The sequence below is a fragment of the Candidatus Limnocylindrales bacterium genome, assembly GCA_035571835.1.
GTDB lineage: Bacteria > Desulfobacterota > Binatia > UBA1149 > CAITLU01 > DATNBU01.
Map to the genome: position 1 here is coordinate 1 of DATNBU010000016.1, position 57,671 is coordinate 57,671.

Annotated in this window: 49 protein-coding genes (1 of these 49 running past the window's edge); 20 read left to right on the forward strand and 29 right to left on the reverse strand. The window is 65.5% G+C overall.

Annotated features, from left to right (window positions below; all coding sequences use genetic code 11):
• The 7 genes from metG to VN634_06550 form a co-directional block, all read right to left on the reverse strand.
• The coding region (gene metG / locus VN634_06520; GenBank protein ID HXC50514.1) for a methionine--tRNA ligase at positions 1–1,223 on the reverse strand (1,223 nt) is incomplete at its 3' end.
• Between the two features lie 10 nt (positions 1,224–1,233).
• On the reverse strand, positions 1,234–2,274 hold the full coding sequence (locus VN634_06525; protein ID HXC50515.1) for a hypothetical protein: 1,041 nt from the start codon (positions 2,272–2,274) through the stop codon (positions 1,234–1,236).
• The gene (gene tmk, locus VN634_06530; protein HXC50516.1) at positions 2,274–2,939 is read right to left on the reverse strand and encodes a dTMP kinase; all 666 of its coding nucleotides are present in this window, start codon (positions 2,937–2,939) and stop codon (positions 2,274–2,276) included. The genes VN634_06525 and tmk overlap by 1 nt, the downstream gene beginning before the upstream one ends.
• 45 nt (positions 2,940–2,984) lie before the next feature.
• Positions 2,985–3,389 carry a hypothetical protein gene (locus VN634_06535; GenBank protein ID HXC50517.1) on the reverse strand — a complete coding sequence of 135 codons (405 nt, stop codon included), beginning with the start codon at positions 3,387–3,389 and terminating at the stop codon, positions 2,985–2,987.
• The gene (locus VN634_06540; GenBank protein HXC50518.1) at positions 3,386–3,919 is read right to left on the reverse strand and encodes a hypothetical protein; all 534 of its coding nucleotides are present in this window, start codon (positions 3,917–3,919) and stop codon (positions 3,386–3,388) included. The genes VN634_06535 and VN634_06540 overlap by 4 nt, the downstream gene beginning before the upstream one ends.
• Before the next feature lie 4 nt (positions 3,920–3,923).
• Positions 3,924–4,268 (reverse strand): prepilin-type N-terminal cleavage/methylation domain-containing protein, encoded by a 345-nt coding sequence (locus VN634_06545; protein HXC50519.1) that lies wholly within the window; start codon positions 4,266–4,268, stop codon positions 3,924–3,926.
• Positions 4,265–4,789, reverse strand: a complete 525-nt coding sequence (locus VN634_06550; protein HXC50520.1) for a hypothetical protein — start codon at positions 4,787–4,789, stop codon at positions 4,265–4,267. Before VN634_06550 ends, VN634_06545 begins: the two co-directional genes overlap by 4 nt.
• Before the next feature lie 73 nt (positions 4,790–4,862).
• Here VN634_06550 and VN634_06555 point away from each other — a divergent pair, with 73 nt between their 5' ends.
• Both VN634_06555 and VN634_06560 read left to right on the forward strand, forming a co-directional pair.
• On the forward strand, positions 4,863–5,723 hold the full coding sequence (locus VN634_06555) for an oxaloacetate decarboxylase (protein ID HXC50521.1): 861 nt from the start codon (positions 4,863–4,865) through the stop codon (positions 5,721–5,723).
• 77 nt (positions 5,724–5,800) lie between these two features.
• A complete protein-coding gene (locus VN634_06560) occupies positions 5,801–6,715 on the forward strand; it encodes an NAD(P)/FAD-dependent oxidoreductase (protein ID HXC50522.1) in 915 nt (304 codons plus the stop codon).
• A 134-nt stretch (positions 6,716–6,849) separates the two neighbouring features.
• Here VN634_06560 and VN634_06565 read toward each other — a convergent pair whose 3' ends face one another.
• Positions 6,850–7,779, reverse strand: a complete 930-nt coding sequence (locus tag VN634_06565) for a hypothetical protein (protein HXC50523.1) — start codon at positions 7,777–7,779, stop codon at positions 6,850–6,852.
• 303 nt (positions 7,780–8,082) lie between these two features.
• Here VN634_06565 and VN634_06570 point away from each other — a divergent pair, with 303 nt between their 5' ends.
• The 3 genes from VN634_06570 to VN634_06580 all read left to right on the forward strand — a co-directional run bounded on the left by VN634_06570 (position 8,083) and on the right by VN634_06580 (position 11,711).
• Complete coding sequence (locus VN634_06570; GenBank protein ID HXC50524.1) at positions 8,083–9,279, forward strand: acyl-CoA dehydrogenase family protein; 1,197 nt, start codon at positions 8,083–8,085, stop codon at positions 9,277–9,279.
• Between the two features lie 79 nt (positions 9,280–9,358).
• The gene (locus tag VN634_06575; protein ID HXC50525.1) at positions 9,359–10,435 is read left to right on the forward strand and encodes an acyl-CoA dehydrogenase family protein; all 1,077 of its coding nucleotides are present in this window, start codon (positions 9,359–9,361) and stop codon (positions 10,433–10,435) included.
• A 319-nt stretch (positions 10,436–10,754) separates the two neighbouring features.
• Positions 10,755–11,711, forward strand: coding sequence for a tetratricopeptide repeat protein (locus tag VN634_06580; GenBank protein HXC50526.1), 957 nt, complete (start codon positions 10,755–10,757; stop codon positions 11,709–11,711).
• A 119-nt stretch (positions 11,712–11,830) separates the two neighbouring features.
• Here VN634_06580 and VN634_06585 read toward each other — a convergent pair whose 3' ends face one another.
• The 4 genes from VN634_06585 to VN634_06600 form a co-directional block, all read right to left on the reverse strand.
• Positions 11,831–14,164, reverse strand: a complete 2,334-nt coding sequence (locus VN634_06585; GenBank protein ID HXC50527.1) for a sulfatase-like hydrolase/transferase — start codon at positions 14,162–14,164, stop codon at positions 11,831–11,833.
• 229 nt (positions 14,165–14,393) lie between these two features.
• A complete protein-coding gene (locus VN634_06590) occupies positions 14,394–16,331 on the reverse strand; it encodes a hypothetical protein (GenBank protein HXC50528.1) in 1,938 nt (645 codons plus the stop codon).
• Positions 16,328–18,637, reverse strand: a complete 2,310-nt coding sequence (locus tag VN634_06595; GenBank protein ID HXC50529.1) for a hypothetical protein — start codon at positions 18,635–18,637, stop codon at positions 16,328–16,330. Before VN634_06595 ends, VN634_06590 begins: the two co-directional genes overlap by 4 nt.
• Before the next feature lie 380 nt (positions 18,638–19,017).
• On the reverse strand, positions 19,018–19,863 hold the full coding sequence (locus VN634_06600) for a GFA family protein (GenBank protein HXC50530.1): 846 nt from the start codon (positions 19,861–19,863) through the stop codon (positions 19,018–19,020).
• Positions 19,864–20,051: 188 nt separating this feature from the next.
• Here VN634_06600 and VN634_06605 point away from each other — a divergent pair, with 188 nt between their 5' ends.
• Positions 20,052–21,005: a sigma-70 family RNA polymerase sigma factor gene (locus VN634_06605; GenBank protein HXC50531.1), complete on the forward strand. Its 954-nt coding sequence runs from the start codon at positions 20,052–20,054 to the stop codon at positions 21,003–21,005.
• Positions 21,006–21,116: 111 nt separating this feature from the next.
• The gene (locus tag VN634_06610) at positions 21,117–21,902 is read left to right on the forward strand and encodes a sterol desaturase family protein (GenBank protein HXC50532.1); all 786 of its coding nucleotides are present in this window, start codon (positions 21,117–21,119) and stop codon (positions 21,900–21,902) included.
• On the opposite strand, the gene VN634_06615 is transcribed toward VN634_06610, so the two are convergent.
• Entirely contained in the window at positions 21,865–22,890 is a 1,026-nt protein-coding gene (locus VN634_06615) for an adenylate/guanylate cyclase domain-containing protein (protein HXC50533.1), read from the reverse strand. The two genes, VN634_06610 and VN634_06615, sit on opposite strands and share 38 nt — an antisense overlap.
• A 3-nt stretch (positions 22,891–22,893) precedes the next feature.
• Positions 22,894–24,135: an acyl-CoA dehydrogenase family protein gene (locus VN634_06620; protein ID HXC50534.1), complete on the reverse strand. Its 1,242-nt coding sequence runs from the start codon at positions 24,133–24,135 to the stop codon at positions 22,894–22,896.
• 268 nt (positions 24,136–24,403) lie between these two features.
• On the opposite strand from VN634_06620, the gene VN634_06625 reads away from it, so the two are divergent.
• The 3 genes from VN634_06625 to VN634_06635 all read left to right on the forward strand — a co-directional run bounded on the left by VN634_06625 (position 24,404) and on the right by VN634_06635 (position 27,224).
• Positions 24,404–25,729, forward strand: coding sequence for a sorbosone dehydrogenase family protein (locus VN634_06625; GenBank protein ID HXC50535.1), 1,326 nt, complete (start codon positions 24,404–24,406; stop codon positions 25,727–25,729).
• Positions 25,730–25,992: 263 nt separating this feature from the next.
• Complete coding sequence (locus VN634_06630; GenBank protein ID HXC50536.1) at positions 25,993–26,448, forward strand: protein tyrosine phosphatase family protein; 456 nt, start codon at positions 25,993–25,995, stop codon at positions 26,446–26,448.
• Complete coding sequence (locus VN634_06635) at positions 26,445–27,224, forward strand: EcsC family protein (GenBank protein ID HXC50537.1); 780 nt, start codon at positions 26,445–26,447, stop codon at positions 27,222–27,224. Before VN634_06630 ends, VN634_06635 begins: the two co-directional genes overlap by 4 nt.
• Before the next feature lie 65 nt (positions 27,225–27,289).
• Here the strand turns inward: VN634_06635 and VN634_06640 are convergent, their stop codons facing one another.
• Complete coding sequence (locus VN634_06640) at positions 27,290–29,614, reverse strand: PAS domain S-box protein (GenBank protein HXC50538.1); 2,325 nt, start codon at positions 29,612–29,614, stop codon at positions 27,290–27,292.
• Positions 29,615–29,818: 204 nt separating this feature from the next.
• On the opposite strand from VN634_06640, the gene VN634_06645 reads away from it, so the two are divergent.
• From VN634_06645 to VN634_06665, 5 genes are all read left to right on the forward strand, one after another.
• Positions 29,819–31,024: a GspE/PulE family protein gene (locus VN634_06645; GenBank protein HXC50539.1), complete on the forward strand. Its 1,206-nt coding sequence runs from the start codon at positions 29,819–29,821 to the stop codon at positions 31,022–31,024.
• Positions 31,021–32,178, forward strand: a complete 1,158-nt coding sequence (locus tag VN634_06650; GenBank protein HXC50540.1) for a type II secretion system F family protein — start codon at positions 31,021–31,023, stop codon at positions 32,176–32,178. Before VN634_06645 ends, VN634_06650 begins: the two co-directional genes overlap by 4 nt.
• A complete protein-coding gene (locus VN634_06655) occupies positions 32,175–32,690 on the forward strand; it encodes a type II secretion system protein (GenBank protein ID HXC50541.1) in 516 nt (171 codons plus the stop codon). Before VN634_06650 ends, VN634_06655 begins: the two co-directional genes overlap by 4 nt.
• 206 nt (positions 32,691–32,896) lie before the next feature.
• Complete coding sequence (locus VN634_06660) at positions 32,897–33,664, forward strand: prepilin peptidase (GenBank protein HXC50542.1); 768 nt, start codon at positions 32,897–32,899, stop codon at positions 33,662–33,664.
• A gap of 153 nt (positions 33,665–33,817) precedes the next feature.
• Positions 33,818–34,603: an enoyl-CoA hydratase-related protein gene (locus tag VN634_06665; protein ID HXC50543.1), complete on the forward strand. Its 786-nt coding sequence runs from the start codon at positions 33,818–33,820 to the stop codon at positions 34,601–34,603.
• Between the two features lie 59 nt (positions 34,604–34,662).
• Here VN634_06665 and VN634_06670 read toward each other — a convergent pair whose 3' ends face one another.
• Positions 34,663–35,667 carry a hypothetical protein gene (locus VN634_06670; protein HXC50544.1) on the reverse strand — a complete coding sequence of 335 codons (1,005 nt, stop codon included), beginning with the start codon at positions 35,665–35,667 and terminating at the stop codon, positions 34,663–34,665.
• 68 nt (positions 35,668–35,735) lie between these two features.
• Between VN634_06670 and VN634_06675 the strand changes: the two genes are divergently transcribed.
• Entirely contained in the window at positions 35,736–36,509 is a 774-nt protein-coding gene (locus tag VN634_06675; GenBank protein HXC50545.1) for an exodeoxyribonuclease III, read from the forward strand.
• A gap of 54 nt (positions 36,510–36,563) precedes the next feature.
• Here VN634_06675 and VN634_06680 read toward each other — a convergent pair whose 3' ends face one another.
• On the reverse strand, positions 36,564–36,707 hold the full coding sequence (locus VN634_06680) for a hypothetical protein (protein HXC50546.1): 144 nt from the start codon (positions 36,705–36,707) through the stop codon (positions 36,564–36,566).
• A 9-nt stretch (positions 36,708–36,716) separates the two neighbouring features.
• Between VN634_06680 and VN634_06685 the strand changes: the two genes are divergently transcribed.
• Positions 36,717–37,589, forward strand: a complete 873-nt coding sequence (locus VN634_06685) for an alpha/beta hydrolase (GenBank protein ID HXC50547.1) — start codon at positions 36,717–36,719, stop codon at positions 37,587–37,589.
• 267 nt (positions 37,590–37,856) lie between these two features.
• Entirely contained in the window at positions 37,857–38,936 is a 1,080-nt protein-coding gene (locus tag VN634_06690; protein ID HXC50548.1) for a hypothetical protein, read from the forward strand.
• Between the two features lie 2 nt (positions 38,937–38,938).
• On the opposite strand, the gene VN634_06695 is transcribed toward VN634_06690, so the two are convergent.
• The 5 genes from VN634_06695 to VN634_06715 all read right to left on the reverse strand — a co-directional run bounded on the left by VN634_06695 (position 38,939) and on the right by VN634_06715 (position 44,286).
• Positions 38,939–39,586 (reverse strand): FxLYD domain-containing protein, encoded by a 648-nt coding sequence (locus tag VN634_06695; GenBank protein ID HXC50549.1) that lies wholly within the window; start codon positions 39,584–39,586, stop codon positions 38,939–38,941.
• A gap of 39 nt (positions 39,587–39,625) precedes the next feature.
• Positions 39,626–40,411, reverse strand: coding sequence for a CPBP family intramembrane glutamic endopeptidase (locus tag VN634_06700; GenBank protein ID HXC50550.1), 786 nt, complete (start codon positions 40,409–40,411; stop codon positions 39,626–39,628).
• 158 nt (positions 40,412–40,569) lie between these two features.
• Positions 40,570–42,459, reverse strand: a complete 1,890-nt coding sequence (locus tag VN634_06705) for a trypsin-like serine protease (protein ID HXC50551.1) — start codon at positions 42,457–42,459, stop codon at positions 40,570–40,572.
• Positions 42,460–42,546: 87 nt separating this feature from the next.
• Entirely contained in the window at positions 42,547–43,572 is a 1,026-nt protein-coding gene (locus VN634_06710; GenBank protein HXC50552.1) for an NADP-dependent oxidoreductase, read from the reverse strand.
• Between the two features lie 90 nt (positions 43,573–43,662).
• On the reverse strand, positions 43,663–44,286 hold the full coding sequence (locus VN634_06715; protein HXC50553.1) for an MSMEG_1061 family FMN-dependent PPOX-type flavoprotein: 624 nt from the start codon (positions 44,284–44,286) through the stop codon (positions 43,663–43,665).
• 148 nt (positions 44,287–44,434) lie between these two features.
• Between VN634_06715 and VN634_06720 the strand changes: the two genes are divergently transcribed.
• Entirely contained in the window at positions 44,435–46,558 is a 2,124-nt protein-coding gene (locus VN634_06720; protein ID HXC50554.1) for a porin, read from the forward strand.
• A gap of 39 nt (positions 46,559–46,597) precedes the next feature.
• On the opposite strand, the gene VN634_06725 is transcribed toward VN634_06720, so the two are convergent.
• From VN634_06725 to VN634_06740, 4 genes are all read right to left on the reverse strand, one after another.
• Positions 46,598–47,971 carry a hemolysin family protein gene (locus tag VN634_06725; GenBank protein HXC50555.1) on the reverse strand — a complete coding sequence of 458 codons (1,374 nt, stop codon included), beginning with the start codon at positions 47,969–47,971 and terminating at the stop codon, positions 46,598–46,600.
• Between the two features lie 154 nt (positions 47,972–48,125).
• On the reverse strand, positions 48,126–48,377 hold the full coding sequence (locus tag VN634_06730) for an acyl carrier protein (GenBank protein ID HXC50556.1): 252 nt from the start codon (positions 48,375–48,377) through the stop codon (positions 48,126–48,128).
• A gap of 54 nt (positions 48,378–48,431) precedes the next feature.
• A complete protein-coding gene (locus tag VN634_06735) occupies positions 48,432–49,964 on the reverse strand; it encodes a hypothetical protein (protein HXC50557.1) in 1,533 nt (510 codons plus the stop codon).
• Positions 49,961–51,535: an amino acid adenylation domain-containing protein gene (locus VN634_06740; GenBank protein ID HXC50558.1), complete on the reverse strand. Its 1,575-nt coding sequence runs from the start codon at positions 51,533–51,535 to the stop codon at positions 49,961–49,963. The genes VN634_06735 and VN634_06740 overlap by 4 nt, the downstream gene beginning before the upstream one ends.
• Positions 51,536–51,633: 98 nt before the next feature.
• On the opposite strand from VN634_06740, the gene VN634_06745 reads away from it, so the two are divergent.
• Positions 51,634–55,158: a phosphatase PAP2 family protein gene (locus VN634_06745; GenBank protein HXC50559.1), complete on the forward strand. Its 3,525-nt coding sequence runs from the start codon at positions 51,634–51,636 to the stop codon at positions 55,156–55,158.
• Here VN634_06745 and VN634_06750 read toward each other — a convergent pair.
• The 3 genes from VN634_06750 to aroE form a co-directional block, all read right to left on the reverse strand.
• Positions 55,134–55,928: a sterol desaturase family protein gene (locus VN634_06750; protein ID HXC50560.1), complete on the reverse strand. Its 795-nt coding sequence runs from the start codon at positions 55,926–55,928 to the stop codon at positions 55,134–55,136. The two genes, VN634_06745 and VN634_06750, sit on opposite strands and share 25 nt — an antisense overlap.
• 71 nt (positions 55,929–55,999) lie before the next feature.
• Positions 56,000–57,058 (reverse strand): hypothetical protein, encoded by a 1,059-nt coding sequence (locus VN634_06755; protein ID HXC50561.1) that lies wholly within the window; start codon positions 57,056–57,058, stop codon positions 56,000–56,002.
• A gap of 64 nt (positions 57,059–57,122) precedes the next feature.
• Positions 57,123–57,671, reverse strand: the 3' portion of a protein-coding gene (gene aroE, locus VN634_06760; protein ID HXC50562.1) for a shikimate dehydrogenase. It continues 318 nt past the right edge of the window; only the last 549 of its 867 coding nucleotides appear in the window; the start codon falls outside the window, past its right edge; the stop codon is at positions 57,123–57,125.

The following is a 57,671-nucleotide window of genomic DNA, read 5'->3' on the forward strand; positions in this document are numbered from 1 at the left end:
ATGTGGAACTGGTAGTGCTCGAATGCATCGATCGCGCGACGCTCGGCCTCGACGAAGGCGCGCTCGAGCGCGTCGTCGAGCGGTGCGGCGTGTTCTTTTGCGATCGGCTGCACGACGCCGTCGAAGTATTTCTGCTGCATCGCGAGCACGCGGCTGACGAGATTGCCGATGCCGTTCGACAGGTCGGCGTTGAAGCGCGTGATGAATCCGTCTTCGGTGAACGCCGCGTCGCTGCCGAAGGCCATCTCGCGCAGCAGGAAGTAGCGGAAGCCGTCCATGCCGAAGCGCGCTTTCATCTCGAGCGGCCGGATCACGTTGCCGAGCGACTTCGACATCTTCGACTCGCCCATGTTCCAGTAGCCGTGCACGTGCAGCGACTCGTAGACGGGATAGCCCGCAGCCATCAGCATCGTCGGCCAGAACACCGAATGCGGCTTGAGGATATCTTTGGCAACGAAGTGGTGCGCGCCGTTCCACCACGCCGGCCAGTCGCCGCCTTTGGCATGCGCGAGCGCGCTCACGTAGTTGACGAGCGCATCGAACCACACGTACGTCACGTACTCGCGATCGAACGGCAGCTCGATTCCCCACGTCAGGCGCGCTTTGGGCCGCGAGATGCAGAGGTCCTCGAGCGGCTCGCGAAGAAGGCCCATCACTTCGTTGCGATACCCGGCAGGTGAGATCGTCTCCGGATGCGCGGCCAGATGGTCGAGGAGCTGCTGCTGGTATTTGCCCATGCGGAAGAAGTAGTTCTTCTCGCTGATGAACGTCGGCTCGGTCTGGTGATCGGGGCATTTGCCGCCGACGAGCTCGCGGTCCGCGTAGAACCGCTCGCAGCCGTAGCAGTACTTGCCACCGTATTCGCCGAAGTAGATGTCGCCGGCGTCGTGGATCTTCTGCAGCATCTGCTGCACGAAGCGCACGTGGTAATCGTCGGTCGTGCGCACGAAGTGATCGTACGAGATCCCGCACGCATCCCACGTCGAACGGAAAAGACCGGACACGCGGTCGGCGTATTCGCGCGGCTCGCTGCCCTTCGCCGCCGCAGCCTGCGCGATCTTGTCGCCGTGCTCGTCGGTTCCGGTCAGGAAGAACACCTCGCGGCCCATCGACCGATGGAAGCGCGCGGCGGTGTCGACGACGACGGTAGTGTACGTATGTCCGAGATGCGGCTCGGCGTTGACGTAATACAGCGGCGTCGTCAGGTGGATGCGGGAGCTCATGCCGAAGTTCTCACGATGCAACCCGGTCCATTCGCACATTCATCAGAAGGTCGCGAATGACGAGCTTCGCATTGGCGTTGCGCTCGATTGCGTCGATGGTCCGCTGGATGCGCTCGGCCTCCGCAATGAGCTCGCGCGGATCGCAGTTGCCCGCGGCGGGTGCATGCTCGTCGAGGATGCGCGAAAGCTTTTCGGACGGCTCGGGCCCGCGCCGGCCGAGCGAAGCCTCGACCTTGGCAAGCTGCCATTCGAGGATGTCGGCGAGCGCGAAGCCGCGATCCTTCTTCTGCGCGACCAGCTGCACGAACGGCTCGATCGCGAGCGCGCTCCGACGCGCGTCCTCATAGCCGGCAAGAATGGTTTCGCGTTCGGCCAGGCCGTCGGCGTCGAGAAGGAGCGCACGAGAGACGCTGCCGCGGGCAGCGGCGGCGGCCGCTTCGGCTTCGGCCGGCTCCTTGCCGAGACCGGTCAGCACGAGGCGTACTTCTTCGGTCGAAAGGCTTCCGAATGCGAGATGACGGCAGCGCGAGCGAACCGTCGTCAGCATCGAGCCGATGTTGTCGGTCACCAGGATCAGCACCGCCGAGCCGGGCGGCTCCTCGAGGATCTTCAGCAGCGCGTTCTGGGCCTCGACGGTCATCGCCGCCGCCTCGCGAACGATTGCGATGCGGGGCCCGGGCCGTGCGGGACGCAGCGATATGCGCTGCAGCAGCTCGCGGCTCTGCGCGATCTTGACCGAGCTCGCACGCTCGATCTCCTGGTCGGCCGTGACGGTTGCGTTCTTGTCCTTCGGTGCGGGCCCGGTTTCGAACACGTCGGGATGAACCGCGGAAGCGACCAGGCGGCAGCTCTCGCACGGCGGATCGCATCGGCCGGCCTGCGGGCATTTCAGCAAGGACGCCCACCAGCGCGCGACGCGGAATTTTCCGACGCCGGGCGGACCGGCGAACAGCCACGCGTGGTGCAGCGCGACCGTGCTGTCGGCCGCCGCTCGCTCGGCCAGCGAGCGCAGCATCGCGCGGATCTGGTCGTGGCCGACGGGCTCCTTCATCACGGCGCCTGAACGGGAATCGACGTGCGCGGCGCGGCAGCTTTGGCCGCGAGCCGGCGGTCGAATATTTCGATGCAGTCGGCAGCGACCGCTTCCGGATCGCGATCGCTCGAGATGCGCACGATGCGCTCGGGGAAGCGCGCGGCGAGCACCGCAAATCCGTTCTGGATGCGCGTGTGGAACTCGAGCGGCTCGGCTTCGAAGCGGTCGCCCGGCCCGCCCGCGCGCCGCTCGACGCGGCCCAGACCGGTTTCGACCGGACAATCGATCCACAGCGTCAGGTCCGGCACCACGCCGTGCGATGCGCGCCAGTTGAGCTCTTCGAGCCAGCCGAGATCGTGGCCGCGGCCGTAGCCCTGGTAGGCAAGGGTCGAGTCGCAGTAACGGTCGCAGAGCACGATTTTTCCCGCGTCGAGCGCCGGGCGGATCACGCTCGAGACGTGCTGCGCGCGGTCGGCGAGGAACAGCATCAGCTCGGCCGTCGGGTCGAGCCGGCTCTCGGGATTGGCGAGCAGCGCGCGGATCTGTGCGGTGATCTCGGTGCCGCCGGGCTCGCGCGTCAGCACGACGTCGTGGCCGCCGGCGCGAAGGTGCTCGAGGATTCGCCGCGACTGCGTCGACTTGCCCGAGCCTTCGATGCCTTCGAATGTCGCGAAGAATCCCATCGGGGCGCGGAGTGTTGCTGCGCCGCGAGGTCAGCGCAACCGCCGTTAAATCGGCGGCGTGCTGCATGCGGCGACGTCGGACATCGTGCGATCGAGCGTTCGCGTCGCGCTCTGGCACGACGCCGACGCGCGCAGCACGCACCACGTCGGCCCGGGCCGCACCCAGAACACCGCGAGGCGGCTCACTTCCGGTCCGACGAGCGCCGCGGTGGCCACCGGATCGATTCTCGCCGAGCCGAGCGCAAGCCCGCCGAGCGCCGCGTAGCGGGCGCACAGCACGTTTCGATGTGCGCGAAGCTCGGAGGCGAGCGCAGTGGCACGCAGGATCATCGACGCAGACATCGCAACGCTGACCGCTGCGAGCAGCGTCACCGCGAGCAGCACGCTGCCGCGTTCGGAGGAGCCGTGTGCACCTCTTCGGGAACTTCGTGCGGCGCGCTTCGCGCTCATCGCATCGTGCGCGCCGGCACGGAGAAGAGCATGTGCTTCACGTCGTCGTCCAGCGGGGATTGCGGCGATGTCATTGCGAGGTCGATCAGGCTCGCCGTGGCTGCCGCGGCCGCATGGCCCGATTGATCGAATGCGCTGAGCGTTGCGGTGCTGTCTGCGGCGTCGAGCACGCTCATCGTCTGCCGTCCGAGCCGCACGCGCACGCTGGTGCGGCCGCTGGTGCGGCGGACTTCGAGCGCCGTCGTCTCCGAGCTGGTCGGGTCGACGAGGCTGTCGCCGTTCGAGTCCGAGCCGAACACCACCGTATCGGCCGACACCGACGACACCGCGGCAGGATGCGCCGGGCCGTAGCCGGATTGAAGGCTCGCCCGATCGGCGAGCTGTTCGAGCTGCCGCTCGGCGAACAGCTCGTTCGCGACCGTGGCGCCGAGCGACTGGATGCGCGCCGCGCCCGCGAGCGCTGTCGTGACCAGCACCATGACCGTGCCGGAAATTCCGACGGAGGCCGCGGCTTCGAGAAGCGTTGCCATGGCGTCATCCTCCGCACGACGGCACCGGCGCGAGCGTGCTCAGCTCCTCGCTCGCTTCGCCGTCGATGCGCTCGACGCGCGCGGTGACGTGATCGGCCGTCTGCGCGACTGCGGCGCGCGTGACCGAGCAGCGATACGCGGGCGGACACTCGAACGATGCGCTGCACGGCGCACCGAGCTCGTGCTCGAGGAGATTGCGCGCAAGACCCGCGGCGTCGGCTTCGAGGCGCGCATGGCGCACGAGGCTCGCCGACGCCTGGCTGATGCGCGCGCTGGTGACCAGCACGATGGCCGCCACGGCGAGGGCCGCGGCGCACTCGAGAAGAGTCAATCCTTTCTGCCGATTCATCGTATGACACCTCGCTGGTTGACGATCACGGACGCTGTCGAGCTGTCGCAGGCGATCGAGACCGTTGCATTGTCGGCGAGGCCCGTGCTGCGAAACGTCACGTTGCCGTCCGATGGAGCGGCGGTCACTCGTACGCGCTCTCCGAGCGCGCGCTGTTTTCCCGACGGCTGCACCCGAACCGAGCTCGCCCCGACGGTTGTCGCGACGGCGACGTTCGATTCGCTCTCGTAGGCGAGCCGCCTGGCTTCGAGCATCGCGTCGATGAGCATCGAGCGCGCGGCTTCGACCTCGAACGCGCACGCAAGCGGCCGGAGCCCGCCGAGGACGGACGTCGCACCGGCCGCCACCAGCGCGAGCGCGGCACAGGTTTCGAGCAGCGTTGCGCCGCGTGCAGCGGATACGAGCGGCCGATTGCGCCGCTGCAGCGCCGGCCGCTGGCGTGACGATTCCGGAGGATGTGCTGCCGGATCCGGACGACGAGCGGACTGCTGCGCTCCGCGGCCTGCCGTGATCGATCTCATGGCATTCGTATCGCCCGATTGCTGCAGGCTCTGCAATTCCATCGATGTCATGCAGTTGGTAGGTTCGGCGCCGATGCGCGATCCACGACTTCTCGATCTTCTGAGCGACCGCTCGATCAGCCTGACGACCGGCGTCTTCGATGCGCTGTCGGCAAAGCTTGCCGAGAAAGCCGGCTTCGCTGCGGCGATGCTGAGCGGCTACTCGGTGGCGGGCGCGGCTCTTGCCGAGCCCGACTTCGGCATCCTTACGCAAACCGAGATGATCGAGACCGCGCGCCGCGTGGTTGCGGCGGTCGACATGCCGATCCTCGTCGACGGCGACACCGGCGGAGGCGGCGTTGCCAACGTGCAGCGGCTCGTGCGTGAGCTCGTCACGATCGGCGCGCGCGGAGTCTTTCTCGAAGACCAGCAGTGGCCGAAGCGCTGCGGCCACATGCGCGGCAAGAGCCTCGTCGCGCTCGAGGAGCATCTCGAGAAGATCTCCGCGGCGCGCGACGCCAAAGGCGACAGCGATTTCCTGATCGTAGGCCGGACCGACGCGCGCGCGGTCGCCGGCCTCGACGAAGCGATCCGTCGCGGCCTCGCGATGAAGGAAGCCGGCGCCGACCTCGTGTTCGTCGAAGCGCCCGAAAGCGTCGATGAGATGCGCCGCATTACCGCCGAGATTCCGCCTCCTCTACTCGTCAACATGGTCGAAGGCGGTCGCACGCCGCTTCTGCCGCTCCGCGAGCTTGAAGCGATCGGGTACGAAGTGGCCGTCTACCCGGTCACGGGCATCCTGTCGGCTGCGCGTGCGCTCGAGAACGCATACACGCATCTGGCGACGCACGGTGATACGGCCCTGCTCGGTGAGCGGATGATGGGCTTCGACGAGTTCGGCCGCCTCGTGGGCCTCGAAGAAAAATACGCGCTCGCAGAAAAGTATCGTCGCTGAACATAGCGGGACTGACTTGGATTTTCGCGGCTTGACCGGCCGCGAGCGCCGGCGACTACGGTGAAGAGAGAAAGCTGGTGACCACGAACATCGAGACGTGTGAAGTGGCGATCGTCGGTGGAGGCCCGGCCGGACTTTCGGCGGCCCTGGTGCTTGGCCGCTGCCGCCGGCGCGTCGTGCTTTTCGACTCCGGCGAGTACCGCAATGCCGCGTCGCACGCGATGCATGGTTTCCTGAGCCGCGACGGGCTCGCTCCGTCCGAGCTGCGGCGGATCGCCCGCGAGGAAATCGCCCGCTACGAAACCGTCGAGTTTCGCAGCGAGCGCGTCGAAAACGCGGTGGCAACAGGCAAAGGTTTCGAGCTGACCACGCAAAGCGGCAGGGCCCTGCGCTGCCGCAAGCTCCTGATCGCGACCGGTCTCGTCGACGACCTGCCGGATGTTGCCGGAACCGAAGAGCTGTACGGCAAATCCATCCACCACTGCCCGTACTGCGAAGGCTGGGAAGTGCGCGATCAGCCGCTCGCGGCCTACGGCTGCGGCGACGGCGCGGGCGGCGGAATTGCTGTCGAGCTGCTGCTGTGGAGCAGGGACGTCGTGCTGTGCACCAACGGTCCCTGCGGGCTCACCGACGAATACCGCGCAAAGCTCGAGCGGTTCCGCATCGGACTGCGCGAGGAGCGCGTGCGCCGCTTCGAAGGCGACGAATCGCGTATCCGGATCATCTTCGAAAGCGGCGAGGTGCTCGAGCGGCGCGCGCTGTTCTTCAACACCGGCTCACGCCAGCGCTCCGACCTTGCGCGCAGGCTCGGATGCGAGTTCGACGAACGCGGCGGCGTCCGCTGCGTCAAGTTCCAGAGCACGTGCGTTCCCGGCGTCTACGTTGCCGGCGACGCATCGCGCGACGCGCTGCAGGTGATCGTCGCGGCAGGCGAGGGCTCCGAAGCGGCCGTCGGCATCAACAAGGCGCTGGTCGAAGAAGACCTGCTCTGACTCCAGCTCGGATTCGCGGGCCCCGAATGCAGGGCAGGCCCGCTCTTCGTTTCCGAAGAGCGGGCCTGTCCCGGTTCCAACCAGTTTCCTTCCGCAAGACGGTCGCCCCCCAGCGCCCGCCCTGCGAAAGAAAATCAGTACGTCATGATGATGCTGCTGGTCCAGACGGGCTGCACGTCGGGCCCTCCGGTCAGCGAAGTCGAATTGACGTCTTCGAGCGCATCGTTGAGGAAGAGCACGTTCAAGCCGTTCGTTACGCTCCACGTCCCGTATCTTTTCGGAATGAAAGCGAGCGGGATGTTCGCGGTGAGCCCCAACGCTGCGTAGCCGAACGTCTCGTTGTGCTCGTCGGTCTTGTAGTAATCGTCCATCGAGAGCGCGACAGAGACCGGCAGCGTAAGCGTGAGCGGGTAGCTGCTGTCCGAGAAGAGCGCGTAGCTCGGTGCAATCGCCAGGATCGCGAGACTGCCGGTTCCGTGACCACAGGCATTCCCGGAGCCGTCACACGTGTTCCCGTGGAAATCGGAGAACGAAGTTCCCTTGACCTCCCATGCGAGCGTGAGACTCGGATGCAGCGCGAACTTGTCGAGATACGGACTGTCGTCGAAGCCGAGGGAGACATCGACCTCTTCCGTGGTCGAGAACCCGCCGTTCGGGCTGGTGTAGAAGTAGTACGTGAGGCCGGTCGACACGCCTCCCGCCCATGACATCGATACGCTCGGGTAAACGTCCGCCTCGTACCACGCCTTCGGTCCGTTGCCGCTGGCGAGCGTGTGTGTGCTGTGCACGCTTTCCCACGTCCCGAGACCGATGCTGGCACTTCTGAGCGGTCCATCCTCGGAGCTGTAGAGCTTCCATGCGAGACCGAGCGACGGTTCCCAGATCCCGCCATCGTTCTCCTGCAGGATGCCGCGGAAATAGTACGCGGTTGTAAAGTCGTTCTGGAAGGTCACCGAGAAGTTCCCGGTGTTGGGCGCCGGCTCGTCCTCTGCAGCCGCGATCCCGCTGCCTGCCGCAAGCATGAGCGCGCCAACACCAAATCCAACCAGCATACGATCTCTCAAATAACGATAATCCATGATCCCTCCAGGTTCTGTGTTTGGTCCGCTACGTACGCCCCGCGGCCACATACGCGGACTTTTCGTTTGCGGCAGACGGGTAGCAATCAGCAGGCCAAGGGGCTCTGGCAGTTTTGCACGTGTTTTGACGCGGCCAGACGTTCGTTGGCGCCGCTAGTGCCCAACGATCCGGCAGACGCGTGCACATCCTTCGGGCAAATCCGTCTTCGCGGGGCGTTTCCGACGGTTCCGCGGCGCAACCTGTACCTGCACGGGTTTTCCGGCTACGAGGGCGCCGAGGAAAAACCGATGGATCTGAGCTACGGCCCCAAATACGAAGCCTTTCGAGAGGAAGTGCGCGCTTTCCTCGAGGGCGAGAAGCACAATGCGCCGAGCGCATCGATCGGCCTGTCGGAGGGATCCGGGCAGGTCCGCGACTGGCAGAAGAAGCTGGTCGAGCACGGCTACGCGAGCCGCACCGTGCCGCGCGACTACGGCGGCTTTGGCGCGGCCCCCGATCTTCTCGAAAACATCATCATCGACGAGGAGTTCCGGCGGGCCGGCGCGTCGCGCGGGATGGCCAACCAGGGCATCAGCATGTTCGTACCGACGCTGCTCCAGTACGGCAGCGAAGAGCAGAAGCGGCGCTACATCGGCCCGACGATCCGCGGCGAGATGATCTGGTGCCAGGGCTACAGCGAGCCTGGAAGCGGCTCCGACCTGGCCAGTTTGAAGACCTCGGCCGTGCTCGACGGCGACGAGTTCGTGATCAACGGCCAGAAGATCTGGACGAGCACCGCGCGAGAAGCCCAGATGATGTTCGCGCTCGTGCGCACCGAGCCCGACGCGCCCAAGCACGAAGGCATCAGCTACCTGCTCGTCGACATGAAGTCGCCGGGCATCACGATCCGTCCGCTCGTCATGATGACGGGCCAGGCCGGCTTCAACGAAGTCTTCTTCGACAACGTGCGGGTGCCGCGCGAGATCCTGATCGGCCGTCGCGGGCAGGGCTGGGAAGTCGGAAAGGCCACGCTCATCCACGAGCGCAACATGCTCGGCGCCGCCGATCTGACCGAATCGACCTATCTCGGATGCGTCGACGTGCTGCGCGAGTTCGGCGTGCTCGACCACGGCGTCTACCGCGACCGACTCATGAAGCTCGCCGCGCGCACGCAGGCGATGAAGTACCACTCGATGCGGATGCTGACCGACCGGCTGAAGAAGCGCCCGCCGAATGCCGCCGCACTGATCATGAAGCTCAACGGCTGCCAGCTGAACCACGACATCGCCAAGCTCGCGATCGACGCGATGGAAGAAGTCGGGACGCTCAAGCGCGGCTCGCGGCATGCCCGCGCCGACGGCGCATGGCAGATCGGCTACATGTTCCAGCTCGGCCTGATCATCGGCGGCGGCACCGCGCAGATCCAGAAAAACATCATCAGCGAAATCGGCCTCGGCATGCCGCGCGAGCCGAAAGCAGGGACTGGTACGCTTTCGCGTCGGTAATATTTCGAACGACCGCAAACAATAGTGCGAAAGTGTACCTGTCCCCGTATTCGCCCGACCTCAACAGGTAAATAAGAAAATGGATTTCGGCCTCTCCGACGACCAGTCAATGTTCCAGCAATCCCTGCGCGGCTTTCTTGCGGAGCGCGTTCCGACGGAGCGTGTGCGCGCCGTGATGGAGAGCGCGAGCGGACACGACGCCGCACTCATCCGCCAGCTCGCCGACCAAGGCGTGACCGGCATTCTCATTCCGGAGGAGTACGGCGGCACCGGGCTCGGGCTTCTCGATGCGGCGCTCGCGGCCGAAGAGCTCGGTCGCGCTGCGGCGCCTTTTTCGTTTCACACCGCCGCGGTTCTCGCGCCGCTGCTGCTGGCGGCATCCGCAAGCGACAAGGCGAAGTCCGAGTGGCTGCCGCGCATCGCCGAAGGCAAGTCGCTCGTTTCGGTGATCCTCGGTGCGCCGCGCGTCAATGGAGGCCGTCTGCGCGGAAGCTCGATGTTCGTGGCGGACGCGAACGTCGCGGACGCTTTCGTCGTCGTGTGCGGAGACGAATCGTCGCCGGAGTTTCATCTGATTGCGCGCGGCGCGACGGGGCTTCGCGTGGAACCGCTGGCAACGGTCGACGACACCCGGCGTGTCGGCGAAGTGTTCTTCGAAGATGTTGCGGTCGATGCGAGCACGCGTCTCGAGATCACGGACGGAGCGGCCATGCTTGCCCGTGCGATCGATGCAGCGCGCGTCGCGCTTGCCGCCGACGCACTCGGCGCCGCCGAGCGGTCGCTCGAAGAGGCCGTCAAGTATGCACTGACGCGCGAGCAGTTCGGCCGCGTGATCGGATCGTTCCAGGCCGTCAAGCACATGTGCGCCGAAGTCTTTGCCGAGGTCGAGCCTGTGCGCTCGCTGCTGTGGTATGCCGCGTTCGCATGGGACGAACAGAAGGAAGACGCACGAGCGTTTGCCGCGCTCCTCAAGAGCCACGCGACCGAAGTCGCAACCGAAGCCACGACGACGTGCGTGCAGGTCTACGGCGGCATGGGCTTTACGTACGAGTGCGACATGCAGCTGTGGTTCAAGCGCGCGGGATATGACCGACAGATGTTCGGATCGCCGACGCGGCTGAGAGAGATCGCGGCGGATCTGATGACTGCCGCGTAGAGACCTCGTACCACGATTCATTCCACCGGTGTCATCAAAGGATGGGGATCGGTAGGGCACGTAAGCGTGACGCTCACTACGCGCGAGGGCCGAAGGTCGCTGGAGAGCAGTAGATCGCCAACGGCATCTTAGCGTTGGCATCCGAGTGGTGATTGCCGACGGCTTCATTGCCGCGAGTCCCCTTCCGTCGCCTCCGCCGTTGTTGCAGATTCCATCCATGCGACCGTGGACCTCGACATTTCTTCTCGCTGCCCTCGTCTCCTGCGGCTGCCAGCCGACACGGATCCCACCGTCTCCGCGGGGCCTGGTCGGCGCGGCGATGGACGCTGCCCGCCGCGGCGACGACGAAGCGTCCGTGAAATATCTCCAGCAGGCGATCGAAACTGAGCCGCGCAGCGAGGGCGCCGCGTTCGCACGCGATACTCTCGCCGAGATGTACGGTGCGCGGCTCTACCCGGATATGGTGACCAGCTGTCCCCGCAGCGCCCAACAGGCGTTCGCGAATGCCGAAGAACAGTTCGGTAAAGGCAATTTCGATGCTGCGATTCCGCTCTATCAAAGTGCTGTGGCTGATTGCCCGGCATCGGCGCCGATGCGGGTGTCGCTCGCCGATGCGTACTTTGCGAGAGGCGATCACGACAAGGCGCGCGGAATGTTTCGTGAAGCGATCGCAATCGACCCGTGGAATCGCGCGGCCTGGCGCTATCTTTCCGACGCGGAGAACCGGCTCGGCAACCGTACGGCAGCCTGGGAGGCCGCGCTGTTCGCCGTACTCAGCGACCCGGATTACCAGATGGGTTGGGTCACTCTCGACTACTGCAGCGCCAAACCGATCGAGCGTATCTATGTCGTCAAACCGCGCCTTGCGAGAACGAACGACGGCAAGATCACGATCAACATTCCTTCGGTCGATCCGACCTATCCCGACGCCGAGGCCGGGCGCCTCGCGTGGATCTCGTACGGCGTGCTGCTGAATCTTCCGGTCGTGGCGGTGGAGTCGAGACTGGACCGCGAACGCCGTCTCGTCCTGCGTGCGCTCGATGCCTACCAGGAGATTGGCCTCGACAAGGGCAAGAAAGCGAGCCCGCTATGGGACGAGCTGAAGTCCGCGAACGCTGCCGGCTTCCTCGACGAAGCGATTTTCGTCCGGCTGATCGACAAGGAACTGGCGCCCGACTACGCCGAATTCCGGAACACTCATCGCGCCCGGCTGATCGAATATATGAAGAGATTCGTCACTCAGCCGCCGGCGTCCTTCGTCCGGCCGACGATCTGAAGTCGTGACTGTCGCCGTCGGTATCGAAGATACCCACGTCGGCGAAACTGGCATCGGCGTGTCCGATGGTCGTCGCGATGTCGCCTCCAGTAAACGCCATGCCCCAGCGGATTGCGGTTTTACGGCTCGTGCGAATGCGCGCCCGCGGAGTCGGGCGGAGTCGCCGCCGGCGCCGCCGGAATGTGGAGCTCGTCCGCGCCGCGGGTTTCGGGAAGCTCTCGATACCGCTCGAGACGCTCGCGCAGCGTCGACGCCAATTCAGACTGTCCGCTTGCAATTGCCACTTGCAGCGCGTGCTCGGCCGTCGCGATACCGTCGTTGCGGCGACCGGCAGCGACATACGCGGCCGCGAGTGTACCGAGCGCCTGCGCATCCTTTTGATTGGTGAGCTTGCACGCACGTTCGCCGAGCTCGACCGCGCGCCGGTAGTGCTCCCGTGCTTCTGTCGTCTTTCCAAGAGCGGCGAGCGCGACGGCGAGGTTGTTCTCTGCGTCGGCCCACGTTGGCGCGAGCTCGATGGCCATCGTGTAGTGATCCACGGCCTCCGCGAGTTTGCCCTGGCTCGCAAGCACATTGGCAAGCTCGAACTGAATCGCCGCAACGCCGGGACGAATCCGAAGCGCGTGCCGGTACTGTTCGATCGCCGCGTCGGATCTGCCGAGACGCACGAGCACGGAGCCCATCTGCTGGTAGGCCTGGATCATCTCGGGCTGAAGGCGCACGGTTTCCGCATAGAAGCCGAGCGCCTCGTCGAACTTGTTCTGCGCTGCCAGCGCGTTTCCCATTTCGAGATCGGCGGCGGCGAACTCGGGATCGATGCGAAGTGCTTCCGCGAAGAACGTCGCGGCGACGTCCGGTTTTCCGAGACGGAGCTGTGCCTGTCCCATGTGATACCGGGCGCTGGCGAGGTCGGGCTGGATGTCGATCGCTTCTTTGAAGCGACGGGCAGCGTCCTCGATCTTTCCTGCGTCAAGGAGCGCCGTACCGAAATCATCGTGGAACGATGCCGTCTCGGGGCTCTTCTCGACGAGCTCGCGCGCGATGGCGAGACGCTCGCCGAGTTTCAGAGTGCCGAAGGCAAGGCCGCGCGTCAGACCTGTCGCGAGATGCTTGACCGCGAGCATGTCTTTGATGTCCTTTTTCCCGGTGACTCCGTCCTCCGTGCTCGTGCGTTGTTCGTCGGGCGAGTAACCGAGGACACGCAGGCGATCCTTGTCGGCTGCGCTAAGCGTTACCGACCGGGATGTGGCAGCGCGCTTCATCTCGCGTTCGATTCCGGTCAGCAGATCGTCGAGCCTCCTGACTTGCTCGGGACGAGTGCTGGCAAGATTGGAAAGCTCGCGCATGTCCTGTGGGCGTTCGTACAGCTCGGGCCGGGTCGTGCGTACGTACTTCCAGTCAGGGGTCGTCACGCTTCGCAGCGGGTTCCAGCCGAAGATGCGGTAAGGGAGGTCGGTTTCGGCATAACTCGGCCGCGAGTCGATCGAGTCTCCATGGAACGCCGGAACGAGACTTCGCCCGCGCAGTCCTCGCTGCGCCGGCACGCCGGACAGATCGAGCGCGGTCGGCAGTATGTCGATCATCGAGACCAGCGCGGCGATACGCTGGTTCGCACGTACGTCGGGGCCGGCGACGACCAGCGGCACACGCAGAACTTCCTCGTTCAGCAGGTAACCATGCTCGAGCTCGCCGTGGTCCTGAAGTCCTTCGCCGTGATCCGCAATCACGATGACGTTCGTCCGATCGGAAAGATGCTCCGCTTCGAGGTAAGCAAGGAGCCGACCGAGCTGCCTGTCCTCGAACGCAACTCCCGCGTCGTACGTCTCGGCTTTCGCGAATATGGTGCCGTCGAGCTCGTCATGCGCGCGGTACGGAAAGTGCGCATCGTAGAGATGGACCCACGCAAAAAATGGCTTCGGCTGGCCTGCGACCGTGGCGAGCCATGCGAGCGCAGCATCGACGACCATGTTGCCGGGACGGTAAATGGAAAGCGGCTCTGCGCTCTGCGGTGCATGACGGAGGTCGTCGTCGTAAACATCGAAACCGCGGCCCAGACCGTGGCGGTGATGAAGGACGAACGCCGCGATGAATGCTGCGGTGTTGTATCCCCGCGCGGACAGCGAGGTTGCCAGGGTCGGAACGTCCGGCGCCAGCGCATCCTTGCCGTTGACGTGAAGGCCGTGCTCGGGCGGATCGAGTCCGGTCATCAGCGTCGCATGTGCGGGGAGTGTTTGCGGGCAGCTCGTATAGGCGTGCTCGAATAAAGTTCCGCGAGCGGCGAGAGCGTCGATCGCGGGCGTAAGAGCGCCGGTGTCTCCGTAGACACCCAGATGGTCGGCGCGAGTCGTATCGAGCGTGACGAGAAGAAGGTTGTGGCCGACTTGTTCATGCACGGCCGCAGGACGGTCGCGACACGACGTGGACAGCAGCGCCACCACCACGGTGGAGACCAATGCCGCTCGAATTGGACGACATCGCATCGCAGCAGCGTTGTATCCGCCGGCGATGAACGCCTCGAACGATCGGGTTCAGAGCGTGGCGAAGTCGGGGAGAGCGTCCGGGGCCGAGAAGGTACCCGCTTGAGAACTCCGTCATCGAATAGCTCGGCGCGCCGGCGACCGCTCGTGAGCAAGGCAGCCTGGACGGTGCAACGCTACGGACAATGTCAATGTAGTCGGCCGCTCATTCGGAGCAGAGAAGGATAGCCGGCAGCCCGACCGCCGCCTTCAGTACCGCCAGCGCATCCGCCGCCGCGACGACGCCATCGTTCGTCACATCGCAGACCCGGAGGTCGCAGGTTGCCGACGCGACCGCGGCGCTCAGAACGAACAGCGCATCCGAAGTCTTCGGCAGCATCGAATATGGATTGATCGGCTGCCCGCACGGCGTGACCGTGCACTGCTGCGAGCAGTAGCGCCCGGGCTCGGTCCCCGGATCGCCTTCGTCGCAGAATTCTCCCTCGTCGCGCACGCCGTTGCCGCAGGCGATGGGCTCGCAGATGTTGAAGTCCGCGCGCGCCGAACCGGCGCAGGCGACGCTGCCGTTCTCGCGCAGCGCACACGCCGCCTTGCCGACGTCGATGTCGACAAACGGGCCGTCTTCGGGCGCGAGCGCGAGCTGCCATCCCCAGCACACCGCTTCGCCGTCCGGACGGACGCCGCAACTTTCCTCGGAGCCGGCCGCGACCTTCTGGTAACTGCCGGCATACGGAACCGATTGGAACGACGAGTTGTTTCCCCAGCAGATAGCCGAGCCATCCTGATGAACGCCGCAGGTCTGGTCGAAGCCCGCGTCGATGTCGGTGTAGGTGCCGTCGAACGGCGAAGCCTGGCCCTCCTCGTCTCGGCCCCAACACTCGGCCGTGCCGTCCTCGCGCAGCGCGCAGCCGTGATAGCCGCCGACTGTCACCAGCGTGAAGGTGCCGTCCGGCGGCGTCTTGAGGGCCTGGTCGTTGCCGCCCCAGCACTGGATGCTTCTGTCGGTCGCGAGCGCGCAGGTCGTCGAACCGAAGGCGGAGATTTGTGTGTAGCTTCCCGAAGGCGCGATGCGCTGGCCGTGGGTGAAGTCGCCCCAGCAGACGAGGTTTCCGTCTTCGCGGATGCCGCAGGCGTGCCCGTGGCCCGTCGCGATGTCGGTGAGCTTGTCCGGCGGCATCACGAAAAGCGCATCTTCCGGCTCGGGGAAGACATTGAGGCTGGCGCAGTCGGCGTGACCGTCTTCCCGAATGCCGCAGAACTGTCCGTCGCCGACGGAAATCTTTTCGAACGGAAGGCCGGGCACGACGGCGCCGGCGCGGATCTGCGGCCAGCACAGGGCGGTGCCGTCGTCGCGCAGTCCGCAGTGGAAGTCGGAAGCGCCCGCAAGGCCGTGCAGCGCGTCGGTCGTCTCGGGGTTGCCGACGGGATCCCAGCCTCCCCAGCAGCGAACGCTGCCGTCGGCGTGCACGCCGCAGCTATGAAAGGTGCCGAGCGAGAGCCCGACGAACGCGTCGCCCGGCGGCGGCGTCGACTGCCCCTTGTAATCGTCGCCCCAGCAAACGGTCACGCCGTCGCTTCTGAGCGCGCACGCGTGGAAGGCACCGGTGGCGAGCGTGACGAACTCGCCCGCGGGCGGCACGGTAACGCCGTCGATGTTGCGACCCCAGCATGCGATCGAGCCGTTCGAGCGGATCCCGCACGAGTACTCACCGCCGGCCCCGATGTCGGTAAACTCTCCGTCGGGCGCTGTCGCCTGTCCGAACGTATTGGTCCCCCAGCATTCCACGCCGCCGCCGGTCCTCAGCGCGCACTGGTGCCCGCCGAGGCCGCTCAGCTTGCGGAAGGTGCCCGCGCGATGCTGCGGGTGCTCGCCGAAGCAGTCGATGCTGTTGTCAAAACGGATTCCGCAGAAGTCGGTGCCGAAGGCGATCTGGCGGAAGCGCTCTCCGGCCGGCGGCTGCGGCGAGCCGAAGGAGCCGAAGGGAAGCTGCCAGCAGTCGACGGTGCCGTCGCGCCGGATGCCGCAGGTCTGGCGATACGAGGAAGCCAGCGAGCGGTAGGTGCAGGTGGCGGCAGATGCGAGCTCCGGCAATAGCAGGAGCACGGCTGCGCCGAACAGGCGGGTTCGCGTGGTCGCGCTCAAAGCGGATTCTCGCAGGCGAGCGCGACCGGCAGCCGCACGGCGGTCTTCAGCACCGCGAGCGCATCGAGTGCAGTCACCGCGCCGGAACCGTTGACGTCACAGAACAAAGCATCGCAGTCGTCGCGTCCCACCGCCGTGCCGAGCGTGATCATCGCGTCGGTCGTGTCGATGTCGTCGTCATCGTCCGCGTCGCCGCAGGGTCCGTCGTAGAGCGCGAAACAGGACTGCGCCGTGATGTCGCAGGCGCTCCAGTGGCCGACGTAGTTGGACGGCACGCCTTCGACGATGACGAGGTCCGTTGAGGCCAGAAGCTGGCCGTCGCGGACCGCAATGTCGCCGAAGTAATAGGGTAGCCGTCCGGAGCTGACCTCCTTCCACTCGCGGCCGTCCCAGCGAAGCACGTAGACCGTGTGATTGAGCGTGTCCTCGCCGTAGAAGCCGCGCAGGGCGTAAAGCGAGTTGCCGTCGACGTCGAGGCGGAAGGTCGTGCCGGGGAGTGGAAGCGCACCGACCGCCGACCACTGCCCGTTCTCCCAGCGCGCGAGACCGCCGTAGGTCACGTCGTCCACCTTGTCGAAATAACCGCCGACGAATACGGCATCGTCGCTCACTGCGAGCGTAACGATCCAGCCGTTGACGAGGCCCATCGAGGACCAGTGCTCGCCGTCCCATCTCGCGATGCGACCGACGGGAACGTCCTCGATCTTGTTGAGGTAGCCGCCGACGAAGATTTCCCCGCTTTCCGTGACGGCCAGCGCGTTCGCTTCGCCAGAGATCTCTGACGGGATCGGCGTCCAGTGCCCGTCTTCGAGCACGAAGATGCGATCGGCGTGCGCATCTTCCGAAGAAAACGCGGTGAGGACGTACAGTTTGCCGGCAGCGTAGCGCATCGCCAGCAACCCGGCGTTTCCCGGCGTTGGGGTGCCCGACCACTGGTCGCCATCCCAGCGCATGACCTTGACCGGAGCTTCGACGTCGTTGCTGAAGAGAGCTTCTGCGAAAAGTCCTTCGGGAGAGTCCTCCAGGATGTAGATTCCATCGTCATCGAGCTCGCCGACGGCGTCCCAGCCGTTGCCGTTCCAGCGCGCGAGGTGACGGGCTTCCGTGGCGCCGGCCCGGGTGAAGCCGCCGGCGATGAAGAGGCCGCTCGGACCGGCTGCGACCGAAGTGCTCGGCAGGTTGAGTCCCAGGCTGCCGGCTTCGAGCGCGCCGTGCCAGGCGCTGTCCTCGGGATCGAACCATGCGACTTTCGGAATCGGCATCCCGTCGACCGAGGTGACATAGCCGGCGACGAAAAGTTTGCCGCCCTCGCCGACCATCTGCCGGATCGCCGGCCCGAAGCTCCCCTCGCCGAACACTCCGATGGTCGTCCACACCTCGCCGTCCCAGCGCATCACTTTCTGCGACTGGAACGAGTCGCCGACGACCACGTAGAGCGCATCGCCGATCACGACGGGGTTGCTGGCCTCGTCGCCTACGCCGCCGCCGACCTCGCGCCACTGATTGTCCTCCCAGCGCGCGACACCCTCCGCCGAATCCGGTCCGAGGTATCGGAACTCACCGACGATGTAGAGCTCGCCGTGGAAGAACACGATGCGGCCGAAGTAATCGTTCGGGAAGTAGTCGAGCGTCGTCTCGATTCCTTCGTAGAAGAGCGTGACACCGTCGATGTCCGGATAGCGGTAGCGCGTTACGTAGACTTCGTCGCCGTCGAAGGTCACGTCGATGGCGCCGTCTTCGTCGAAGGGCACGGTGTGCCAGCTCTCACCGTCAAAGCGGCCGATGTCGTCGAAGTGCAGGTCGCCGACGGAGAAGTCGCCCATTACGTAGAGCGAGTCCTCGGTCGCGCGCAGCATCAAGGAGACGTAGGCGTGCCAGGGCGCGACGACCAGGGTCTCGAGCTCCGTGCCGTTCCAGCGGCGCAGCTCGAGGTGGCCCGTATACTCGCCGTCGCGGACCCAGACGACGATGTAGAGCTTGTTCTGGAAGACTTCGATGCGATCGACCGAGGCGTGGTCGGGATTGGGGACGGCCGACCAGGTGTTGGTCTGGCGGTCGAACGCGGCGATTCCATCGATGGCCGCACCGCCGGCAACGGTGAGATTGCCGGAAATGTAGATCGTGTCCGCGGTCACGGCGATCGAGTACGGGTCATTTTCGATTCCGCTACCCGCAAGGCGCGTGTCCCAGCTTCCGAGAGCTCGAGTCAGCACGGGAAGCTCGGCGCTCGCGATGAATGGCGAGGCGACGAGCGTCGTGACGGCCAGGGAGGCGATCGAAACGATTGTTTGCAGGAGACGGTCCACTTGCGTCGTGCGCATTCGTGGAAACTAGCTGTCGGCGCGGCTCCTCACAAGGAAGGAAGCGTCATTGCGGGCGGTCCTTCGCATCGCGCCGGCTCTCGAAGCCGGTCCATGCGGCGATTCACTCCTGAATGACGAGAAGTGATGCGGAAGGCGGAGCAGGGCGACCGTGTGCTTCGCCCTGCTCCGCGAGCTTCACCAGCGACGTTCGAACGGACTTAGCTTCTTATTCGCTGGTTCGAGAAGGTATTGCGGTCTCGACGCGATGTCGGTCTCCACGACGACTACCGGCAACCGGTTGCGCGCGGTGCTCGCGTAAGCTCTCGAGCCGTCCTGCACCATGGATCGCTTGTCGGTGCGCAGCGCGACGACGCGTTATCTGCTCAGGCAGGAGGCCCCTCGGCAAACTGCGGCAGCTCATCGAAGATGCCGATCCACGCAGCCTTGTCGCTCACAAAGATGTGCATCTGCGGAAGCATCGGCGGATCGTCATCCATGCTCCCGAGCGGAATGACCGCGAGATCGCGGCCCTCGTCGCTGCGCGGCATCGCCGATCCGCAGTGTCCGCAGAACACCTGCGCGAAGTATCTGGCGTCGGGAACCTTGTATTGCCGCAGCTCCCCTTGCCCCCGTGTGAATCGAAGATCGCCGAGGCGCACGAACATGTTGCTCGCGTGGCCTGCCGAGCGCGCCTTCCGGCAGCGGCCGCAGTAACAGTTGGCGGCGCGCACCGGTTCGCCGTTGATCACGAACGCGACCCGGCCGCACAGGCAGCTCCCGCGCGGACGGCCCGGCGCATCGACGGGCACTCTTGCGGGATGAACCGGCGCATCGACGCCGTCGGGAAACGCATCGTACTGCAACAGGCCGTCGTTGATGTTCCACCAGGGCGCCTTGGACCCGGCGAAGATGTGCGATGACGGAACAACACCGGGGTCGCCATCGATATTTCCGAGTGGAATGAACACGAGGCCCTGGAATTCATCTCCCGGCATCGTTGATCCACAGCGTCCGCAGAAGCAGCGATGAAAGCCGGGCGACGACTCGTAGCGCAAGAGTTTGTCCTTCCCCCGCAGCCACTCGAGATCGGCGGCCTGCGCCATTGCGTACGTCGCATACGGCGTTCCATGTTCCTTACGGCAGAAGCCGCAGTGGCAGTGATGGGCTTCGGCCAGTGGCCCGTTGATGCGATAGGCGACGTCGCCGCAAAGGCAGCTTCCTTGGGGCATGGGTGAAGTCCTCCGGCGGTGGTGTTGTCAGAGTACGGCGCAAGATGCGACGCATTGCCGGCCAACGACCTCCGCGATGGAGGCCGAGTCCGAAGACGGTCGCCACTCGAACACCTTGACAGGGGTGGAAAGCCGGGCCGCACGTCCCACTGTAACGATCCGCGCAGCGCGGGCGTTATACTGCCGACGTGCCCGAACCGTCCGCCATCGAAGGCGCCTTCCGTTCGAGCGAGCGCAGGCTCTGGCAGCTCTGCTACCGGATGACCGGCGTAGCGGCCGACGCCGACGAGCTCGTGCAGGATGCGTTCGTGCGCGCGCTCGAAGCCCCGGCCCCGCTCGCCGGAGCCGATCTCGAGCGCTGGCTGGTGCGCGTCGCGACCAATCTCAGCCTGGACCGGCTGCGGCGCCGCAAGAGGCGCCGCTACGTCGGTCCATGGCTGCCGTCGCCGATAGAAACTCCCGAGCCAGACGCCGAGCACGCGGACACACGCGATGCGGCCGAACGATACGAGCAGGCCGAAGAGGTTTCGTTCGCGTTTCTGATCGCTCTCGAAGCGCTCAGTCCCAGGGCGCGCGCCGTGCTGCTGCTCGCCGACGTACTCGACTATCCGGCGACCGAAATTGCCGCCATCCTCGAGACCAGCGAAGGCAACGTGCGCGTGCTTCATCATCGAGCGCGCCGCGTGCTCGACGAGCACCACGCCGACCCGTTTCCTTCCGCGGACGCCCTCGGCCGCCAGCGCGACGCGCTCGGCAGGTTCGTCTTCTGCATGATGCAGCAGGACGCCGACGGACTTGCTGCGCTGCTCGCCGACGACGTTCGCTCGCTGACCGATGGAGGCGGGCGCTATACCGCGCTCCGCGAACCACTGATCGGTCGCGAGCGCGTCGTGCGCTTCCATCTCGAGACCGCGCGGCGTCGCGCACCGATTTCGACCAGCGAGCTCCGCTTCGTCAACGGTGCGCTCGCGCTCGTGGTCGAGACGAGACCGCTACGCCCGCAGATGGCTCCGCGCCTGGTGCTGCGCTGCGAGGTCGACGCGAGCGGCCGCATCTCGGAGCTGCACACGGTTCTGGCGCCGGCGAAACTGACTGCGATGCGGTTTCGCCAGTCGGGTGCTGGGGATGCCGTCGCCGACTGAACGCGAGCGGACCTGACGCGCCCGGCCCGATGCCGGCGCCGCGAAACGAAGCAGCCCGTGTAACAATCCGCTTCCGGCCGTCGTTATGCGGTCATGAGTCTCCGAGAGTTCGTGACCAATTCTGCTTTCATCGTCGTCCTGCTCGGCATTCTGACGGCCGCAGAGCTCGCGATTCCACTGGCGATGGCGCCGAACCACGGAGCAAGGCGCCGACGCGCCAACCTCGGAATGACAGTGGTAACGCTCGTCTTTAATTGGGGTCTGATCTCCGCCGCAGCCTCGAGCGCCGCCAGTCCGCAGAATACCGGCCTGCTGTCCGCTTCCGGACTTCCGCTCGCAGCGCAAACTGTCCTCGGCATCGTCGTGCTCGATTTCGCGTACGGCTATCTCGCGCACCGGCTGATGCATGCATCGCCGTTCCTGTGGAAATTTCATCGCGTCCATCACGCCGATGCGTTCGTGGATGTGACCACGACATACCGCACGCACCCGGTCGAAGGCCTCTGGCGTTACGCGTTCCTGCTGGTGCCGATCCGCCTGCTCGGAATCCCGGCGGCTGCGATCGTGGTCTACCGCGCGCTGTCGGTCGCCAACGCGGCGCTGGAGCATGCGAACATCCGCGTGCGCCCGGCCGCCGACATGTGGATCTCGCGCCTGTGGGTCACTCCGAACATGCACAAGGTGCATCACTCGCGCATCCAGGCGGAGACCGACTCCAACTACGGCAACATTCTTTCGATCCACGATCGCCTGCTCGGCACGTTCACGCCGACCGATCGCGCGTTCGGCCTCGCGTACGGCCTGGACGATGCCGAAGACGCGGCGAATGCGTCGGCGACGCAGCTGCTCGCGATGCCGTTCAGCGCCGGCCCGGCTTCGCAGGCGTCCGCGGCCTGAGTACCCACGGCTTGGTCTTGCCGATGCCCTTGAGCTTGACGCCGCGGATCTCGATCAGCGTGAATGCCTCGTCATCGGCGAGCTTGTCCGCGAAATCATCCGAGACGATCACGGTACCCGGCGTCGCGATGCCGCCGAGACGACTCGCAAGGTTGACGGTGGGTCCGTAGAAGTCGCCTTCCCATGCCAGCATTGGACCAGCCGCGAGGCCGACGCGCACATCGGGCAGCACCGGGTCGGCGCTGCACGCGGCAGCAAGCGCGAGCGCCGTCGCGGCGGCAGCATGCGGATTCGAGTTGCTGAACATGACTTCGTCGCCGAGCGTCTTGATCACGCGCCCGCCACGCTCGGGAATTTCCTGGTACGCGATCTTCTCGAAGCGGTCGACGATGTCGACGATCTCGTGATCGGAAAGCTTGAGCGTGATCGCCGTGTAACCGACGAGATCCGCGAAACCGACGGTCGTCGATTCTGCCCGGCCCATCTGGCCGGAAGCGCCCGCCACGATCTGCGAGATCGACGCGAACAGATGCCGGCGCCAGATGTAGCCGAGAAACGGCTCGTATCCGCGCACGAGAGCTTCGGCGAGCGCAGCGATCCGGTCGGCCGCCTCGTTGTTCGAGAGCGCCGCATCGCGCGTGATCGCGGCGATCTCGTCGGAAATCGACAGCACGTGCATGTGCGCGACACGCGACAGCGCCTGGCCGGTGGCGCGCGTCATCTGCAGCAGCATCTCGCGATCCGGACCGACGCCGCCCGACGGCTCTCCATTGATGAGGCTGGCCGTGAAGCGAAGCGCTTCGACGTCGCGCCGCGTGTAGACCTTCTCCGACGGCGGCACCGATGGAAGCCCGAGCGCCTGCCAGAATCGGCGCGCATGATCGCCGGTCACGCTGGCGAGCGGCGGAACCTCGCTGCCGGCAAGCTCGAGCTTTCCGAGCAGCAGGTTGCCGACCGCGCTCGAGATGTCCGATGTGCGCGTGCCCACCAGCTATACGGCGAGCAGGCTGCGCGCGATCTGCGAGACCTGGATCTCGTCGGTGCCCGCGTAGATCTGGAGCACCTTCGCGTCGCGGCAGAGCTGCTCCACGCGATACTCCGACATGTACCCGTTGCCGCCGTGAAGCTGCACGGCTTCCAGACAGACCTCCATCGCCGACTGTGCCGAATAGAGCTTCATCGCGGACGCTTCGGCGAAAGTCGGGCGGACGCCCGCGGCGGCAAGCTCGATCTGCCGGAACACCATGTTCTGGATGTTCATGCGCGCGACTTCCATTTTGGCGAGCTTGAGCTGAATGAGCTGGAACTCTCCGATCGGGCGGCCGAATGCGACGCGCGTGCGTGCGTATTCGATCGACAGCCGCAGGCACTCCTCGACCATTCCCAGCGCCATCGCGGCGACGCCCGTACGCTCGGTCGAAAACGTATCCTTCGCGCCGGCTCGCGACGTGACGTTTTCGGTCTCGCCGAGAAGCTGGTCACGCCCGACGCGAACGTCCGACAGGAAAAGGTCTCCGGTCGGTGACGAATGCATGCCCATCTTCCGGACCGGTTTCGACTGGTCGAGGCCGGGCGTGCCGCGTTCGAGCACGAACGTCAGTACCTTGCGTTCGGCCGGCGGATTGCCTTCGTCGAGACGGCAGATGAACACGATCGTATCCGCGTAAGGTCCGTTGGTGATGAACGTCTTGCTGCCGTTGAGGATGTATCCGTCGCCGTCGCGCCGGGCCGTCGACTTCATTCCGCCGAATGCGTCCGAGCCGGAGCCGGGCTCGGTGATTGCCCACGAGCCGATCTTGTCGAGCGTCAGCAGGTCGAGCGCCCAGCGTTCCTTCTGCGCGATGGTGCCCTTCGACATGATCGCCGCCGAAGTGAGACCTACGCTCACTCCCATCGCCGTGACCATTCCCGGGCAGTAACGGCACAGCTCCATCGTCGGGATGATCTGCATCGCCACGCGATCGGCCGCTTCGGCGCCGGTTTGAGGTTCTTTCGGCTCGGCGGCTACTGCCGGAAGCTCGCCGTTCGCCACGCGCTTTTCGCGCAGGATCTGGCTGCGGAAGCGTTCGCGCGCCACCTGGTCGATGCCGAACGAGCGGAACATCTTGCGCAGCACGTCGTACGGAGGCGTGTCGCCGTGCTCGAACTCCTCGATGTGCGGGACGATCTCGGCCTCGATGAAGCGACGGATCGCATCGCGCATCATCTGATGCTGCTCACTCCACTGGATCACCTGCTGGTCCTCCTTCGGAAAAATCGGGGTCAGACACCGATTTCCGGAAATCGGTGTCTGACCCCGATTTTCCGATTCGCAATCACCCGGCCGAAAACTGCGGCGGCGGGCGAGACTACACGCGGGCGCTACCGAGTCGAGGCCAACCCATCCGCGGTCAAAATTGCCTGTCTGGGGATCGATTCGAGCGACATTCGAAAACCCGTGGCTCGCGAGACGTCGGAACCGCAAGATTCCAACGTGAACCCGGACAAAGGAGGTCGCCCGCATGCGCTTCTCCACGACCAGCCTGATCGCTGTGGCCCTGTGCGTGCTCACAGCCGCGGGATGCGGTGACCACGCAAGACTTCCGGAGTCGGCGGGCTTCGGGCCGACGCCGACGCTGCCGCCGCCGCACAAGTCGCTGTTTCCGACCACGAATGTCGTAACCGCGGTCGGATGGTCCGTTGGCGCGCGGCCGACGGCGGCTCCCGAAACCACCGTGAGTCCGTTCGCAAAGGATCTTCAGCATCCGCGCTGGCTGTACGTGCTTCCGAACGGCGACGTGCTGGTCGCGGAAACCGACGGCCCGCCGCGCCCGGACGACGAGAAGGGCGTCAAGAAATCGCTGATGCATACGATGATGAAGCAGGCCGGATCGGATCAGCCGAGCGCGAACCGGATCACGCTGCTCCGCGATGCCGGCGGCGACGGCGCCGTCGAGACGCGATCGTTGTTTCTGAAGGGTCTGAACTCTCCATTCGGCATGGAGCTCATCGGGAACGACTTCTACGTCGCGAACACCGACGCACTGATGCGTTATCACTATTCGCCGGGTGACATGTCGATCCAGGGGCCTGGCGTCCGGATCGCAAATCTCCCGGGCGGGCCGCTCAATCATCACTGGACCAAGAACGTGATCGCGAGCCCCGACCACAAGAAGCTGTACGTGACAGTCGGGTCCAACAGCAACGCAGCGGAGAACGGAATCGACAAGGAAGCCGAGCGTGCGGCGATCTGGGAAATCGATCTTGCGACCGGCGCGCATCGCATCTTCGCCTCCGGCCTGCGCAACGCGAACGGTCTCGGGTGGGAGCCGGAGACGGGAGCGCTCTGGGCCGCCGTCAACGAGCGTGACGAGCTCGGCAGCGACCTCGTTCCGGACTACATGACCGCGGTCCGCGACGGTGCATTCTACGGATGGCCGTACAGTTACTACGGCGCGCACGTCGATGCCCGTGTGAAGCCGATGCGTCCGGATCTGGTCGCGACGGCCGTCGTGCCGGACTACGCGCTCGGCAACCATACGGCGTCACTCGGCCTCGCGTTCATGCAGCCCGGTCCGCTCGCCGCGCGCTTCGGAAGCGGCGTCTTCATCGGCCAGCACGGATCGTGGAACCGCGAGCCGCGTGCCGGATACAAGGTGATCTTCGTTCCATTCTCGCATGGAAAACCGTCGGGCATGCCCGTCGACGTGCTCACCGGATTCGTCAGCGCGGACGGCAAGGCGTTCGGCCGGCCCGTCGGCGTAGCCATCGATCGTCATGGCGGATTGCTGGTTGCGGACGATGTCGGCAACACGGTCTGGCGCGTAACCGCCAATGCCAGAACTTGAGACGTGCCGCGCGGGATGATTCCGCCATCGAACAGGCAATCGCTGCCATAATGCTTCCGGTAACCGCAGGCGGCTGGAACGGCTCGCTTCGCGGAGTTATCGTCGCTCGACATTTCACTGGAGAACGACGCCCGAGGATCGAACAGTTGTTCCGCAACTGAGACGCGCGGCGAGCTCGGCGACCTCGAACGGGTAGCCGAGTTCGTGCCCGTCCGGTGAACCACTGGTCGTACGGTCCGAGCAGGTGCTAAGGAAGGAACGTCATGCCCGTCGAAACCATTGCCAACTTTCTCCCGATTGACGATCGCATCGGAACCGCCGGCCAGCCGAACGAGGGCGAGCTGCGCGACCTGGCGGCGAGCGGCTACACCGCCGTCGTCAATCTCGGCCTCCTCGATCCGCGCTACTGCCTTGCCGACGAAGCGGGCCTCGCCCGCTCTCTCGGCCTTCGCTATCACCACATTCCCGTCCAGTTCGACAATCCGACCGTGGACGATTTCCGCCAGTTTCTCGCCGCGATGGAAGAATGCGGCGACGCGAAGATCCTCGTGCACTGCGCCGCGAACTATCGCGTCACCAGCTTCATGGCGATCTACGGCGAGATGAAGCTCGGCTGGTCGCGCGAGCGCGGAGACGAGCACGCACGCAAGCTCTGGCCGCTCAACGATACGTGGGCGCAATTCCTCGCAACGTGCCGCCAGGAGCTCATCGACGCATGACGCTCGCGAGCGGCGACCTCGACGATCTTCGTTACGCGAAGAACCTGCTCGAGCATCCGAGCCTTGCGGCAAGGCTTGCCGGAGCGCTCGGACGTCCGATCGAGATGGGCATCGGCGCGCTGCCTGCGGGCGCGAGCGCGGTGATCTCGACGGCTGCGCGAAAATCGCTGGATGCGGCGCTGTCGTTCGCCGTGTCGTCGATGGATGACCGGCGCCGCGACTCCATCGACTGGGGTCACAAGCTCGCGGTCGCGCTCACAGGAGCGGCAGGCGGGATGTTCGGCCTGCCCGCGCTTGCCGTCGAGCTGCCGCTGTCGACGACGATCATGCTGCGCTCGATCGCCGACATCGCGCGCAGCGAAGGCGAGCCGATCAAGACGTCGGAGTCCAAGCTTTCCTGCATCGAGGTGTTTGCGCTCGGCGGCAAGCTGGCGGGCGACGATGCCAGCGAATCGGCATATTTCGCGGTCCGGCTTGCGCTGACCAAGGCGCTGACCGATGCGGCCGAGCATCTTGCGGGCCGCGGCATCACCGGGGCCGCCGCGCCGTCGGTCGTACGGTTCCTGTCGCAGGTGGCCACTCGCTTCGGCGTTCCAGTGTCGGAGAAGATCCTCGCGCAGTCGATTCCGGTCGTCGGCGCGGCCGGCGGCGCGCTGTTCAACACGCTGTTCATCGACCATTTCCAGGACATGGCGCGCGGGCATTTCATCGTGCGGCGGCTGGAAAGGGCGTACGGGCCGGAAGAGGTGCGGCTCGCGTACATGCGGGTGCATTGATGTTTCCGCATCGGAACGGACGTTCCGGTGATCGGGGTTAACGTCAATCGAAGTCGACCAGTCGGTCAGACGGATGCAGCGGACTCGGCAAGCGTGAACCGGAACGTCGCGCTCTTTTCCATCTCGCTCTCGGCCCACACGCGTCCGCCGTGGCGCTCGACGATGCGCTGGACGGTCGCGAGACCGATGCCGGTGCCCTCGAAGTCGCCGATCGCATGCAGGCGCTGGAACGGACGGAACAGCTTGCCGACGAACCGCATGTCGAAGCCGACGCCGTCGTCGCGCACGAAGTAGACGGTTTCGCTTCCGTTCTTCTCGATTCCGAACTCGATGTGGGCCGTGGCGCGGCGCCCACTGTATTTCCACGCATTGCCGAGCAGGTTTTCCATGACGATCGTCAGCAGCGCGCGGTCGCCGTCGACGACGAGCCCGTCGGCGATCGTGAACGTCGCGTCGCGCCGGGGCCGTTCCTGGGCGAGGTCACCGGCGATGCCGCGCGCGATCTCGCTCAGGTCGACTCGCTCGACGGTCATCGATGCACGCGACATGCGCGAGAACGCGAGCAGGTCGTGGATCAGCCGATCCATGCGCGCACTCGTCGAATGGATCTTCTCGAGGTAAGCGCGCCCCTGGTCGTCGAGCGAATGGTCGTACTCCTCGAGGAACATCCGCGCGAAGCCTTCGATGACCCGAAGCGGCGCGCGCAGATCGTGCGAGACCGAGTAGCTGAACGCTTCGAGCTCACGATTGGCGATGACGAGCTCGGCGGTGCGGTCGCGCACGCGCTGCTCGAGCGCCTCGTTCATGCGCTTGATCTCTTCCTGCACGCGCCTGCGCTCGGTCACGTCGTGGATGATCACCTGGATCGACTGCCGTCCGTGAAACAGGACCGGGCTCGCCATGACTTCGACGTCGATCGTGGTGCCGTCGAGCCGCAGGAACGTCTCCTCGACGCGCGCGGCGGGCTTGCCTTCCTCGATCATCCCGCGGATGCGCTCGATCGCGAGCTTGCGGCTCGACGGATGCACGAGCTCGAGGGCGCCGCGCCCGAGCAGGTCGGCCGCAGCTCTCGCACCGGCCAGCCGCAGCGACGCTTCGTTGGCGAACACGATCCGGCCGTCCTGGTGCACGACGATCGAGTCGGGCGACATCTCGACCAGCTCGCGGTAGCGCGCTTCGCTTTCGTAGAGCGCCTCGAGCGTGCGTTTCCTCGCGGTGATTTCGCTGAAGACGCCGGTCACGCCGATGATTTCGCCTTCTTCGATCGTCGGCGCCACCGATGCGTGAACCCAGCGCTCGACTCCGTCCTTGTCGAACACGCGATACTCGAGCTGCGCGTTGGAGCCGGTCAGGATCAGGCCGAACTTCTCGGCGATCTGCGGCAGGTCGTCGGGATGGACGAACTCGGTAAACGACCGGCCGATCAGCTCCTCCGGCGTATACATGGAGATCTGCACGATGGCCGGGCTCACGTAAAGGAAGTTGCCCATTCGGTCGAGCGCGTAGACGACGTCGTGCAGGTTCTCGACGAAGTGCCGGAAACGCTCTTCGGACTTCCCGAGCTGTTCTTCTGCGAGCTTGCGACCGGTGACGTCGGTCAGGATCCCGGTAAGGCCCGCGAGCTCGCCGTTCTCAAAGCGCGGCCGGCTCGACGCGCGCATCCATACGATGGCTCCGCTCTTGTCCACGACGCGAAACTCGCGCGGGTCGGGCGTGCCGCCGAACACGGCCGGCAGGCCTTCGAGCACGTTGTCGACGTCGGCCGGATGAATGAAATCGATGAAGGGGCGACCCGTCAGCTCGTCGAGCGTGTACGTGCTGATCCGCGTGATCTGGGGGCTGATGTACGTGAGGATGCCGTCGGTATTGGTCGAGAATACGATGTCGTTCAGGTTCTCGACGAGCGTTCGATAGCGCTCTTCGGCGCTCTGCAGCTCGCTTTCCTTTTCCTTGCGGCTGGTGATGTCGACCATGATGCCGCGCAGCAGGTAGGAGCCGTCTTCGAGCGCGACCACGGTGACGATGTCGTGCAGCCAGACGGTGCGACCGTCGGCGGCGAGCATGCGGTACTCGAAGTCGTGATTCTGCCGGTCGAGCGTGGCGCGGCGGCAAAGGTGCACCGCCCAGGAACGATCGTCGGGATGGATGTGCTCCGCCCAGAATTGCGGCTCCCCGGTCCATCGGGTGCACGGATAGCCGAGCAGCCGTTCGGCCTGCGGGCTGACGTACGAGAACTCGAAGGTCGTCGCATCGGCTTCCCACACGATGCCGTCGATCGAAGAAACGAGGTGCTCGTAGCGCTGCTGCGACCTGCGCAGCTCGTCTTCCACGCGACGCGAATCGGCGGCCGAAGCTCGCTGCTTCGGCCCCGTCCCGTTTCCACCCGGCACGACTGCTTTCCTGACTCCCGCCAATGGTCCCCCTGCGCCCGGCCAGTGTGACCGTCCGACCGCCCCGATGCCAGTAAGGGGGCAGCGTATCGAAGCGACCGCCCGAAGCCGGCGACGCGCCGATAGCCGCTTCCCTGCGGATGCCCGCCGAACATCACATCCGCGTCGTTGCGGTGACGCGGATTCTTTTCGTAGCGTTCCTGCGTGCCTTCGACGAAATGGACAGACATCCGCACCGGGCGGACCGCCGATGAAGGCGGCTCCCCGGCCGTGCGGCGGCTCGCCGCGCTGATCACCGCAGCCATCGACGCAGGCGCTTCGGACCTTCATCTGGAGCCCGATCGCGACGGGCTTCGCGTTCGCGTGCGCGTCGACGGTCACCTGCGCGATCTCGATCCTCCGCCCGCCGCGCTCGTGCCGGCCGTGCTGACGCGGATCCGTCTGCTGGCACGCGTCGATCTCGCCGAGCGGCGGCTGCCGCAGGACGGGCGGTTCACGTGGCAGGCCGCGAAGGAACGCATCGACATCCGTGCCGCATTCCTTCCCGTCGCTCGCGGCGAAAAGATCGCGCTGCGGCTGCTGCGCCATCCTGGTGCGGCTCCCGCGCTCGATACCCTCGGCATGAACGACGTCGAGCTTGCGCGCGTATCGCAGGCTCTGGCGAGACCGAACGGGCTCGTCCTCGTCGTCGGTCCGACCGGCAGCGGAAAATCGACGACGCTTCATGCAGCGCTGGTCCATCTTCGCAGCAGCTCGCGTTCGCTCGCGAGCGTCGAGGATCCGGTCGAGTTCGACATCCCGGGCGTCTCGCAGGTTGCCGTCGACGAAGAAGTCGGCCGCACGTTCGCCGTGGTGCTGCGCGCGCTGCTGCGCCAGGACCCCGACGTGCTGATGGTCGGCGAGATCCGCGACGACGACAGCGCACGCATCGCGTGCCGCGCGGCGCTGACCGGGCACCTGGTGCTGTCGAGCCTGCACGCTTCGCATGCGCGCGAAGCACTGGTGCGGCTGCCGGAGATCGGAGTGGCCGACTATCTCGTGCGCGCGACGGTTGCGCTCGTCGTCGCGCAGCGTCTGGTGCGGAGGCTCTGCGCGGAGTGCGCCGGAGCATCACCGGCAACGGAGGATGCAGCGCTGTGGTTTGCCCGCGCCGGTCTTCGCGCACCGCGCGCGCTGCCGGCGGCGCTAGGCTGCGCCACGTGCCACGGCAGCGGATACCGCGGCCGCGTCGCGCTTTTCGAGACGGCATCGACCATCGACGACGCGCCGGCACCGTTCGCCGCCGGAAGCCTCGGTGCCGCCGGCCTCGCGCATGTCATCGACGGCAGCACGACGCTCGAAGAAGTGCTGACGCACTGCCCGCATCCGATCGAAGGCGGCGTGGCCGGCGACAGTGGAGATTTGCGATGAGCGGCCGGCCGGCGGTGCCGCTCGCAACGTCGCGGCGCCGGCACGGCGCGCGGCGGCGTGCTGTCCGGCGACGGCTTCGATGGCTGTCGGCGTCGGGCGCGATCACCCGGCGCGATGCCTGCGCCGCGATCTCGCGCCTCGCCGCGCTGACCGCCGCCGGAGTGTCCACGGGTGACGCCATCGCATCCTCGGCGAAGTCCGCGGCGAGAGCTTCAGGAACAGCCGGAAGCCGGCTGCTCGGCGATCTCTACAGGGCGGTTCATCGCGGCACGTCGCTCTCGGCCGCGATGGGCGCACAAGGAATGCCGTTTACCGAAGCCGAGATTGCCGTGGTGCGCGCCGGCGAGCGCGGCGGATCGACACCGCATGCGCTCGCGCTGCTCGGTGAACGCATGGAGCGCGAAGCCGGCGGCCGGCGCCGCATAGCATCCGCACTCGCATATCCGTGCATCCTGTTCGCGGGAGCTCTCGGCGCACTCTGCTTCCTGTCGCTCGTCGTGCTGCCGTCGTTCACGACGCTCTACAGCGGGCACGAGCTGCCGTTCGCCACGCGCACGCTGCTCGAATTCGGCAGCGCAGTGCGCGCGTGGGGCGCACCCGTGATGCTCGTCGTATTCGGGTCAGTCGCAGCCCTGGTTGCCACCCGCCGGAAAAGCGCCGCGTTTGCGCGCGTCTGCGATCGCATCGCCGTCGATGCGCCGTTTTTTCGGACGCTCGCACTGCCGCGTGCGGCGCACGAGACCTGCGCGCTGCTCGCCGTGCTGCTGGACTCCGGATGCGAGGCCGAGGAGGCGCTGATCCTCGCGTCACGGGCCGCACCGAATCGCGTCGTTGCCGCACGCATCGGCGATGCGCTGCGGGCTCTTCGCCACGGCGTCCCGCTCAGCGTCGCATGGACCGGAGCATCGCTCGACGGGAGCGGCGATGCGGCTCCTCTGCTCGAGATCGCCGAAGCGACCGGCAGCTATGCCGAAGCTTTTCGCCGGCTCGCTACGCTCGAAGGCACGGCCGCCGAGCGCGCGCTCGCAAGGATCTGCCGGCTCGCCGAGCCGGTCGCCGTCATTGCGATGGCGATCGCCGTCGGCGGCGGTGTGCTTGCCGTCTATCAACCGATGCTGGGATCGGCATCGCTTCTGCTTGGAGGAACGCCATGAACGAAAGGGAAAGAGTTTTTCTGCGTCGCCGCGACAATTCGATTGCCGGCGCCGATGCCGCCTCGTCGGCTTCTGCGCCGAAGCCGTCGAGAACCGGCGGCTCGAAGCGGCCGCGTCTGCGGCTCACGGTCCGCCCGCAGGCCGTCAAGCCGCCGGGCGACGCGCGCGGCTTCAGTCTTCTCGAGCTGCTCGTCGTGGTCGCGATCCTCGGCATCCTGATCGCGGCCGCGCTGCCGCGTTTCGCCGAGTTCCGCGCCGCGGCGTATGACTCGCGCTCGCAGCAGGATCTGAGAAACCTCGCGGCCGCCGAGGAGCTGTATCGCGCGACGTCGCCGGCGTACGCGGACGATACCGCGTCGCTCAAAGGCTTCGTGGCCTCCGAAGGCGTCGAGGTCGCGCTCGAGTCCGCGAACGAGACGGGATTCGTCGCAACCGCCACGCATCCCGCCGGTTCGCGCGATTTCCGCTGGGACAGCAGCGCCGACCCGCCGCTGACGTCGACGCCGCACTGACGAATCCGGGAAAGAGCCAACGGATCGGCGACGGATGCGTCAGGGATCGGACCACCGAATCGCGATGGGACAGGCATGGCTTTCGGCGAGAAAACCGTGCCTGTTCCGGAATTCCGCAGCGCTTTTCGAGAATTGAGAGATGGTTCCGGTTAGGATGACGGCTGCGCCGGGGCCGTGGGGCCGCCGCGAACTCCTTCGATGATGTCATGACGATACTTGTTGCTGCGCTGCTCGGCCTCGTCATCGGCAGCTTCCTCAACGTCGTGATCGTGCGGCTGCCGCTGGAGGAGTCGATCGTCACGCCGCGGTCGCACTGCCGGCAGTGCGACTCGCGCATCACGTGGCGCGACAACATCCCGGTCGTGAGCTTCGTCATGCTCGGCGGCCGCTGCCGGATCTGCACCGCTCCGATTTCGAAGCGCTATCCTCTGGTCGAGCTGCTGACCGGCGTTCTGTTCGGGCTCATCGCGGCTCAGGACCTGCCGCCGGCGCACCTTGCGCTCGAGATGGCGATTGCGTCCGCGATGATCGTCATCACGTTCATCGACATAGACCACTTCCTGATCCTCGACAGAATCACATATCCGTCGATTGCAGCGTCTCCTTTTCTTGCGCTCGCTGTCGGGCACATCACCGTTGCCGATTCGCTGATCGGAATCCTCGCAGGCGGCGGCGGGCTGTGGGCATTCGCCTGGACCTACGAGAAAGTCCGCCACCGCGAAGGTATGGGCTTCGGCGACGTCAAGCTGCTCGCGATGATCGGCGGGCTTTTAGGCTGGGAAGCGACGCTGTTCAGCCTGTTCGCCGGCGCGATCGTCGGTTCGTTCTACGGGCTTGCGACGATGCTCGTCGGCGGGCGCAAGTTCGACCTCGAGCTTCCGTTCGGGCCGTTCCTCGCGTTCGGATCGCTCGTCTACATGTTCGCCGGTCCGCATCTGATCGAGCTGTGGCTCGACCGCCCGCCGCTGTTCTGATCCTCCACAAGGGCATTTGCCCCGGACGGTTTCGGCGGCTACAGCCACGGACGACCGCACGCGTGCGCTGATGACTCGCGCAGCGAGCGCTGAGGAACAGCGCGCAGCGGTCATCCGCAAGGCAAGCGCATCGATCGTGGAAAGGGAGACGCCGTGACCACCAGGAACTACGAATTCATCAAGACCGAGACGAAGGACCGCGTGCTGATCGTGACGATCAACCGTCCCGAGTCGTTCAACTCGCTGCATCCGGCGGCCAACCGCGAGATGGGCGATGCGTTCGACGATTTCGCCGAGAACGACGACCAGTGGGTCGCGATCGTGACGGGCGCCGGAGAGAAGGCGTTTTCCGCCGGCAACGATCTCAAGTGGACGGCCGAGAACCAGGGCAAGCTCGAGATTCCTCCGCGGGGCTTCGGCGGCCTGACCAATCGCTTCGACATGTTCAAGCCGGTGATCGCGGCCGTCAACGGCGTCGCGCTCGGCGGCGGGTTCGAGATCGCTCTCGCGTGCGACATCATCCTTGCGTCGTCGAACGCGCGCTTCGGACTGCCCGAGCCGCGTGTCGGCCTTGCCGCGCTCGCCGGCGGCATCCACCGTCTTCCGCGCCAGATCGGCCTCAAGAATGCGATGGGAATGATGCTGACCGGGCGCCACGTGGACGCGCAGGAAGCGTTCCGTCTCGGCATCGCGCAGGAGATCGTCGAGCCGGCACAGCTGATGGAGCGCGCTCTGGCGTGGGCGAACGAGATCGCGGCCTGCGCGCCGCTGTCGGTGCGCACGACCAAAGAAGTTGCGCTCGAAAGCCTCGGCCATCCGCTCGAAGAAGCGTCGCGCCGCGAATATCCGGCGATCCGCAAGCTGTTCAAGTCGGAGGACTTCGTCGAAGGGCCTCGCGCGTTTGCCGAGAAGCGCAAGCCGAACTGGAAGGGGCGCTAGGCGGCTCAAACGCGCGGCTTGTCACTCGGCCGGCGTCGCAAACCCACGCGAGCATACGCTCACGGCGCTCCAAGTCCGCTGCAGTCGAGCGCGATCGGCAGGCCGACTGCCGAGCGCAGATCGGCGAGCGCATCGGACGCAAGAATGGTCTTCGAGTGATTGACGTCGCAGATGCAGAGCGGGCAGCCGACCAGTGCGACCGCGGCTCGCAGGATCAGAAGAGCATCGGACGCGCTGACTTTGCCCACGGCAGGCACCGGATCGCCGCACCGGCCGTCGCACTGGCACGCCTCGCCGGTTGCATCCCCGTCAAAATCCTCTTGGCCGGGGTTGACGGCCGACGTGCAGTTGTCGATGTCGTCCGGCACGCCGTCGAGATCCTCATCGACGACATCCGGATCGTCGGATGCGACGATCGAAAGATCGTCGAACGTCGCATATCCGCTCTGGGTCAGATCGAAAACCAGCGATACGTGATTGTCGGTCGCGTTGGTTGCGTCGAGCGATGCCGTCCGGAACACCCAGTGGAACGTCCACTGATCCGGGGCCGCTTCACCGGTGATCGTGTCGGTGTCGAGCACGGTCTGGCCGAAATCGAACGCACCGCCCGGACTGTCGAGAAGCAAGATCGAAAGGATCGGCGCCGCCACGCCGAACGGCCCGCCGCAGCCGCTGACGTCGATCGACGAAATGTTCATCGCGACATTGAGAAACTTGTGTCCATTCCGGTCGAACGTCAGCCCGAGACGATCGTTCTGTGCAGTCGAAAGCATCCCGATCGAATAGTCGCCGCCGGTTTCCTCCGGATTGCTGTAGATGGGGATCGAGTCGTGATGAAAGACGGTCTCGACGGTAAAGACCTGGTGAAATACGAACGACGACGTGCCGTAGATCTCGTTGATCGGGCGGGTATCGAGAGAATTCCCGCAGTTGATGGCCGGCGTCTTGTTCGGCGACTCGAAGTCATTCGCATACAGGACGACGCTGTCCGCCGCGCGCGCCGGCACGGCGCCCAGCGAGAAAAGCAGCGCCGCCTGGAGTAAGACGTCCCGTCCTGTTCGCATGAGCTTCTCCTTTTGCTCGCGCCCGTCGAAGCCTCTACGGAGGCGACGCGCATCTGACGCATGGTACCGTGATCACGATATCCACCTGGAACGTCAACTCCCTTCGCGCACGCCTGCCGCTCGTGCTGCACTATCTCGAGACGTACCGGCCGCACGTTCTGTGCCTTCAGGAAACGCGAATCGGCGCCGCGGCGTTTCCTCAGAGTGCATTCGAGGCCGCCGGCTATCACGTCGCGTCGACCGGCGCCGGCGGCTACGCGGGCGTAGCCGTCGCCAGCACGTATCCAATCGACGAGACCGTGTCCGGGATCGACTCGTTCGTCGAAAAGCGCGCGCCCGGTCGCAGGCTGCTGTGCCGCATCGGATCGTTGTGGATCGATACCGTGTACGTGCCGACGCGAATGGCGATCGGCAAGAGTGGATTTCTCGAGGGTCTGCGCCGGGATCACATCGCCCGCTTCGACGGCGCAGCGCCGGATGTTCTCGCCGGCGATTTCAACATCTGCTTCGACGCGCGCGACTACGCGTCACCGTCGATGATCACCGCGCCTGACGTGCATCCGAACCGTCCGGAGGATCTCGCATTCCGAGCTCTCGTCAGCGGCCGGCTCGTCGACTGCTTTCGCCGCAAGACGGCGGATGGCGGACACTTCAGCTGGTTCCCGATGGCGCCGTGGGCGCCGCGTCGCAACTACGGCATGCGTCTCGATTACCTTTTCGCGACCGAAGCGCTGGCCGCGCGGCTGGCCGACGTCGTGCACGATCGTGAGACGCGCGACTGGCAGCGGCCGTCCGACCATGTTCCTGTTCGTGCGAGCTTCGACGTCGATGTGTCGGCGTAGCACGAACATTCCGCGGGGAATGTCGGCGATGGCGACGGAGCCGAAGGGTCCCTTTCACACGGTGCGACTTGCGCTGCGCTGCATGCAGATCGCCAGGTAGAAGTAACGAGCTTGCCAGCCTATCGAGCCCACCTCACGATCCTTCTTGCCGCCGGCCTCGTGGCATTGATTGGCTTCAACATTCTCGCGTTCATTCATGCATGGTCGATGCTGCACTTCGCCAGCGCCGGGGTGCGCACGAAGCCACCAGAGGAGCTGTCGTGGTCCGAGAAGGGCGCTCTGCTCGTAACAGGAATCAATCTGCCACGACCCGTGAACACCCGAACGCCGGCCGACGCGTTTACGACTCACCACTTACAGACAACGGACGGATTGAACATCGAGGCTTGGTGGGTTCCTGCTGCGAACGCTCGGGCGGCAGTCGTTCTATTCCATGGCTACGGCGGCTCGAAGTCCGAGCTTCTCGACGAGGCGGAAGCATTTCGCCGGCTCGGGTGCGACACGTTCCTCGTCGACCACCGCGGCCATGGCGGCTCCGCGGGTACCTACACATCGATCGGTTTCCTTGAAGCGGAGGATGTCGCGGCCGCTGTGGCTTATCTACGGTCGAACCTGGCACCGCATTCTCCAGTCATTCTTTTCGGCGCGTCGATGGGAGCAGTATCCGTTCTCCGGTCGCTGGCGACTCACGAGTTGCCGGTGTCGGGCGTCGTTATCGAATCCGTCTACGACACGATGCTCAACGCCGTGCGAAACCGCTTCCATTCGATGGGACTGCCGGCGTTTCCGTTCTCGGAAGCGTTGGGGTTCTGGGGCGGGGTACAGATGGGTTTCCCGTGCTGGCAGCACAATCCCGCGGACTACGCAGCGGCGGTTCGTGTGCCGGTCCTCATGCTTCACGGCGAGGCCGACCCGCGAGCGACGCTGGAACAGGCGCAGGCGGTTTTAGCGAAGCTCCCGAGGTCGTCGCAGCTCGTCGTATTTCCCGGCCTGAAGCACCAATCTCTGGAGCGCGGCGCGCCCGAGACCTGGAATCAAGCCGTCGGAGCGTATGTCGCGCATGTGGCACCGACGCCCTGAGCCAGACGTCGCAACAAGTCTCTTGTCCATACTGCGCCATCATCGTAGAAAAATGCGCGCGCGGGCTTTGATCTGAATCGCTCGAAATACATCTCCGTCCTGCTGGCCCCGCTGGCCGTCATATTCCTGCTGCAGCCGCTCGTCTCCTGGGTCGCGTCCTATGATCCGCGCGACTGCGACGACAAAGCCGTCCACTATTTCTCGGCGATGTACACGAGGGCGAGTCACGCTGAGCGCGACGCATTCCAAGAGGGAATCGCAGACTTCGTGCGAACGTCCGAACACGACGCGCGGTGGCCGCGCACGAGCTTCCGGCTGCTGTCGGTGAATTCGTATCCGATGGCCAACGCGATCATCTCTGTCGTGCACCGCCCGACGATGCCCTATTCCGACAGCGTAAAGTGGAGCCTTCTGCTCGTCACGCTCCTTGCGATTGTCTTCGTCGCATTGACGGCCTCCGCAACGCCGTTCGGATTCTGGCCGGCGCTTCTGACGGTCAACCTCATTGCGTGGCAGGTGATTCCGACAGGGCCGGTACTCGGCAAGGTCGCGGTGAACATGATGCCGTTCCTGTCGTATGTACCGCGAGGCGCCGGAAGTCTGCTCGTCATTCCCATCGTTCTCTGCTTTGCCGCGCGCCGGTGGTGGCTATGCGCGGCGTGCGTGCTCTGCGTTTTTCTCTGGCACCTCGGCCTCGGGCTCATTCTGGCCATCGTCGTACCGCTCGGCCTCGCGCTCGCTTCGCTACCGGCGCGTCGTATCACGGACTTTCACGATCGCGCGCTCGTCGCGAGCCTGGTGGTTCTGGCGCTGGCACTGGCAGTATCCAGGCTGACGAGCATTCCCGCCGTCGACGCGTCGATTCAGTCGCTGACGAATCTGCACGAAGATCAGCACGTCCGGATGCGTCTGCTCGGAAGCGAGTATTCCCTGTGCGTGCTCGTCGTAGTCGTTGCAGCGCGACGTCTGGTCGGCTGGCTCGGCGCCCAGGTTCCGCTGCTCGCGCGGCTCGGATCCGAAACCGGCTCGCGGATCGCGATCGCTTCCCTTCTTGTCGCAATCGGACTCTGGCATGCCCCGTCATTTGCCGCGGTGGCCCGCGAGCAATCCGGGTTTTTCAATCCGACGTGCGGCCGTGCGGTCTCGGTACCGCTGCCCAGCAACTGGAAGCAGTTGCGGCTGAGCAATGAAGCATCCCTGTTCCGGTCGTTCGGCGACTACCTGCTTGCGCTTCGGTATGTCGATGATCGCGCGCGCACGCGGTCTGCGCGCGGGCCGGGCCGGGTGACCGCGGGAGTCACGCCAGCCGCTGCTCGAGCAACGGCGCCGGATCGAGCCGGGCCTTAGCATCATCCATGCGATCGAGGGTCCTCCGCGGCGACGGCGATTCGCTCGAGAATCCGGTTCTGCGAATCGAACAGATCGATCTGTTTTTCGATCAGGTCCACGCTGCGGCCCTGAGCTGCGCTTCTCTTCTTCGAGCGCCGTATGATGTAGAGCGAAATCGCAGCGAGAAATGCCAGCGGAATCCAGACCATCAGGGATTTCTTCGTCAAAGATCTCTCAGACCTGGTGCCGGCCGCCGGCGCACTCTTGGCGAAATGGTTTTCCGGCGCGGAGATCACTCTGGCAGTATGCGAAGCGTAGCGTTCCCTGGACGCAGCGGCTGAGACGCTTACGCGAAAGGCGACCGTGTCGTGTACGGGAACCTTCACGCCGTACAGCTGTTCGATGGACGCATCGATCAGCTTGCCGTCCTTGTCGAAATATTCGACTTCGACGACGACGTCATCCAGCAGCTCATCCGAATTATTGCGGATCCGGCCCACGGTGTTCACGTAGAGCGTGTCGTGGCCCATGGTGAGGCTCATCGTGGATTCCGTGACGACCGCGACCTCTTTTTCGGCTGCCGCTCCCTCGCTTCGAAGGATGACGCAGAGGCAGAATGACGTCAGCAGCGTTGCGGACTTACCCCATGATCCTGCGAGCTCGAGCATGGCAACCTCCGATAGTTTGACGTGTCGCGTGTCGGCAACTCAGGCCGGCGCGTGCTGGGCCGCAAGCGCGGCGAGTGCGAGCGCATTGTTCAACGAGTGCATCGCGATGCATGGCACGACCGACCGCGTGCGGCTTCGCGCCGCGCCGAGCATGAGCCCCATGAGGAAGATCGTCGCAACGTCATAAGGGCTGTACTGCACGTGCATCAGTGACCAGGCGAGCGCCGAGGCCAGCGCGGCGGCCGTCGCCGGAATGCCGGTTGATTCGAGGGCACTCAACAGAAACCCGCGAAAGAAGATCTCCTCCAGCAGTGGCGCTGCTGCCACGAGAGCCAAGGCCAGCAGCGCGCCGTCGGAGGACGACTGGTAGACGGTGGTCATGTATTCGGACGGAGGCTGTCCGAGCACAGCGGCGAGCCATCGAGCCGCGAACTGAAGGGCCACGATCGCGATGCACCACGCCATTGTCGCGCGGAATGACGCGGGCGTTACGCCGAGAAAACTCCATGGGTTGCTCTCGCGGCGCGCCGCGAGAAGTCCGATCAGCGGTATACCGACCAGCGTGGATGTAACGGCGGCGATCGATAGATAGAGGCCGTCGGTATCGAGTGGACGCGCGAACCAGGCGTCCATGTCGAGTTCCGGGTCGCCGGCCAGCGCCACGCCGAGCGTGAGCACGATCGCAAAGAGCTGGGTTGCGATGGAGACGGTCACGATGACGCCCGAATAGATTGCGGTCCGTGCGATGGTCCAGCGCGGGCTGCCGTTGCAACGCTCCGCGAGGTCCTGGTCGAGGAGAAGTGGATTGCTGACGCTACCGATCATTTGTCTGATTCACCCGGTCAGCTGGCCGGTCGTGTCGGTCTTCTGCTTCACGCGGGATGCCAGAGCACCGGCACAAGCGGTGAAAGAGTAAGGACGTGCGAGTTGGCGGCGACGCCTGGGCGAGTTCAATTTTTCTCGCGCCAAGCGTTCCCTCGGCCCTACCACTGCTGGAGCTGGCAACTCCCGTCGAACTCCAGATCGAAATCGAGCACGCTGAACACGTCGATGCTCGATCCGTTCGGAACTTCCTTCCCGCGCACCGAGATCAGCCAGTACGCACCCGACGGCGGCTGCTTGTACGAGAGCTTCACGCGTCGCAAGCCGCCGAGCGAGCCGTCACCCTTCCATCCATATCGTCCGCTGACAGGATCGGCTTTGATCCAGCCCGGATCGTTCGCTGGAATCGACACGACGACCGTGCCGACGCCGTCGGTCACGCTCAGCGAGAATACGTCGTCGCGCGGATCGAGATCCGCATAGTTACCGGCCGGATCGAACAGGTCGGCCTTGTACAGGAAGCGGCGATCATCGGAGGCGATCGACAAACCATAAAGATCGCCGGTCACGCACGTGTTCGGACACGAGCAGCCTGAGCAGTCGCCCGGGCAGGCCGCATCGCTGGTGCCGTCACAGTCTTCGCCGGACTCGACGAGGTCGTTGCCGCAGACCGGAGCCGGGCACGCGCACGCGGTGCATGGACCGGTCACGCAGCTGCCGAGGTTGCTGCCGTCGCACTCTTCGCCGCTTTCGACGAGGTTGTTGCCGCACACGGGCGCCGGGCACGAGCACGCGCTGCACGGACCGGTCACGCACGAGCCGAGATCGCTGCCGTCGCACTCTTCGCCGGACTCGGCGATGTTGTTTCCGCAGATCGCCGGGTCGCCGAATGCCGTAGCCGTCACCTGGTAGACGCCGCTGCCCGAGGTCCGACGCACGAAAATCGACCATGTGCCTGCGCCGGGATTCGCAAACTCGCACGCACCGTACGCCATGGCCCCGTCCGACTTGCAGTCGAACAGCGTAGCAGTGGCACCAGTCCCGTTGCGGACGAAGAGATCCGGATTCACGCGCCCGTCGTCGGAGTTGAGCGTAACACGCAGCACGGACGGAGCGCCGGTCACTGCAAACGTGTAGCTGTCGTCGAGGTTGCCCGAGCTGAGCGTGCCGCTGAATTCATTGACGGTGACCGCTGCGTCGCCGACCGGAGGAAGTCCTCCGCAGGTGTCGGTCGAATCCGCGCCGATCTGCGTATCGATCCACGTCCGGTTGTAGTAAACGCTCGCGTCCCAGCTGTGGTCGGTCGGCATGCACGTCGCCGAGCTGCCCGCCGACGTAACTCCGACGAGCTCGGTCGCCCCCGAGAAGTCCATGAACAACGGCCCGCCCGAATCGCCGTCGCACGTGTCCGCGTCGGTGCCGGCCGGACCGATGGGCGACGCGTAGTCCCAGCAGACGAGCTTGTCGTTGCTCTCGCCGCCGGTCTGCGAGGTGACGCAATCGGCGGTGACCATGTCGCCGTAATACTTGACGCCGTAGTGGCCGCCGCCGGTGTTGCCGAAACCGGCAATCGTGCCGTCGAGTCCGGTGCCGAGCGCGTCGAGGTCGTGCGTAGTATTGATCGTCGTCGGATCGATGCCGGTCACGGGATCGATGAGCTTGAGGACCGCCACGTCGCGGCCGGAGAAATCCGGATTGTACGAAGGATTGTACGTGACCGAGGAAACGGTCTCGAGGCCGCTGTGCTGGAGGTAGACCCAGTAATGCGACGCCGTCGTATCGTCGACCACGCAGTGGGCGGCGACGAGAAACGTCCTGCAGCCGATGAGCGTACCGCTGCAGATCATCGATGCGTTCGAGCTCGTGATCGCGCCGGCACCGCTGTGGAGCAGCGCGCCCGTGGTCGGGAAGCTCTGCGTCGGAAGGCCATTGATGATCCGGGGGCTGGGACCCGTGACAGATTCCGCGCGCGCAGCACCGGCGCCGCATATCAGCCCGAAAGCCATCGCAGCCGCGACCAGGAACGCGCGTGCACGTTGAGAATGCGTCACGATGAGAATCCCCCGGATCCGGTCCGCGTCCGGCGAACCCGAAGTCCCGACCCTATCTCCAGCAGCTGGCCTGTCGCAAGGCGGATTTCAGATCTTGTCCGGCCCGAGCCTCACCAGCATCTTGCCGCTGTTGTCGCCGCGGAAAAGTCCGATGAAAGCCTTCGGAGCCGCGCCGATGCCTTCCATCACCGTCTGCTGCCAGCGGATCTTTCCGGCGCCGATCCACGGGCCCATCTCCATGTAGAACTGCGGAACCATGTCGATGTAGTCCGAGACGATGAAGCCCTGCATCTTCAGGCTGCGCCCGATCACGTTGACGAGGTTGCGCGGGCCCGGCGGCGCCTCGGTCGCATTGTACATGCTGATCATGCCGCACATGACGAGGCGTCCCTTGCTGTTCATCAGCTCGAGCGCAGTCTCGAGGTGCTCGCCGCCGACGTTCTCGTAATAAATGTCGATGCCTTTCGGACAGGCCTTCGAGACCGAGTCGAACAGCGAACCCGATTTGTAGTTCACGCATTCGTCGGCGCCGGCCACTTCCTTGACCCATTTGCACTTCTCGGCGGAGCCCGCCGAGCCGACGACGCGAAGGCCTTTGATCTTCGCGATCTGCGAAACCACCGACCCCACCGCACCTGCGGCGGCGGAGACGAAAATCGTTTCGCCTTCCTTCGGCTCGCCGATTTTCAGCAGGCTCGTGTATGCGGTGAGGCCCGGCATGCCGAGCACGCCGAGATAGCATTCGAGCGGCGCAAGCGCGGGATCGACCTTGTTGAACATCATTCCGCCGGCGGTCACGTTGTATTCGCGCCATCCGCCGCTCGCGAAACCGCAAACGTAGTCGCCTTCGGCGTATGCAGGATTGCGCGACTTGACGACCTGACCGACCGATCCGCCGTCGAGTACCTCGCCGATCTGGAACGGCGGCACGTAGCTCTTGCGCTCGGTCATGCGCCCGCGCATGTACGGATCGACCGTCATCCAGATGTTGCGCACGACGAACTCGCCGTCGCCGGGCTCCGGCATTTTGGCCTCGACGACGTCGAAATCTTCTTCAACGGGCATGCCGACGGGGCGGCGCTTCAGATGCACTTCGTGGTTCTTTGTCGTCATTGCAGTATCTCCAGTGGAGCCGGCAGGCGTTTGATGAAGCGAACGGGCGCCGGTCTGTTAAAATCAGTGTCTGACCCCGATTTCGCGATTTCAGTACAGGCGGTTCGTATAGCTGTCGACGAGGGCTTCCTCGACCTTCTCGACGACGTCATCGCCGCCGCCCATGCGCTTTGCAAGCTGGCGGCCGAAATTTACGCGATAGCCTTCGGGCCAGGTGCCGGGTTGCCACAGCGCCGAGCGGATGAACGCCTTGCCGCAGTGGAAGAAGCACTCTTCGACGGCAACCCGCGTGACGAGCAGCGCCGGCTTGCCCTTTGCCGAAAGGCGTTCGAGCAGCGCGGGGTCACGGGTGAGCTCGGCCGTCCCGGAAAGCCGCAGCGTTTCGGTCGTGCCCGGCACCACGAAGATCAGTGCAATGCGCGGATTCGAAAGAATGTTGCGAAACCCGAACGCGAGCCGGTTGCCGATGCGCTCGGGAAGCAGCAGCGTCTTCGAGTCTTCGATCGAGACGAATCCGGGTGCGTCACCTTTCGGTGATACGTCGAGCCTGCCGTCGCGATCGGACGTGGCGACCAGCAGAAGCGGCGACTTTGCGATGAACGCCGCGGCGTATTCGTCGACGTGATCGAAGATCTTCTGCTGCACCATCTGTGACGGACTGCCGAGAAGCTCTTCGATCTGCTCTTCGTTCTCTATGCGCCATGCATCGGACATCGCGGCTCGCTCCCCGGCTCGCGCGCTTTCCGGAAGCCGCGAGCGGCAGATCCCTATGGCGGTCCGGTTTCAGGCTCCAGCGATGCAGCCGGACGGCCGAGGCAAAAGGCTTGCAGGCTGATGGTTCAAAGAGGTAGAGACGCGCCTCATGGCTACATCGCGGGTCGGAACCGTTGCTCTTGTCGTCGCCTCGCTGTCGCTGCTCGTCGCGCACGCCACCGAAAGCCAAGCAGCCGCAGACACTTGTGCCCTCGCAGTGTCCTCGCAGGGTCCGCCCAAGGCCGGCGATGCGCTCGGAGTTCTCAAGAGCGCGGTCGGCAGCCGCACGTGTCCGCTGTGCACGTGCGACGTCGATCGCTCCGGAAGAACTACCGCTACCGATGCGCTGCTGACGCTGCGCTTCGCAGTCGGCCAACCCGTCGAGCTCAAATGCGTAGCTTGTCCGGTTCACGCAACGATCGGAGCGGCAGGTGGAACCGTGACGGCCTCCGACGGGCGGTTCGAAGTCGAGTTTCCGCCGGGCGCACTCTCGACCAGCACGGAGATCACCGTCTCGGGCCTTGCACCTTCGCTTCGCGATCCGGCAACCGGCGATTTCGGTGTCACCGACGTGTATGTCGTCGAGCCGCAGGGGCTCGAGCTCAACGTTCCGGCCGAAGGCCGCTTCAACGTCGGTCTGACGACGCTGCCGGACGGAACGCACTCGTACGATCTTTTCAACGTGCTGGCGACCTACCCGGGCGCCGGAGCTTCGCCGCTGCGAGACACGCGCGGAGTGGAATCGGTCGAGTACGTTCGCGTGGCATCGGCCTATGGCGGTGGGTTCTTCTATGTTCCCGGCTCCGACGTCGCTTTGAGAATCGGACTCGGGCATCTCGGCGAGTATGACTTTTCACCGCAGGCCCGCTTCGACGCATACGTTCCCGAGGTGCTTTCCGTCGGCGCGAAGACTTTCGTGACCGGCAATTTTACCGCTTATCCGACCCTCGGGAGCTACTCGGCGCTCTTTACCGACCAGACGGCGAACGGGTTCCTGCCGTTTACCGGTACGCCGCTGATGACGGACCCGATCGTGTACGACTCGTTCAGCTCTGCGCTGCTTCGGATGCCGTACACGTGCGACTCGCCGGGAACGTTTTCGTTCGATGGCCAGTTCCGCATCCAGGTCCAGCTCGAAGAGACGACGCAAGAAGACACGGCCGACGTCGAAGGCGAAGTCGAGTGTACCGAGCCCCTCGTGCTCGGCAGCCACCTGTTCCCGTGGGCGTGCCTCGGCACGACCGACGCGCTGACCGATCTTGTTGCCGGAGCGAAGATCGTATGTCCGGTCAGCGGGCCGACGCAGAGCGGTTACGCGATCTATCAGCCGGAAATCGACGAAGACGACGAGCCGTTCGCGATCCAGATCGGCGGCTTCGTCCTCGACAGCGGTGCGCAGTACAAACTCGCGATCATGAAGGATCCCGGCGGCGGCGAGGAAGATGCGTTCTTCACGGCCGGCGAAGGCTACCAGTTCCTGCGCTTCTCGCAGAAGGGCGTCGACGTGATCGGCACCGATCCGCTCAAGCGCGCATGGTACGACATCGCTCCGACGATCGTGCCGGGCGTACATCCTTCGGTGCTGATGACCAACTCGACCGAGGATTCGTTCTATCGCGCCGAATACGACGGCTCGGCCAATACGGTCACGCCGCTGAAGATCCTCGATCATCAGGCGCTGACCAAGATGGGCCTCGGCGAGCTCATTTCCGGAAAACTGATGACGCCGACCGGACCCGTCATCGGCATCACCGGCGCGATCGGACAGAGCCCGGGCTCGATCTTCGTCCACGATCTCGTGAATCCGACCGCCGCGGTCACGATCGTCGGGCCCACCGGAAAGGGCCCGGAATGCATTCACTGCGACGCCGGACTCTGCGCGGTGACCAACGGCCTCGACGATTCGATGACGATCGTGAAGTGGGGAGGCCCGGGGCCGGCGAGCATTCTCGGAACCGTTGCGATCGGCGACCTTCCGAACGGCTCCGAGGTGCGATGGCTCGGCGGGAGCCGTCATCTCGTGCTGACGACGGGGCGCCTCGACAGCTCGGTCACGCTGACGGTGATCGATACCGAAGCCGACGATATCGTCGAGTCCAAAGTAACGATGCCGACACCGAACGGATGCGCGTTCCCGGCGTTCATCGATTTCCTCGACGAGAACGACAGCGTCGTCTTCTCGTGTCAGAACCCGGGCAGGATTGGAGTGCTGAGGGGCGTGGTCCCGCACTGACGGTCGCAGCGACCGCTCATCGACTCCGGCGAAAAGCGGTCAGCCCTGCTGCGGGCGCCGCTCGCCGGTCATCCTTTCGCGCTGCTCGTCGTCGGACTCGTGCTCGGTCGGCAGCACGTTCTCGATCCGCACCTGCTCGACGTGCCGGTCTTTCATCGAAAGCACGGTGAGCCTGCGCTCGCCGATCTCGATCGTATCGCCGTACTCCGGCAGGCGATCGAGAATCTCGGCGAAAAGACCGGAGACCGTGTTGGTCTGCGTATCGGCGGGAACCTCGAGGGCCGTGGCCTTCTCGATGTCCGACAGCGACGTCAGGCCGTGGGCTTCCCAGTGATCGCCGATCATGCGGACGGCGTATTCCGAGACTTTCTCGTCGAGCTCGTCGGCAATGTCGCCGACGATTTCCTCGAGCAGGTCTTCGAGCGTGACGAGGCCGGCGAACTCGCCGTACTCGTCGACCACGCAGGCCATGTGGTTGCGGCTCGCGCGCATCATCTCGAAGAGCTTCTGGACGGGGATGGTCTCCGGTACGAACAGCGGCTGGCGGACGAAGCGGCGCAGGTCCTGCCAGGGTTCCTCTTCGCCGGCGAGCGCGGCATTGAACAGGTCCTTGGCAAGAACGATTCCGACCAGCTTGTCGATGCTGCCGTCGATCAGCGGAAACCGGGAATGCCCTTTCTCGCGCATCACGCGCGCGTTGGTGTCGGCATCGGCCGACGCGTCGAGCAGGTCGACCTGGCCGCGCGGCAGCATGACTTCGGCGGCGGTGCGGTTGCCGAACTCGAACATGTTCTGGAGCATCTCGGCTTTGCCGGTGTCGAGCTCGCCGTGCTCCTCCGAGGTCTGGATCACGTCGCGGATCTCGTCGTCGGTCAGCACGTCGGCGTGCGTTGCCTGCTGCACGCCGAATCGCGACAGAACGGCGCCGGTCGCGGCATTCAGAGTCCAGTTGAGCGGATACGTGAACCGGTAGAACAGATGGAGCGGATACGCGATCCACAGCGCAACCGGCTCCGGCTTCCGGATCGCGAACGTTTTCGGCACCTGCTCGCCGATCACGATGTGCAGCGACGAGAACACGACGAACCCGATCAGGAAGCTGGTGGTGCGAATGCTCTCCGGCGACAGCGAGGTCGCATGGAAGACCGGCTCGAGCAGTGCGCTGACGGCCGGCTCGCCGACCCAGCCGAGCCCGAGGGAAGCCATCGTGATTCCGAGCTGGCACGCGGCGAGGTAGGCCTCGAGGTTATCGCGGATGTACCCGTTGAGCTGGGCGCGCGACGAGCCGTCTTCGGCGAGCGCGTCGAGCCGCGCGGGCTTGGCTTTGACCAGGGCGAACTCGGCCGCGACGAAAAATCCGTTGGCGGCCAGCAGCCCGAGTACGATCAGTAACGTTTCCAGTTGTCCGGACATGGCTCCTCGCAGCGAGGGCCGGGAGTATACGTGGCTGGCATGGAGATGCAGCCGCCGGCGGTCCGCCCTGGCAGTCCGCCGATTTCCTGCGAAAAACCGCCGCAGGTGCGGATTCGGTCAAAAGTCCGAGCCTGTCGGCTTCTCGCGCGTCCGGTCAATTGCCGGACGCAGCCTCGAGAAGCTCATCGATGCTGTCGACGCTGTCGAAGCGCAGAGGGTCGAACTCGTCGGCATGGATCTCGATGCCGAAACTCTCCTCGAGCGCGACGAGGATGGCGACGACGTCGAGCGAGCTGATCCGTCCGGAGACCACCAGGGAATCGGTGTCCGTGAGCGGAAGCTCGTCGCCGGCCTCGGCAAGAGCGCGCGCCACGATGCGGCGGATCTGTTCCTTTCGTGAGCTCATCGGCGAAGCTTCGGCAGCTATCTCATCGCCCGGCACAAAACCACGGCGTCGTCGTCACGGCACGAACAGGCTGAGGTAGACCGCCGCATAGTCGGACAGGTCGTACGGCGTCTGCACGTCGAGAAGCCCGAGCAGGCAGTAGAAGAAAAGCACACCGACGGTGGCGCCCGCTCTGCGCAGGCCTTGTGGATGGCGGCGGTGACGCGCGAGCAGGCGAACCTGCGAGATCGCGATGCCGACGCCGAGGATCAGCGCGTACAGTGCGTACGTGCGGTACGCGAACAGCGCAGGAAAAAACCCGAGACTGTAGATCCGGTCGCTGTCGCGAAAGAAATGGAACAGGAAGTTGCCGAAACCCGCGGCCATCACCGTAGCGACGAACAGCCGCACTTTCGGCTGCGAACGGAAGAACCCGAGGTAGGTCGGATAGAAGAAGAACGTCGCGAGCAGCTCCTTGAAGTAAAAATAGAAGCGGTTGTAGAACTCGGCGATCGACGTCGACAGCAGCGGCCGGTCGGTGTTCGGCGCCGCGTCGTAGCCGGCCATCCGGCACGTGGCCACGATCGAGTTGCCCCACGTCGTCATGTGCAGCACGGTCATGACGAATTCGGCGAGCATCGAAGCCCAGCGCGTCGCAAACGGCAGCGGCTCGCCGCGCGCCTGATACTCGAGAAGCGCAGGAATCGGCGGCAGGCCTTCGGGCGGAAGCCACCAGAGCAGGCGACCGGCGACGCCTCCAATCGGCCCGTGCGGCGCGTAGACCGCGAAACGGAACGCGTTCATCACGAAGAACAGCAGCGTGCACCACGCCATCAGCTGCAGCCCGCGCAATTGCACGCGTGCGAGCGTTTCGGCGTCGCGTGCTTCGACGCGCTCCAGATAGGCTGCGCCTTTGCCGATCGGAACGTTGCTGAATCCCCAGAACGGCCGCCAGTAACCGAGCTGACGGGTGGCCGGCGGCGCGCCGCGAAGCTTCGTCTCCGAAGCCGCGTACGCGAAAAACCAGAGATAGCTCGCGAGGCACATCGAAAGCGACGTTACGACGAACCACGCGCCGCCGTTGATCGGAAGATCGCCGGCCACGACGAGAAGCGCCGTCAGCAGGAGCACGAGGATCAGAACCGGCCGCCGCGCGAAGAGCGATTTCGGCTTTCGGCGAATGAGCTCGACGTAACCGCAGCCGAACGCGAGCGTTGCGATGACCGCGAACGGCCACAGAGGCATCCAGGATGAAGCAAAATGCCACGATGCGAGCGCGCCGAGCCGGTCGATGTCGAGCGGCGGCGAAAATGCGATGACACCGATCGTCGCGATCGCCAGGATTACGCGCCGGTGCTGCGGAAGAAGCGATGTGACGACGAGCCCGAGCGCCACGGCCGGCCACGCGGCCGCGTTGCTCACCGCCAGCAGCGCCGTGTAAGCCGCAACCATCGCGAGGCGGCCCGCCGGTGTCGCGAGAAATTTCCAGCGCGCCGCCGGCGAGCGCTGGTCGCGCTCTTTGGGCGAGCGCTGGTCGCGGACTTCGGACGAGCGCTGGTCGCGGACTTCCGGCGAGCGCTCATCGCGCTCTTTGTTCGACGCGCTCATCGCGTCTCGTCGAGCATCGCGCCGAGCGCGGCGCGGTCGATCTTGCCGTTTGCCGAGCGCGGCAGCTCGTCGACCTCGACGATGCGGCGCGGAACCATGTACGGCGGAACCAGCTCACGCAGCCTGTCGCGGATCGCGGCAACGGGCACGTTCGCCCCGCAGACGAACGCCGCGACGCCGGCGGCATTGCCGCTGACGACGGGCCACGCGATCGCCGTGACCGCATCGGTTCCACTCGCCGCGCGAAGATGCGCCTCGAGATCCTCGAGCTCGACGCGGTGACCCATGATCTTCACCTGGTGATCGGTGCGCCCGAGGCAATGCAGGACTCCAGCTTCGTCCCGGTAAGCGAGATCGCCTGTCCGGTACCAGCGGCGGCGCCCGAGGCGCGGATGGTCGAGCTCCGGAAAGCGGCGGGCGGTCTGCTCGTCATCGTCGAGATATCCGGCGGCGAGCTGCGGTCCCGACAGTGCGAGCTCGCCGATCTCGCCGTCGGAAAGGAAGCGGCCGCCTTCGCCGACCACTTCGGCTTCCATCTCCGGATACGGCCTGCCGATCGCGACGGTTCCGCGTCCCGGCGTCTCAAGGAGCGGATCTGCGACGCGCTGCACGGTGCACGCAACGGTCGCTTCGGTCGGTCCGTACTGATTGTCGACGACGCTTGCCGGCGCAGCGGCCTGCCAATCGCGCGCAGCCTTGGCGGGCAGCGCTTCGCCGATGAAGAACGACACGCGCAGCGACGGAAACATGCCCGCGTCGAGCATCTTCATGCGCGACAGCATCGCGATGACCGACGGGACCGATGTCCAGACGGTGAGCTTTTCCCTTCGGATGAAGCCGGCCGGCGCCATCAGCTGCGACTCGGGAACGACGACGACGCAGGCACCGCCGGCCCACGCGGCGAACATCTCGAACACCGACACGTCGAAGGATGTTTCGCAGAACTGCCCGGCGCGGTCGCCCGGATGAATGCCGTACTGCTCGCGCACCGCCGACAGGAAACACGCCACGTTGCCGGCGGTAACCACGACACCCTTCGGCACGCCCGTGGTCCCCGACGTGAACATGATGTAGGCCGCGTGGTCCGATGCGACCGGCACCGGAAACCCCGCGCTCGACGCATCGCCGGTCGCGTCGGGTGATACGGACGTGAGCACGTGCGGCGGCAGGCTCCCGCGGATCCGCGAATCGGCCAGGTGCGCGGCGGCAGCAGCGTCGACGATCAGCGCAGAAAGCCGCGCACGCTCGAGAATCGACGCAATGCGTGCTGCGGGCTGCCTGGGATTGATCGGCACGTACGTTCCGCCGGCGCACGCCGCGCCGAGGATGCCTGCGTAGGTCTCGAGGCTTCGACTCGCGAGGATGCCGACACGCGGAGCGTTGCCGGCCGAAGCGCGAAGCCATCCGCCAACCCGCGTCGTGACCTCACCGAGCCCGGCATACGTCCACGTGCGATCGCCGACGATCAGCGCAGGAGCCGCAGGTTGCGATTGCGCATGGGCCAGCGCGGCGCCGGCAAGGTTGAGCATTGGCTGCGTGGGCACCGCGGAAAGATGGGAATCGTCGGCCATGGCATTCGGGCGCGGGACCGATACCAGATGGCTCGCCGTCACACCATGCGCCCGCCGGTTTCATTGACACGACCCATGCGCCTCCATACAGCAGCGCGATGTCGGCGAGGCAGGTTCGCAGCCACGCCGCCATTCTTCGCGGCATCGCGGTGCTGCTCGGCGTCTGCGAGCTGGCCAGCCGCGCATCGATCACTCCCGGTCTTCTCCGCGGCGGAATCGCTCCGCTGCTCGCGCTTCCGTTCTTTGCTCCGAGCCTGGTCGGGTCGTTCGCGTCGCAGCTGCTGCTCAGGCCGCGGCGCAGCGAGCTGATTGCGACGGCGGTCGCGGCGATCCTTCTGGCCGCGCCGATCTATCTCTACGATGCCGGTCCGCATCCGGCTGTGAGCTCGGCGGCGTGCGCGCTCGGCCTGGGTTCGATCGCATCGCTCGTCGCAGCTGCCGTCCGGGCGCGCGGCTCCGAACGTCAGGACGTGCTCGAGGTGCTGCTGCCGGCACTGATCCTGCCGGGCTTCGTGATCCTCGCGCATCCGATGATCTATCTGACCGCGGCACTGTGGCCGACCACGTACGACCATCGCATGTATCTCGCCGACGCAGCGTTCGGCGCGCCGCTCAGCTTCGTCGTCGGCCGCTTCACCGCGTCTGTTCCGCTGCTCAACGATGTGTGCCTCGGCGTCTACGTGTGCCTGCCGCTCGCGCTGATGCTGGTGCATGCGTTGCGGCGCCGTGCGGGCGTGCGGTCGAGCGACGCGCTGGTCGCGTTCGTGGCGGTGACGATCGTCGGTTACGCCGGATATCACCTCGTGCCCGTGACCGGCCCGATCTACGCGTTCCCGGACAGCTTTCCTCACGCACCGCCGGATCCGGCGACGCTCGACGCCAGCCGTACGCTGGCCGCGGCGATGCCGCGCAACTGCATGCCGTCGCTTCACAGCGCATGGGCGCTGCTGGTGTGGTGGAACGCGCGGCCGCTCGCCGGCTGGATGCGTGCGCTGGCGGCGGCGTTCCTCGCGATCACGCTGCTCGCCACCGTCGGGCTCGGATTTCATTACGTGGTCGACGTCGTCGCGGCGTTCCCGCTGACACTGGCAGCGCAGGCCTGGGCTACGCGCGTGACGAGCGAGCGCCTGCGGCGCATGGCGATCGCTGCGGGCCTTGCGATGACGCTGGCGTGGATCGCGATGGTTACCTGGAGCGACGTCTTTCTGGCGTTGCCGGCGCCGGCACTGTGGCTGGTCGCGGGGGCCGTCGTCGCGATCTCGTCGGTCCTCCAGCGCAGGATCCACGCGGTCCGACTCGAGGAGGACGTTGCGGAACGCGCGCAGCCGCCGGCGCTTTCGTGGCCCGCGCGCGGCGCGGCACTGGCACTGGTGCTGCTCGGCGTCGCGGACCTGCTGCATCACCGGATGCTTTCGAATGCCCTCGTGCTCGTCGTCGGCGACGTGCCCGCGATGCGAGCCTGGCTGTCGGTCCTCGTTCTGGCTGGTATCGCCATCGGCGCCGGTGCGAGCGGCCGGCTGCTCGCGGCGTTCACGGATCCGCTTCGCGTTGCTGCGGCAGGGGCGGCGAGTGCGGCCGCGTTCGGCGTCGTTTCGGTCCAGGTACTGCCTTGGATCGAGAGCCAGCCGGGCGCGGGTGATGCGTTCCGGTTTCTCTCCGCTGCGCTTCTGATCCTGCCGGGTGCGATTGCCAGCGGTGTGGTCATCGCAGCGGTCGCGCGGCAGCTCTGGATCGAGGACGAACGGCCGGGCCGTGCAACGGGGCTGGCGATCGCACTTCCGCTGCTCGGAGCGGGGATCGGTGCAATGGCGACGGCGTATCTGGTGCGCCCGACGCTGGTCTTCCACCACATTGCGCTCTGTTTTTACGCGGCTGCTGTTGCGGTTGCCGCTGCTGTTGCGGTTGCGAGAAAGGCAGCGCCGCTACAGTGCGAACGGCATGTACCGGCGGCGGCGCACGGCGGCGCCGCGATCGCCGCGATCTGGATCGGAGGTCTGATCGCGACGTTTGCGCACCTGCTCACCGCGGCGCTCGGCGACACCGTGTATTCCCGGGATCAGGTTGCGGCCGCAGTCCTTGCCGGCGTCGGTGGCGGCGCGCTCCTCGCATGGCAGCTTCTCGTCGAACGCGATGCCCGCAGGCTTCTCGCATGCTCGGCCGCGACGCTGCTTGCCGTGACGACACTGCAGCTTCCGTTGTGGAACGACCTGCCTGGCTACTTCGCTTCGTTCGAAGGCTACATCGACCGTTACCAGATGATGACGGTATTCCGGCAGCGTGAGTTCGTGCGGCTTTTCGCTGCGCTGTTCTTCGCGCTTCCGGCGATGCTGTGTGCAGGGACGCTGCTGACGTCTGCCGCTGCCGTTGCTGCCGGGGATCGAAGGCGTGCGCCCGACGGGTTCTCCCTGATCGCGACGATCGCGTTGACCGGCGGCATTCTCGGCGCACTTGCAGCCCGGTTCATGCTGCTTTCCGCATTCGGCCCGCGCGCGGTGCTTGCGGCTCTGATCGGCACCGGCCTCGCGCTCGCGCTGATCCCGCTGCGACTGCTCGACGGCGGGGCGCGCCGCTCGTGCGTTGCAGCGCTCGCACTGACGGCAATTCTTCTCTCGTTTGTCGCGAGCCGTTTCGATGCCGATCGCCTTGCTTCGACGAGTGGGCTCACGTTCCGCGCGGAGCTGCCCGGCGAGGTCGTCGATCGTGCATACGGCAGCAGCGGGCTGGTCACGGTTCACCGGCCGGCCGGCGGCGACGGAAAAATCCTCCGCGTCAATGGTCTCGTCGAAGCGGAAAGGCGCGACGGAATCGTGCCTTCGCCGCGCGAGATGGCCGGCCTGCTGCGGACCGCGGGTCGCGAGCGGGCGCTCGTGATCGGACTCGGCAGCGGCCGTTCCATTCGCATTCTCGAAGATGCCGGCTTCGCGCACGTGATCGTGGCCGAGCCGAATGCTGCAATCGTCGTGATGGCTGCAACGCATCTCACCGGCATCGGCGATGCGGCCAGGATTTCAATTCTCACGACCGACGGGCGAAGCGTGCTTCAGGCGAGCGATACACCGTTCGACCTGGTCGCGATCGACAAGCCGCAGATCTCGGTGCCGGAGACGGCCTCGCTGTGCACGCGCGATTTCTACCGGATCGTCGCCGCCCATCTCACAGCCGCTGGAGTGATGCAGCAGGATCTTGCGCTCGAAAGGCTTTCGGCCGTCGGGCTGACGTCGGTGCTCGCATCCGCGCGCCAGGCGTTCGGTGGCGTACACCTTTACTTCCTCGGGACGCATGCAACGCTCGTTGCGTGCCGCGGCGACTGCGCAGCGCCGCCGGATTCGGCGGACAACGATGACGTTCTCGCGGGCGTCGCCGACCGCATGACGCAAGATGCGCCGTCCATGGACGAGGGCGGCCGGCTCGAACCCGCCGATATCGATCGATTGCTGTCCGCGATGGCCGGGCGCCTCGGCGTTACGCCCGAGGCCCTCGCCTCGACCGATCGCGATCTGTTCCTGACGTACCAGGCACCGTACAGCTTCGTCACCGCCGGCAAGACTCCGGAAAGCCTGAGACTGCTCGCGCAGTATGCGCGCAAAAGCGCGAGCGCTCAGTCGCCGGCTGCGACGTTCTGAAGCCGAGCCGCGGCAAGCCTGCTCGATGATGCGGATCGCGGCGGCAGGCCTGCGACCAGACGCATCGGCGAAACTTCGTAGCCGAGACCGAGCGGATAGTCGGGCGCCACCGATGCCGGGTCCGTCCAGGTCCCGAACATGCGATCCCAGAACGTGAACAGGAAACCAAAGTTGGTGTTGCCGAGCTTCGTGTCGCGCGCGTGATGCACGAGATGGGATTCGCCGGTCACGAAGACCCAGTTGATCGCCCGCGGAAGCCTGACGTTCGAATGGATCAGGCTGTTGTGGACGACGCCGTACGCGAGCACGAGCCACAGGACGTAGCCTTCCGGCGAGAAGAACACCTGCACGATGAGGCTCGGGATCCCGAGCAGCAGGAAATGCACGGGGCTGCCGCGCATCCCCGAAGCCCAGTAGAGATTGCGCGAGCTGTGATGGAACGCGTGCGTCGACCACAGCCATCGGGCGTGATTCAGCCGGTGCATCCAGTACGCGATGAAATCGACGACCAGGAAGTAAAACAGTCCCGCTTCGAGCGGAGTCAGCGTGAGCAGGTAGTGATAGCCGCCGGAGACGAACGGCACCCACTGGATGCTCGAGATCGCCGGGAACGCGACTGCCGCGATGGCGATCTGCGTTACGAGCGCAACGACCAGCGCGACGACGTCGAGCACGACTTCCTTGTCGTCGTCGAAGACCCGGATCGGCCACCACGCCGCCGCAAGCTGCAGCGCGAAGCCGGCCAGAATGAAGGAACAGATGAAGCCCATCGAGCCGGCGTCGTTACTATGCCGTCCGGCCGGCAGTCAAGCCCGTCGCGGCGCTGCGTCCGTTCGCGATGCTACGGCGCCGCTTTGATGTTGACGCTGACCGTCGCCGTGAGCGGATTGCCGTCCGCATCGGTCGCATCTTCGACCACGACCGAAAAGTCGCTGGCCACGGCAGAATCCGGCGGAGTGTTGTGGAAGAGGCACTCGACGATGTCCTTCGGTGCGCTGAATCCGGTCAGCGCGACGATTCCGAGTCGGAGATCGTGAGTGTCGTCGAAGTCGTTCGGCGCGAACAGGGCGCCGTCGACCTTGTTGGTGCATTCGACCGCTGCACCGCTGCCGACGAATTCGCCCGGCGCGTTCGTGTAGTCGGTACGCAGCTGCATCGAGCCGAGGACACCGGTCGCAGAATCGACGTGGAAGACCACGATGACGTTCTGGCTGCCTGCGATGGTCGTCGTCGTGACGGTGGTTGTGGTCGTGGTGTCCCCCGGCAGCGTGCTCGACGTCGTCGAGGTCGTCGAGCTGGTGGATGTGGTCGACGGCAGCGTGGTTTCAAAGGTGGTCGACGTCGTCGTGGTGCTTGCCGCGCACTCATACGAATGGTCGCAGTTCGGGTCGCTGCAGTCGACGAGGCGGTCGTCGTCGTTGTCTTTGCCGTCCGAGCAGTTCTCGCAGAAGTACGGGTCGTCGTCGCGGCTCGCGCACATCGGCGGCGTGTCGTCGCAGCGGTTGGTCGTGCACGAGCATTCGGCGTCCATCTGCGTCTGCATCAGCCCGACGTCGATCTTGGAAAAGCCGCAATCGAAGAGCCCGGTGGTCGGAGGGATCGCGCAATCGTCGATCGTGACACGCAGCGTCCTGCCCGAATCGAGCTCCGCGAACGAAATGTTGCAGGCGCTGTCGAGAAGGGCATGGGCCCGGCAGTCGATCGATCCGTCGGAGGTGTGCGCAAGCACGGCGAAGGCGCCGGCGATGTCCACGTCGACGACCATGTTGTCGCACTGGCCCGCGCCGTTGATTCCGAAGTTGACTCGCTCTTCGAAGTTCCCGTCGCCGCTGCAGCTTGGCAGCAGGGCGGCCAGACAGACGAGTGCGACTCCAGCTCGGACGGTACGAATAGACAGCATCGGGTTTTTCCTCCCCTCGGGCGCCGGCCTTGTACCGCTGCGGCGGGGTTGAGTCGAGAAGGCCTTAGACGAGACCGACCGCGTCGAGCATGACTTCGATCGGAGCTTTCCTGCCGGTGAACAGGCGAAACGCCGCTGCGCCCTGGTGCACGAGCATGTGGCGGCCGTCGACGAGCGGCCTGCGGGCAATGCGGGCGAGATCGAGGAACGGAGTCAGGCCGCGTCCGTAGGCGAGGTCGAAATGGACGCAGTCCCTCGGCGTCGCCGCCGCGTCGTAGCGGAGGTACGCGCCGCCTTTCAGTCCGACGGGTGTGCAGTTGACGACGAGGGTGCGCGTGGCGAGCATCGCCTTGTCCTCGAGCGCCGCGAGCGGGACGGCGGCCGCGCCAAATTCCTTTGCGAGGCGGGCGGCCTTCGAAACGGTGCGGTTGGCGAGGAGGACTTCCTTTGCGCCGCCGGCCTTCAGCGCGTGCAGCACGGCGCGTGCACTGCCACCGGCGCCGATCACGAGGGCGCGCGCGCCCTTTGTCTTCTCTCCGTGGGAACGCAGCGCCGCGGCGAAGCCTTCGGCGTCGGTGTTCTCGCCGATGATCTCATTGCCGTCCTCGCCGCC

Bases quoted from the DNA above. Each gene is read 5' to 3' on its own strand.
- VN634_06685 (HXC50547.1), top strand. From the start codon at position 36,717: ATGCTGCACTTCGCCAGCGCCGGGGTGCGCACGAAGCCACCAGAGGAG.
- VN634_06575 (HXC50525.1), top strand. From the start codon at position 9,359: ATGGATTTCGGCCTCTCCGACGACCAGTCAATGTTCCAGCAATCCCTG.
- VN634_06540 (HXC50518.1), bottom strand. From the start codon at position 3,919: ATGGCAACGCTTCTCGAAGCCGCGGCCTCCGTCGGAATTTCCGGCACG.
- VN634_06600 (HXC50530.1), bottom strand. From the start codon at position 19,863: ATGCCCCAAGGAAGCTGCCTTTGCGGCGACGTCGCCTATCGCATCAAC.
- VN634_06625 (HXC50535.1), top strand. From the start codon at position 24,404: ATGCGCTTCTCCACGACCAGCCTGATCGCTGTGGCCCTGTGCGTGCTC.
- VN634_06680 (HXC50546.1), bottom strand. From the start codon at position 36,707: ATGAATGAACGCGAGAATGTTGAAGCCAATCAATGCCACGAGGCCGGC.
- tmk (HXC50516.1), bottom strand. From the start codon at position 2,939: ATGGGATTCTTCGCGACATTCGAAGGCATCGAAGGCTCGGGCAAGTCG.
- VN634_06630 (HXC50536.1), top strand. From the start codon at position 25,993: ATGCCCGTCGAAACCATTGCCAACTTTCTCCCGATTGACGATCGCATC.
- VN634_06745 (HXC50559.1), top strand. From the start codon at position 51,634: ATGTCGGCGAGGCAGGTTCGCAGCCACGCCGCCATTCTTCGCGGCATC.
- VN634_06550 (HXC50520.1), bottom strand. From the start codon at position 4,789: ATGAGATCGATCACGGCAGGCCGCGGAGCGCAGCAGTCCGCTCGTCGT.
- VN634_06525 (HXC50515.1), bottom strand. From the start codon at position 2,274: ATGAAGGAGCCCGTCGGCCACGACCAGATCCGCGCGATGCTGCGCTCG.
- VN634_06635 (HXC50537.1), top strand. From the start codon at position 26,445: ATGACGCTCGCGAGCGGCGACCTCGACGATCTTCGTTACGCGAAGAAC.
- VN634_06695 (HXC50549.1), bottom strand. From the start codon at position 39,586: ATGCTCGAGCTCGCAGGATCATGGGGTAAGTCCGCAACGCTGCTGACG.
- VN634_06655 (HXC50541.1), top strand. From the start codon at position 32,175: ATGAACGAAAGGGAAAGAGTTTTTCTGCGTCGCCGCGACAATTCGATT.
- VN634_06535 (HXC50517.1), bottom strand. From the start codon at position 3,389: ATGAGCGCGAAGCGCGCCGCACGAAGTTCCCGAAGAGGTGCACACGGC.
- VN634_06735 (HXC50557.1), bottom strand. From the start codon at position 49,964: ATGAGCGCGTCGAACAAAGAGCGCGATGAGCGCTCGCCGGAAGTCCGC.
- VN634_06570 (HXC50524.1), top strand. From the start codon at position 8,083: ATGGATCTGAGCTACGGCCCCAAATACGAAGCCTTTCGAGAGGAAGTG.
- VN634_06740 (HXC50558.1), bottom strand. From the start codon at position 51,535: ATGGCCGACGATTCCCATCTTTCCGCGGTGCCCACGCAGCCAATGCTC.
- VN634_06750 (HXC50560.1), bottom strand. From the start codon at position 55,928: ATGGGCTTCATCTGTTCCTTCATTCTGGCCGGCTTCGCGCTGCAGCTT.
- VN634_06720 (HXC50554.1), top strand. From the start codon at position 44,435: ATGGCTACATCGCGGGTCGGAACCGTTGCTCTTGTCGTCGCCTCGCTG.
- VN634_06545 (HXC50519.1), bottom strand. From the start codon at position 4,268: ATGAATCGGCAGAAAGGATTGACTCTTCTCGAGTGCGCCGCGGCCCTC.
- VN634_06730 (HXC50556.1), bottom strand. From the start codon at position 48,377: ATGAGCTCACGAAAGGAACAGATCCGCCGCATCGTGGCGCGCGCTCTT.
- VN634_06700 (HXC50550.1), bottom strand. From the start codon at position 40,411: ATGATCGGTAGCGTCAGCAATCCACTTCTCCTCGACCAGGACCTCGCG.
- VN634_06725 (HXC50555.1), bottom strand. From the start codon at position 47,971: ATGTCCGGACAACTGGAAACGTTACTGATCGTACTCGGGCTGCTGGCC.
- VN634_06710 (HXC50552.1), bottom strand. From the start codon at position 43,572: ATGACGACAAAGAACCACGAAGTGCATCTGAAGCGCCGCCCCGTCGGC.
- VN634_06755 (HXC50561.1), bottom strand. From the start codon at position 57,058: ATGCTGTCTATTCGTACCGTCCGAGCTGGAGTCGCACTCGTCTGTCTG.
- VN634_06715 (HXC50553.1), bottom strand. From the start codon at position 44,286: ATGTCCGATGCATGGCGCATAGAGAACGAAGAGCAGATCGAAGAGCTT.
- VN634_06650 (HXC50540.1), top strand. From the start codon at position 31,021: ATGAGCGGCCGGCCGGCGGTGCCGCTCGCAACGTCGCGGCGCCGGCAC.
- VN634_06580 (HXC50526.1), top strand. From the start codon at position 10,755: ATGGACGCTGCCCGCCGCGGCGACGACGAAGCGTCCGTGAAATATCTC.
- VN634_06670 (HXC50544.1), bottom strand. From the start codon at position 35,667: ATGCGAACAGGACGGGACGTCTTACTCCAGGCGGCGCTGCTTTTCTCG.
- VN634_06660 (HXC50542.1), top strand. From the start codon at position 32,897: ATGACGATACTTGTTGCTGCGCTGCTCGGCCTCGTCATCGGCAGCTTC.
- VN634_06555 (HXC50521.1), top strand. From the start codon at position 4,863: ATGCGCGATCCACGACTTCTCGATCTTCTGAGCGACCGCTCGATCAGC.